Genomic DNA, 54,993 nt, shown 5'->3' on the forward strand with positions numbered 1-54,993 from the left:
ACCTCCGCCGCGTCCAACAATTAATACATCTATATCTCCCATTTCATTCGCTGTACGAATTGCTTGTACAATCGAGGGAGCTGCTGACTCCCCTTGTACAAGTACCGGAAATACAATAATATTCCCAATTGGATAACGACGTTTAATCGTTGTAATAATATCACGAATTGCTGCTCCTGTTGGCGACGTGATTACACCTATTGTTTTTGCATACGGAGGAATTGCTTTTTTATAAACTTGAGAAAACAAGCCTTCTTCCTCTAAACGAACTTTTAACTGTTCGTAAGCTAAATGCAAATTTCCGATTCCATCAGGTTGCATGTCTTGAATATAAATTTGATAAGAACCACTCGCCTCGTAAACAGAGATTTTCCCTTTTACAAGTACCTTCATCCCATTTTCTGGTCTGAATTTAATATTACGATTATGACCCGCAAACATAACCGCCGCGATTCTTGCATTTTCATCTTTCAATGTAAAATACATATGACCACGGCTATGATTTTTAAAGTTGGAAATTTCACCTTTTAACCAAACAGACTGCAAATGCGGATCGTATTCTATTTTTGTTTTTATATAGCGTGTTAATGCTGTAACGGTTAAATATTGTTTCTCCATTTCTCTCTCCTCATAGCCGACTCAAATTATTTACAAACGACACCTGCACGCTTGGCAGATTCAACAGTATTATGAAGAAGCATTGTAATCGTCATTGGACCAACACCTTTTGGCACAGGCGTAATGTAACCTGCAACATCTAACATGTTGTCAAAATCAACATCACCACAAAGCTTACCTGTTTCTAATCGATTCACACCAACATCAATTACAACCGCTCCTTCTTTAATATAATCAGCTGTTACCATTTTTGGTCGTCCAACTGCTACGATTAAAATATCAGCTAACTTCGATAACTCTTTAATATTTTGCGTCTTAGAATGACAGTATGTGACAGTTGCATTTTCATTTAAGAACAATTGTCCCACTGGTTTGCCGACGATATTACTTCTTCCAATTACTACGACATGTTTTCCAGAAATATCAAGATTCGTTTCTTTTACTAATTCTACAATGCCATGTGGTGTACATGGAAGGAATGTATCTTGTCCCGTCATCATACGTCCCACGCTGATTGGGTGAAATCCATCTACATCCTTTTCTGGTGAAATTCTTTCAATGATAGCTTTTTCTTCAATACGTTTTGGTAAAGGTAATTGCACTAATATGCCATTAATGCGGTCATCTCCATTTAAGCGATCAATTTCAGCAAGCAAACGCTCCTCAGTAATTGTTTCAGGAAGTTCAATTAGCTCTGAATAAATTCCTACTTGTTCACAGCCCTTTTCTTTTCCTTTTACATAAGAACGAGATGCTGGATCTTCTCCAACTAAAATAACTGCTAATCCTGGTACAATCCCTTGCTCTTTCAACTTCACAACTTCTTCTTGTAATTGTGCTCGTTTTTTCTCCGCAACTTCATTTCCTTTGATGATTACTGCTACCATTTTAAGATTCCCCCTTAAAGAAATTACAGTGTATCTTTTATATTAGATAAAACGCCGTTAATAAAACGACGAGATTCCTCATCCCCAAATGTTTTAGCAATTTCAATTGCCTCATTAATTGTTACATTGTGTGGAATTTCTTCCATGTATTTCATTTCATACACAGCTACACGTAAAATACTGCGATCAACAATACTAATACGCTCAAGCTTCCACTTTTTTAAGTTTTGACGAATTGCTTCATCAATTGCTTCTTTATTTTCTACAAAACCTACTACAAGTGATTCTAGAAACTCATTTGTTTCTTCACCTTCATCTAGCGTGTTTTCCACCGCTACTTTCGGTTCTAATTCACCTGTAATATCCATTTGATATAATGCTTGCATAGCTCTTTCTCTAGCCGTCCTACGTTTCATTGTAACTCTCCTTTATGCTTCAAGTCTTTCCTTATGCTTTGTTATATTATTATAATTTATAAGCCGTCAATTCACTTACTCTTACAGTTTTCATTGATTTTCCAACCTTATAATACAATGATAATAACACAATTTATCGTTTCACACACGGGTTACAAGGCTGAAAAATAATAAAAAGATTAACTTCAAGTTCCATATCTTATCACAATGTACGTTTTTTGGAAAAACGAAATGTTTTCTTCTTTATTTCTTATTTTTTGAAATAGTATAACAATTAGAGGGTTGTAATTTGTGAAGAAATTGAAACGATAAAAAAAGATGCCTATGTTACTAGGCACCTTTTTCATTCTTACACTGGTTCGATTTCTGTTTTTTGTGTTTCGAATGTTACGCCAACGATGTGAACATTCACTTCTTTTGGCTCAAGTCCTGTCATTGTAAAGAGTGCTTGGCGAATATTGTCTTGAATCTTTTGTGCAACAACTGGAATTGCTACGCCAAAATACATTACAACATAAAGGTCAACGATAATATCTTCGTTTGCTAATTCAACCTTTACACCTTTACCATGATTTTTCTTACCTAACTTCTCAACAACATCTGTAGCAAAATTACCACGCATTGCCGCTACACCTTCTACTTCAGCAGCTGCAATACCTGCAATTACTTCAATTACTTCTGGTGCAATTTCTACTTTACCAAGAGTTGTATCTTGACCCATATCTAACATATGTTCAGCCATGAAAAAAACCTCCTTTAATGTATCACTGCGTCACAAGTTCATGCTCTTCCAAAAATTTCGTATTAAACTCACCTTTTACAAAATCAGGATGATCTAGCAATTGCAAATGGAACGGGATTGTTGTATGTACGCCTTCAATGACAAATTCACTAAGCGCTCGCTTCATTTTTGCAATTGCTTCTTCACGTGTTTTTCCGTGAACAATTAATTTAGCGACCATCGAATCATAGAAAGGTGGGATTGAATATCCCGGATATACAGCTGAATCGACGCGAATACCAAATCCGCCTGGTGGCAAGTACATTTCTACTTTACCTGGAGATGGCATGAATTTTTTGGCAGGGTTTTCCGCATTAATTCGGCATTCAATTGCCCAACCATTAAATTGTACTTCTTCTTGCTGTAACGATAACTTTTCTCCAGAAGCAACAAGAATTTGTTCTTTAATTAAATCCATCCCTGTTACCATTTCAGTAACTGGATGCTCAACTTGAATTCTCGTATTCATCTCCATGAAATAAAAGCTTTTCGTTTTATATTCATAAATAAACTCAACCGTACCAGCACCTGTATAATCAACCGCTACCGCCGCTTTAACTGCCGCTTCACCCATCTGCTTACGAATATTTTCATCCAGTGCAGGTGATGGGCTTTCTTCTAATAGTTTTTGCAAACGGCGCTGAATTGTACAATCACGCTCTCCTAAATGAATGGCATTTCCGTGTGCATCTGCCATTATTTGAATCTCAACATGGCGGAAATCTTCAACGTACTTTTCTAAGTATACACCAGGGTTCCCAAAAGCGGTACTAGCTTCTTGCTGTGTAATTTGAATTCCTTTAACTAGCTCTTCCTCATGGCGCGCAACACGAATACCTTTTCCGCCGCCACCTGCAGTCGCTTTAATAATAACTGGATATCCAATTTGATTAGCAAGCTCGATCGCTTCTTCGGTATTTTTAATAATCCCTTGTGAACCTGGTACAATCGGAACCCCTGCTTCTTTCATTGTATCACGAGCAACGTCTTTTGTGCCCATCTTTGAAATAGCTTCTGGGCTTGGACCGATAAAAATCAAGTTACACTCACGGCATAACTCTGCAAAGTCTGCATTCTCTGCTAAAAATCCGTATCCCGGATGAATTGCATCGCAGCCCGTTAACTTCGCAACGCTAATAATGTTCGTCAAATTTAAATAGCTTTCTTTTGAAACCGTTGGTCCTACACAATACGCCTCATCTGCAATCTGTACGTGAAGTGACTCTTTATCTGCTTCTGAATAAATTGCAACTGTTTCAATATCCATTTCTTTACAAGCACGAATAATTCGTACAGCAATTTCCCCACGATTGGCTATTAATACTTTTTTTATCATCACAAAGACTCCCTTATTACGCTTTTACAAGAAATAGCGGTTGTCCATACTCAACAAGCTGTCCGTTATTAACAAGAATCTCAACGATTTCGCCTTCTACATCAGCGTCAATTTCGTTAAATAACTTCATAGCCTCAACAATACATACGATAGAATCTTTCGATACTTTGTCTCCAACACTTACATATGCAGGTGTATCAGGTGAAGATGAAGCATAAAATGTACCTACCATCGGTGAAGTAATTTTATGTAGGTTTTCATTTTGAACAGCTTTCTTCTCTTCTTGTTTTTGCGCTTCTACTTGTGCTGCCGCTACTGTTGTTTCAACTTCAACAGGTGCTACTGGTTGCATAGCTTGTTTTACTACAGGTGCTTGCATCGCAACAACTTCATTCCCACGCTTTTTCATTTTAATTGTTGTACCGTCTTTTTTGTATTCAAATTCATCAATATTAGAGCTATCAATTAATTTAATTAATTCACGAACTTCTTGAATTTTAAACATGTAAAATCCACTCCCATACTCTTGTTTGTCCCGTTTTTACAGGTACTAAAACTAGATTGCCTGTAAAAATACGATGTATTCTATTAGAAAATTCATTTCATTTACTAATAGAAATATTTACTATTCCTATCTTACGATAAATTTTTTAAACATTCCAATTTATTTTTCTTTGTAATAAATCGAAACTCCTGTAAAAATATTATTCCACTAAAAAATTAATACCTAGTAATAATACCAAGTTTCACACAAAATTGGCAAGACCACTTCCTAAAAAACATTCCTTACTTTTTCAAAACACTACATAGTAAACCTACAATTCCTTCTCCACTCTTCCCCTCATCTATAGTCAATAATATATTTTTACCAAATATTATTTTTTTGTTTACACACCGTTCATCATTCCTTCATATAAAAATAGTATGTTCAAAGTGTAGAAAATATATTGTATCGAGGTGTGGACATATGATATGGCTCATTCTTTTCTTACCTGCCGTAATGGTCTGGGCATTCGTTCTCTTCATCCACGTCAAATCTGGGAAAAGCAATCATCATTACCATGAACCGTTAATCTTTTACTCACAGCGTATTTCTCCGTTCCGAGTTGAACATAGTAAAAGCAACTACAAAGACGAAATAGAAAAAAGCTATCGAAAGCGATAGCTTTTTCTATTATTCTATTTATCTAACTGGTTTAAGAAAATCCCCACAGATTAAAGTTTCACTTTATTTTGTTGCCGGATCAAATTTTACTCCTACATTTTTTGAGCCGCCTTCACTTCTTACAAGCTGAATAATTTTATTCGCTTCTTTTTGTGAATGCTTTGCCGCTTTAACAGTTACTCTAATGTCTGTTCCATCAGCTCTTACAAGGGCATCTTTATATCCACCTTGAGCTTTAATAACTGTTTCAAGTAAACCTTCTTTTGTTTCCATTGTAGCAATTGCATCCATACCATCTTTTGCCTTACTTCTTTCTTCCGCTGTAGCGTTAGATGATTTTATTACATTTTGTAATTTTTCTTTTTCAGCACTACGCTGATCTTCCATTTGCATACGTAAAGCTGTGAAATTCTCATCGCTTGATTGAATTGATACATTCGCCTCTTTTTTACTTGTTTCTTTTTTCTCTGTTTCTTTTTTAGCATTTTCTTTATTTGTTGTTTCCTTACTTGCATTTTCTTTGTTTGGAGATTCTTTTGTTGTTTCTTTATTTGGTGTTTCGTTTGTTACTGCTTTGTCAGTACCTTGCTTTTCTTGCCCAATCTTTTCACCTGTTGTTGGTGCCGCTGTATTCATTTTGTCAGGAGTTGTTACGTAATAAACAGATAGTACAACAACTAAACTTAACATCGTTAATAACCAAACCGTTTGTTTTTTTAACACTTTATTTCCTCCCTATCAATTTTTCGGTGACACTGAAACGCGATGGGCTGGTACATCTAGTAGCCGTATCACAGCTTCTTTTACCATTGCTTTTATTTGTATATTATCCACTCCCTTTGCTACGACAAGAACACCTCGTACTTTCGGTTTCTCTGTACGTAAAACAATAGGAGTTTCTTTATCACCTTCACGTATAATGACGGTCTTTTCATCAAGAGACTCGTCCTCTACTTCCCTCTTACCGCCTGCTTTATCTGTTTCACCTGTTGTTTGTGAGCGTTTCACTGTATTTTTTTCTAATATTTTTTCTTCAGATGAATCTAAATTCACTTTAATCGTTACATCTTTTACTCCTGCTATTTCTTCTAAAGCTGCTTTTAATTCTTGTTCATACGCTTTTTCATATTTTTCTACATTTGACATACTATCATTACTTTTTTGCCCGAAGGTTGGTACGTCTTTTTCTTGATTTTGAGTTTTTTGTTCTTTAAATACAGGTACTTCTTCTTTTTTACTCGCAAAGAAATTACTAGAAAACATAAGCAAAATCCCAAGTATGAGTAGGACAAGTAAAAACTTAGGTGTTACCTTTTTCCCCTTCTCATTGCTTTCTTTTTCATCCCCATTCAATAAGTTTCGAAAAAATGAGAACTTCGAATTTTTATCTTTATTGTCCATTTACTCTACCTGTCCCCCTTCCATTTGAACTTGGATTTGTTTATTCTCTAGTTGCCACCTGCTTGAAAAGAAATCTTTCATTTCTACATTCGTTTCTTTTACTTTTTTTGGAGGCTCTTTCGTGTTAATTTCAATTGGCTTTACTGTTTCGATTGCGTCATTTTTATTACGTTCTTTTTCTTTCAGCGTCACAACAACAGATTGAATATCTTTTGCTGATTTTACTTCTTCTGCACTTTCCGCTGCGACTATTTGTATTTCAGAGACTGTCATACCATATTTTTTCTCGAATTCTTTTCCTACTTCTTTTTTCATTTTGGTAGCCATCTCTTCTAAACTATATGCACGTGTTAGAGCTTGTATTTCTTTTTTCTTCGAATCTATTGAATTTTTTACAGATCCATCTGCTACGTACTTTTCTTCATTAAAATTTGCGATTACTTCATTTACATCTGTTTGCAATAGTTTAAAAAGAGGCGTTAAAATTAATACAATTAATAATAGACTTACGACGAATTTAACGTACTTTTGTAAGTTCGAATTTGGAAGAATAAGATGAAGCATTGTCGCTAAGAGTAAAAAAACAATAATATTTCTAATCCATTCTGTAACAAATTGCATACTCTTCACCTCCTACCGCATCATAAGTGTAATGTTCCCCGCAGCAATAATAATTGTGATACTTAAAAAGAACATAAATGATACGATAGCTAAGCAAGCAAATACGTAAGTGATGCTTCGTCCAATGATATCTAAACATTGAATAATTGCTCCGCCGCCAACTGGCTGTAATACTGCTGCTGCGAATTTATAAATAAATGCGATACAAAAAATTTGAATCGCTGGAAAAGCGACAATTAAGCATAAAATGACGAGCCCCATAATTCCGACTGTGTTTTTTAATAATCCTGATGCGCTAATAACCGTATCTGCCGCCTCTGTAAACATCCTTCCGACTACTGGAATAAAATTCCCTGTTACAAACTTAGCAGTTTTCACAGCTATTCCATCAGCAACAGCTGTCGCTGTTCCTTGTACAGATAATACACCTAAAAAAATTGTTAAAAAGATGCCGATAATCCCAACGCTAACGTTTTGCAGAAGCTTGGACAATTTCGTAACTTTATATTGATCACTCATCGTACTTACAATACTTAATATCGTTGCAAGTAATAAAAGTGGTAGAACGATATAATTCATAAGAAGCCCACTCGTATTCATCAAGAAAATGATAATCGGATGAAAGAACGATACAGATACAACACCGCCCCCAGTTGCTATGAGGGCAAGTAGTATTGGCAATAGCGCTAATATGAAATCTACCATTGTTTGTATCGTTTCTCTTGCATATGTCATGACGACATAAAAACTATTTAAAGCGAAAATAATAAGTACCATATATACAACTGCATCAGCAATTTTACTTACGCTACTCTTTGAAAAGGAAGATTGCAGCGATTGCAACAATGCACTGAAAATTGTGAGCATAATGAGCGTTCCAAGCAGTTTTCCATTGGCAACAAGCTCGTGAAATAAATATTTCAATAAACCTAGCATCCACTCTTTTATAGAGAATTCTTTTTCTCCCTTTACAAATTCCATAAAGCTTCCTTTTTGGCTCTCTGGTAAGTAGCCTCCATATTTCGTAACTAGCCCGTCCCAAAATTGCTTCACATCTTCAATTCCGAGCTTATCCAATTGTTGATCGACGACGTTTGTTTCTACAGGAGAAGCTTGTACAACAACCGGTAAAGAAAAGAAAAGGAAGCAAGCAAATAGCAGCTTAGCTCCAAACCTCCTCAACATTCACTCCCCCTTATCCCGTCGGTAAAAATCCGAGAATAGTTTCAATTACAACCGTCAAAATAGGAATTGCCATAACGAGAATTAAGATTTTTCCAGCTAATTCAATTTTCGAAGCGATTGCACCTTGACCAGCATCTTTTGTAATTTGCGCTCCAAACTCAGCTATATAAGCAATCCCAATAATTTTTAATAACGTTTCTACATATACGTTGCTAACTTTCGCTTCACTCGCCACTCTCTCAATCATTTGTAAAATAGAGTGAATTTGATCGATTAAAAGAAGAAACATCACACTACCTACGAACACAATAAATAACGATGTAATGCTAGATTTATGTTGATTTAAAATAGCTGCTAAAAACGTAGCAACGAGGCCTAATCCGACAATTTGTATAATTTCGATTCGAACCGCCTCCTTTACTGGAAGAGAAAGACACTTTTAATCTTGTCGAACAGCGTATTAATTAAAAATGCAACATGAAATAAAATAACGACAAAACCGACAAGGATAACCCAATTTGCAATATCCTCTCGCTTTAATTCTTTTAATACAGTATGAATGAAAGCTAAAACAATGCCGATTCCGGCGATTTGAAATATTAATCCAACATCAATGGACATCGCCTTTCTCCCTCCTATAGCAGTAAAATTACGATAAGTAGCCCTGCTAGTACCCCTAAACTCTTAATCATTTTTTCGTATTGCAGTTGTAATGCTTTCGCTTCTCCTTCTTCTCTCTCCAAATGTGTAATACATAAACGAATATGCTTTTGTTGGGAGTCGCGGTCATGTTGCCCGAGCGTTTCACCAAATTGCTGCAGTATTTCATACTCGGTTTGTTGAAATGCGGTTAACCTCCAGTTCTCTTTCAAACTATCTATCCAAGCTTCTCTTACTGTTTGTTCCCCGCTTTCTAATTTTTTGGCGAAACTTTGAAATATCCAATTCAGTGGCTTCGGCATTTGTTTTACTAATCGCTCAGCAGCTTCAGATAAAGGTGTGTGTCCATACATAATTTCTGCTTCTAGTGATTGAAGTGCCGATTTTAATAATCTAAGTTGCCGTGGTCTCTCACTGTATCTTTTAGCGTATGAAAACCCGAAAAAGGTACTGACAGCAACTATTAATACCGCACCAAATATTTTCACCATACGCCTTGCGCCTTTCTATGAGGCAATACTGGTTTTCCGTATCTATCTTTCACTTGCATAACTGTTCCTGGGCCTCTCGCTTTTGATAACTCCACAAACCTATCAAATATGCCAAGCTCCAGCACTGCCTTTAGCGATGGCCGTTTAACAACATCATCATAGGAAAATCCGTGTGCACTTATGAAAAGCTGCACCCCCGCGTGCACTGCCTCCATAATCGCTTCACTATCTTCTTTACGCCCAATTTCATCTACGATTAAAATATCTGGACTCATAGAACGAATCATCATCATCATTCCTTCAGCCTTTGGACAAGCGTCTAACACATCTACTCGTGTGCCAAAATCATATTGCGGGATTCCTTTCACACAGCCAGCAATTTCTGACCGTTCATCAACAATCCCCACTTTACAAGAAGGAATTTGCGAAGCACTTACACCTTGACTCATGCAGCGTGCCACATCTCTTAAAAGTGTTGTTTTTCCTGTTTGTGGTGGTCCAATTACCATCGTGTTTAACCACCTTGATTCATACAAATATGGCAAAAGTGGCTCTGCAATTCCTATTTTTTGACGGGCAATACGAATATTAAATGAAGAGACATCACGAATCATTTTCACTGCGCTTTTTTCTGTAATGACTTTTCCAGCTAGCCCAATTCTATGTCCCCCTCGAAGTGTCACATATCCGCGTTTCAATTCCTCTTCCATCGTATAAATTGAGAATTGACTTAACTTATTCAATAAGTAAATAGCATCTTCTGCTGTAGCAATATAGTCATAAAAAAACACTTCTCCATGCGCAATACACTCTAGCGGTCTTCCAATTCGAACACGAATTTCCTCTAAAGTATCGTATTGCTTACAACCTTCCACTAACTGTTTCATCGTTTTCGGTAAAACTTCTAATACTTCTTTCATATGCTTCTCCCCACTATACTCGACTTACTATTTCAACAACGCGATAAAAATACAGCCGATTCCAAGTGCTAGAAAAAAGAGTTTCAAGAAGGAAATCTCACTTGCCACACTCGCTATGCCAACTGTCATTGTTAAAATCAATACGGTCGGTCCAACAAACGCCAACATACCATTTATAAACAATGCTTTCTTCGCATCATTCACGTACAGCATAAGCAAAGCAGCAAATATTTCCGCGCTTCCTGAAAACAACCGAAGTGCTCCCATTACAAGCACGGATGTTTCCATTGCCGCTAGCCACTGTTTCATTCTCCCACCTTCTCCCGTAACGGTTACTAATTCTGCATCCCAAAAAGAATATATTTGTACAACCATATGCACAGGTTGTCTATTTCAGAAGTAAAAACATAATTTTTCTCTACCATCTCTATTTATTCTGAATATTCTCATTAATATAATGGTGTTTTATGATATATTTAATAAAAAGGGGAATAGATGATGCAGCATGTTACTTTATTACCACTCGATTTACGATATGCAAATGGGATTTTCGAGCTATCAAGTGATCCACATGTGAAAAATGCATTAGGAATAAAGGTAGAGAAAATCGAAGACACGAAGGCGTTCCTTCTTTTTGCAATAGAAGAAGAACGCCAAAAAAAATCTTTATCGAGAGTGATTGTAAATGAAGAGAATGAAATAATCGGCCTCACCACGCTTAAACATATTAATTATGAAAAGAAGCAATCTCACATTGGTAGTTGGCTTGGTTATCCATACTGGGGAAAAGGCTATAACGAAGCTGCTAAAAAAGAAATCTTTAAAATCGCCTTTTTAGACTTGCAACTTACATACGTATTCGCTGGTGCTAAAACAACTAACATTCGTTCTTTAAAAGCACAAGAGAAACTACCTTATATTTCATTGCATGTGGAAGATAGCTTTCCTGATGAACATACTGCTTTAGAAAAGGACATAAAATCATCTTGCATACTGCATGTTGTATCCCGCGAGAATTTTTTAAATTGGTTGGAAGTTCAAAATGAGGGGGAAAAATATGAAAGCATTGAAAATTAGTTTAACAATTGTAGTAGAATTAGCCCTTATTTATCTTTTTTCAAAAATAGTCAGTTGGTCATTTATGGAGACCTTTTTCCTTGGCAGTTTAGCCATATTTGCCATCACATGGTTCATTATTATGAGTAATCATAGAAACAACATTATGGATCACGCAGTAAGTAAGACATTAACTGGCGTTGAGACTGGTGAAATAAAACCATTTCAAATTGTTTTGACTCCATATATTATGGGGACTCTTTCACTTGTCTTAGTTAGTTTTGTTATAACCGCGATTTACTACCTGCCCTATTTCTTATAAAAAAAGCACTCGTGATAATCACGAGTGCTTTTCTACTATGCACGAGATACGTATTTACCTTCACCAGTGTTGATGATAAGCATTTCGCCTTCGTTAATGAAGATTGGTACTTGTACAACAAGACCAGTTTCTAATGTAGCTGGTTTTGTTACGTTAGAAGCTGTGTCACCTTTAATACCAGGCTCTGTTTCTGACACTTTTAATTCAACTGTGTTCGGAAGTTCAACACCAAGTACTTCGTCCTGGTATGTCATAATTGCTACTTCCATGTTTTCTTTTAGGAATTTAAGCTCGCGCTCGATTTGGTTTTCACCAAGTTCGATTTGCTCATAAGTTCCGTTATCCATAAATACGTGAGCCTCACCGCTCGCGTATAAGTATTGCATACGACGGTTTTCGATATGTGCTTTTTCTACTTTCTCACCTGCACGGAATGTTTTCTCTTGAACAGATCCTGTGCGAATGTTACGTAGTTTTGAACGAACGAAAGCAGCACCTTTACCTGGCTTTACGTGTTGGAAATCAAGTACTTGCCAAAGGGCATTATCCACTGAAATTGTTAAACCTGTACGAAAATCGTTTACTGAAATCATGTAAAAAAATCCTCCTGTGTATTACAAAATAATAAGTTCTTTTGGTGATTTCGTAATTACTTCATTACCTTCACTTGTTACAATGATATCATCTTCAATACGTACGCCGCCAATACCCGGAATATAAATACCTGGTTCTACTGTTACAGCCATACCTGGTTCAAGTACTGTATCAGAACGGAACGCTAAACCTGGTGCTTCATGGATTTCAAGACCGATTCCATGACCAGTAGAGTGCCCGAAGTATTCACCGTATCCTTTTTCCGTTATGTAATCACGCGTTAATGCATCAGCTTCACGGCCTGTTAAACCAGCTTTAATACCGTTCACACCACGTAGTTGTGCTTCTAAAACGATATTATAAATTTCTTTTAATTTATCAGATGGTTCACCGACTGCAATCGTACGAGTAATATCAGAGCAATATCCTTTGTAATAAGCGCCGAAGTCTAATGTAACGAAATCTCCTGTTTCTATCACTTTTTCAGATGCCACGCCGTGCGGTAATGCCGAACGAAGACCTGAAGCAACGATAATATCAAACGAAGAAGATGTTGCTCCTTGTTTTCTCATGAAAAATTCAAGTTCATTTGACACTTCAATTTCAGATACTCCCGGGCGAATGAATGATAGAATATGCTCAAAGGCAGCATCTGCAATCTGTGCAGCTTCCTTTAATATCTTAATCTCTGAATCAGTCTTTATCAAGCGTAACTTTTCTACAAGCCCAGAAGTTGGGATAAATTCAGCTTCAATCGCTTCATTATGGGTTACGTAAGAGCTATATGTAAGAGTATCTTGCTCAAATCCTAACTTTTGAATTCCAAGTTCTTTTACTTGTTTCGCCACTTCATCAAGAATTAATCCTGCATGCTGTACAATTTCATATCCAACCGCTTGCTTACTAGCTTGCTCTACATAACGGAAATCAGTAATAAATAGCGCACGCTCTTTTGAAATTAGTACAACACCAGCTGTTCCTGTGAAGTTAGCCATATATCTACGACTATGTTCATTTGTTAACAAAATACCGTCAATACCAGCCTCATCAAACGCACTTCTTAATCTCTCGATCTTCTCCATTACTTTATGCCTCCCTCAATTTCTCCATTAATGCAAATAACGCTAGCTTATAGCCATAAAAACCAAATCCAACAATTTGTCCCGCACAAACAGCCGCTGTCACAGATTCATGACGAAACGCCTCACGCTTGTGAATGTTAGAAATATGTACTTCAATAACAGGGATCGAAACACTTGCGATAGCATCCCGAATCGCGTAGCTATAATGCGTAAATGCACCTGGATTTAGAATGATTCCTTCATATATGTCATCAGCCTCATGAATAATATCAATAATAGCTCCTTCATGATTCGATTGGAAACATTCTAACTCCACTCCCATTTTCTCTGCTTCTTGTTTCATATCTGTTTCAAGCGTCGCTAACGTTCCTTTTCCGTATACATTTACCTCTCTGACACCAAGGCGATTTAGGTTTGGACCGTTTACGAGGAGTAACTTTTTCATTTTCTTAAAACTCCTTAATATTAAAGAATGTCTATACGACATTTTACCACACGAATTACTTATTTGAATAGTTTGTCTTCTCGTCCCCTTCTTGCTCAGCTTTATTACTATTCACTGCGTACGAAACGGAATATGCAATAAACACACCATACAATATAAAAATACATATTGTCGTCACAATCGTTTCTTTCGGCAAATTGAGCGCACTTTTAATAGTAGGCGCTATTAACCCCATCCCGAAAAATAGTAATGCCCACCAAAACAGACCATAAATCACCCCTGAAACAACCCCTTCAAACTTTGCAAAAAATGCTTTATACAAAAAGGCAATTAAAATCGAAAGAAGTCCCATACAAACAATCCCTGACATATTGCCCCATACCCCTTCTTTCCAACTTCCAAATGCAAATGGTAAAAGGAAATAATTTGGTCCCGCTTCCGTGAATGAAAATATATGAAGGAAATACCATATCCCTCCCCAAAAGATTCCACCAAACAAACCAATCTGTACAAAATTCCTTGATCCTAATTGTTCTTGATTCACATTGACACCTCCGCTCAATAGTATGCCCGAAACTATTTTGAAGCATGTTTAAATACTGCGAAATTTGTCTATAAAAAGAATAAGAAATGTCCGACTCTCGTAACATTTTTCCTTGTCATCCACTTGTATTTGTCGATAAAATAAAGGAAACTCGGTGATTGTCTTATTTCAAGATGACAGAACCCAGTATGACAATTGCCTCTTTTTCTACATAAGAGAGAAACAAATACAGGTTGGTGTTAACATGGCAGAAGAGTCAAAGCAAATATATGGCGGGCAAGCAGTCATAGAAGGAGTTATGTTTGGCGGTAGAGAATATACTGTTACAGCGGTTCGTCGTAAAGATAAATCGATTGAATTTTATCGATTACCACGCGTTCGTAATAAAGCATTATCTATCCTAAAGAAGATTCCCATTTTACGAGGAATTGCCGCTATTGTGGATGCAAGCGCGAATGGAGCAAAACATTTAAACTTTGCTTCAGAACGATTTGATGTCCACCCAGAAGAAGATGAAGAACTTGCGAATAAAAAAGAAGATCAATCAAAATTAACGATGGTATTAGGGGTTGCGGCAGTTGGCGTTTTATCGTTCATATTCGGTAAAGTCATTTTCACAGCAGTTCCTGCACTATTAGCTGAATTAACGAGACCGATTTTCCCATCTCATACAGGGCAAATCATTGTCGAAAGTGTCATTAAGCTCATGCTATTATTGAGCTATATATACTTTATTTCTTTAACTCCACTTATTAAGCGGGTATTTCAGTACCATGGTGCAGAGCATAAAGTAATCAATGCTTATGAAAATAATCTTTCACTGACTGTAGAAAATGTTCAAAAACAAACTCGCCTCCATTATCGCTGTGGTAGTAGCTTTATTATATTTACAGTCATTATTGGAATGTTTGTTTATTTCCTCGTTCCTACAGATCCACTTTGGGCACGAGTTATCAACCGAATTTTATTAATTCCAGTCGTACTTGGTATTTCGTTTGAAGTATTGCAATTTACGAATCGATTACGAGATATTCCTGTATTACGCGTACTTGGATATCCTGGATTATGGCTGCAACTATTAACAACGAAAGAACCAACAGATGATCAAATGGAAGTAGCCATTGCATCTTTTGAAGAATTATTACGTTTAGAAAACAAGCAATAATTATTTTAAAATGGTGTTCAACTCCTCTCCTCATCGTTAATATACTAATTTTAATATATGTTTTTAGGAGGTGTTCCTTATGAATGGTCGTTCGTTTACTTTCGCTATATTTGTGCTTATTATCGGATTAGCAATATTCGGCCTTGTTTCATCTGTAATTACAAATCCAATGGGTGTATTAAGAAATATCGGGTACATGTTACTTGTTGTCGGTATCTTTTACTTGCTATACAAGATGTTTACAAATTCCAGTGGTTCTGCAAATTCGCAAAGCTCATATAAACGCGCTGCAAAACAATCGAACCGCAAACATGGGAAACAAAATGTAGCACCCCTAAGCAATTCTTTCTTTAAGTCAAATGCTTCTAATGACAAGAGTAAAAAAGGGAATTCTTCCACTTTAAAACGAAAGAGAAAACAATCTCATTTAACTGTCATTGAAGGTAAGAAAAACAAAAAGAAAGACCGTGCTTCCTTTTAGGAAATACGGTCTTTCTTTTTGTTTTTTAATATGGATGAGAAAAGCCCCGACTAATCAAATTTTCACTTTATATGTTGAAGTACCTCTTTCAAACTTTTTTCTTTCATGCTTTCGATACGAAGGTGATGGTTTTCAAATTGTAAATTTCTTGTCACATCATTAGGCACAACGACGCATTTTAACCCTGCTGCAATCGCTGCTTTCAATCCATTTAACGAATCTTCAAACACAGCAACTTCAGACGGTTCAATGCCTAAATCTTCTATCGCAATTCGATAAAGCGCTGGATCTGGTTTTACCTTCTCAACATCTTCTCTCGTTTTAATTACTTCAAAATAACCTCGAATCTGTAGCTCTTCTAAAAAACGCATAACCCATTCTCTAGATGAACTAGAAGCTAATGCGATTTTCAATCCCATTTCCTTCGCTTCTTCTAAATATTCTTTTACCCCATCGCGCGCTTTTGGTATTTTCATTTTCTCTTTATGTAAAGTAGTCACTTTTTCTTTTAATGCTCGCTTATTAAACTTCTCTTTTAACTGCTCTTTCAAATATGCATAAAGCACATCATCTGTCGTTCCAATACATTTTGCAAATTCCTCTAAAGGTAACTCTCCACCGTACTCACGAACAGCATCTCTGAAAGAGTGAAACCATATTGTTTCTGTGTCCACAATTAATCCATCAAAATCAAAAATAATTGCTTTCATAATTCTCCCGTCCTTTTCGATAGAAATAAAAAAGGAAACGCCATACGTCCCCCTTAATTACTTTTCTCTTCATTTGCTTTTTGAACACCACGAAGTGTGTCTACTCGAACTTCATCTTGTTCAAAGTATTGTACTAAATCACCAATGCGGTCAATTGCTTCCCAACTTAAATGATGTTCAATTCCTTCTACATCATTGTAAATCTTACTTTCATCCACACCGATAATACGCATAAATTGCTCTAGCAAGTCATGACGATATACGAGACGTTCTCCGATCTTTTTACCTTTTGATGTTAATACAAGCCCTCTATATTTTTCATAAATTAGATATTCATCTTTGTCTAATTTTTGCACCATTTTCGTTACAGAGGATGGATGTACACTAAGCGCTTCAGCAATATCAGATACGCGGGCATAACCCTTTTCATCAATCAACAAATAAATTTGTTCAATATAATCTTCCATACTAGGGGTAGGCATCGGTTTCCTCCATCCAATTTCATTTTGCTTATTCCGTACGAAGCAATCAATAAAATGATACACCAGAAAGAATAACGTGACAAGGTGAAAACGAGCCCAAATCTACAAAAGAGAAAAGAACCCGCATTCAAATACAAGTTCCTTTCATGTAAAATATTAAATTTCTGCATTAGAAAAAAAGTGATGAATATATACTCGAATTGTTTCTTCCAATACTGCCGCATCATCTTTTTTGTATACATATTTTCCAATGCCATATCGTCCCCATTTGTATTTTCGTTTTTCTTCATCCATTTCAAGATTCGTATTCGGATAACGCTCTTGAATGACCTTTTTTTGCTGGTTTTGTAAAGCGGTGCTGAATTAATTCAAATGTTAAATCCGGTATCGTCATATCTTTCAACACATTGTACAGTCGCTCAAATAATTCGCGGTATTCTTCTTCCCAGCCTTCATGCATATAAATTGGTGCAACAATAAACCCAAGCGGATATTCGAGTGCCTTCGGTTCAAAGTAAACGAGTTTTGGCATAAATGGTTTCATATGCTTCCCTCCTCTCGTTAGTATGGGAAACAAAGAGAAATTAACGCACATTAAAGTTTTCCACGTTTTAACAGCCTGTCAAAAGGCTGTTTTTCTTCTGTCTAATTTTACAAATTGAAAAATTTCATAAAGAAAATAAGAAAAATGCAAAATAATTAAAGTTAATTGTTGACGTGATGCTTTTATTATCGGTATCATAAATCTTCGTGAGCAATTATTTTTCGTTATACGATTTTTTTATATTACTGAATTTTTGAGAGGAGAAATTTGATGTCAGTTAAGAAGAAAACGCAAGTACGCACCGGCAAAATGGTACGTGAACTAATGTTAGCAGACGAAGATGTAAATGCTTCGCTAATTATGGTATATAGTGAAAACGGTGTAAACGCAGAAATTAAAATCGAGGGCTTAACGCCGAAATGTAACGAAGAATTATTTTTGAGCGGAAACGTGGATTGGAACAAGAGTGTTATTTATAAAATTGTTGATTTCACTGGGAACGCTGAGGTTGGTAAAGTTACATTAACAGCGATGAACAAAAACAATGTTTCTCTAGAAATTGAACGCGTTATGTGGAGCAAAGAAAATAAAGAAGCTGCTGAGCAAGAAGAAACAGTTGTAGAAGCCACGCCGAAAAAAGAAGTAGTTGTAGAAGCTCCAAAAGCAGTTACACCTGCTCCAAAGCCTGTTACGCGTGTAGAAACACCTGTAGCGCCTAAGCCTACTCCGGTACAAACACCGAAGCCAGTAAGTGTAGAAGCAGCTATAGAAATATCTACTCCAGCACCTGTGAAAAAAACAGTACCTACTCCAGTTACAAAGCAAGAGACAACACCGGTTACTCCTACAAAACCGAAACAACCTGCTTTGACTGAAACAAATACAAAACTACAAGAAAATTATGTTAAACTTGTGAAAAAGACAATTGAAGTTTGTCAAGATTACGAGCTTGGCATCGACATAGATGATTCTATTGAAGGATTAAAAGAAGAGCTACAAAGCCAAGGTATTAGCGTTACATTCGACAAAGAAATTATGGACGTTGTAAACCGCCTTCGTTCTTTACAAGATAAAGGAATCAAAGTAGAAAAAGTACTTAATTTACTATAACAAAATAAGGAGATGGCAATTGCCATCTCCTTATTTTTTATAATTCCATTCATCACTTTCATACTTTTCTTTCGCTACCGTTTGAACTTCATGTAACTGTTCTTCTGTTAATTCATACGGAACAAGCTCTATATCTAACCCTTTTTCAAATCCAACTTCAAACGCTTTAATTAACTGTTCAATCGTAAATGTACGGTCTGTTAATTCATTAATCGCTACCGCTTTAGAAGAAAACATGTTTTTCATGCGCTCTTTTACACGTTCGTTCGGGAATAAAAATAGGTCGTATAATTCGTCTAAATCTATTTCTAATGGAATCGATCCGTGCTGTAAAATAACACCTTTTTGACGTGTTTGAGCACTACCTGCGATTTTTCTTCCTTCCACTACAATTTCATACCAAGATGGTGCATCAAAGCATACGCCTGAACGTGGATTCTTCAAATTTTCACGATCCGCTTCTGTTTTTGGAACCGCATAATATGCTTCTAATCCTAATGCCTTAAAACCGTCTAATAAGCCTTGCGAAATAACGCGGTACGCCTCTATAACTGTCTTTGGCATATTCGGATGATCTTCAGACACAATAACACTGTACGTTAATTCTTTGTCATGTAGTACACCCCTGCCGCCTGTTTGACGACGAACGAATCCATATTTCTTTTCGTTAACTACATCCATATTGATATCTTTTTCAACACGCTGGAAATACCCGACTGTTAATGTTGGTACTTCCCATTCATAAAAACGAATTGTTGGTGGCATTTTCTTTTCACTTTGCCAATTTAATAAACATTCATCTAACGCCATATTAAATGCCGGTGAACATTGACCCGAGTTAATATAACACCATTTTTCTTTTCCCATCCTGCACCTCATATAACCAATTATTTTTCACATTCTCTAGTCTACCAAATTCGACAAAATTTGTGAAAGAATACGAAATTTCTTCGTATATACAAATGAATCTGTTGCATAAATACATATGGGCATTATAATATTGAAAGTAGGATAAGAAAAAAGGGAGCGATAGAATCGTGTCAACAAACTTGATTATTATACTAGCCGCAATTGCAGCATTCATCGGCTACACTGTATGGATGTATTTCTATCAGAAAAAATTAATTAAAACTCTTACAGAAGAAGAATTTCGCGCTGGCTACCGTAAAGCACAGCTTATCGATATTCGCGAAGCAGACGAATATAACGCAGGGCACATTTTAGGTGCACGTAACATCCCGTTATCACAAATTCGCCTTCGTCATAAAGAACTGCGTCAAGATCAACCTGTTTACTTATACTGCCAAAGCGGATTCCGTACAGGTCGTGCAGCTCAATACTTAAAAAAGCAAGGCTACAAAGATTTCTACCAATTAAAAGGTGGATTTAAATCTTGGACAGGCAAAATTAAAAAGAAATAACATACAAAAACTAGCTGTATAATTCGGCTAGTTTTTTCATTCCATTTTGTTCGCAATGTATAATAAATTTTGCTTAATTACATCTGTATCATTCTCTTCTACATTACGATACAGTAGCTGATATTCAATTCCCTTCTCTTTCCATATAAGCGTAGCAAACTCGTCTCCTCGTTCAAAGTCATCCTTATTTTTAAAATAAGCGGATGCGCCATTATTCAATTTCATTTGCTCTTGAAATTGCTTCTCTTCCACAAAATATGGAAAACTATAAGAGAAATTCGCAATATTTAACTCAATATACTCATGCCTAACTTGCTCCTGCTGCTTATATTTAATCGTTAAGACAACGTTCTTTTTTCCAATCGTCCTTACTTCCCCCTTCACATCACTCGTAATATCGTACGGTAAAAACGTCGGAACTTTAAACTTCACTGGAAAATATTTTGGGAGCTCCTTTAGCGGAATAGGATCCGTAACACGATCCATAGCCCCGCCTGTTGTTCCCACAAAGTTTTTTTCTTCTTGCATCGTTTGCTGAAACGAACACGAACTAAGCACTACACTAGAAAACACGAAACAAATGATTCTTTTTTTCAATTTGTTTCCGCCCTTTCATACCGCTCTCCTAACGAATGAAGCGTTTATCCCGCTATTTGCCGGGCAGTAAGACCCCCACCTCAAAATTCTGCGAATGGGAGAGAGTTAAGTGGGAGATTAACTGCCCGTAAATGCTCGATTGGTGAAGGCTAATAATCAGAGGCGGATGGACAAAATCCCCACTGATTAAAGTTTCACTTTATATGCTCTTCATATTCGCTTCGTTATCAAACTCCTCCTTTGAATACTTTCCACGTTATTCTCACACATTTTGACAAAACTTTTTATAGACGCAAAAAAGACCCCCATCATTCTTACGCCCAAGTGAAAAGGTTACGCGAATAAAAAGAAGCCTTATTAATAACATAGTTTGTGAAAAGCTTTTCAGGTCAAGATTTTTTCCTTCTTATTATTTTCCCTTTATAATAAGTAAAAGAGGTGATACATATGGCCAATATAAAACAAATTGCAAAAACTGCTGGTGTATCTATTTCAACTGTTTCTCGCGTCCTGAATAATCACCCTTACGTAAAAGAAGAAAAGCGTAAGCGTGTTCTAGATGCTGTTGAAGAATTAAACTATGCAAAAAATATAAATGCTGTTCATTTAATACGAGGTAAAACATATACAATTGGCGTTATGCTCCCCTTTATTAACCTTCCGTATTTTAGCACGATTATTGAAGGAATCGGAAACGAAGCATTATTAGCTGGATATCATATTAATTTATGTCAAACAAATTACGATAGCATTGAAGAAATTCGTGTCCTTGAAATGATGAAAATGAAACAATTCGACGGGATGATTATTTGCTCTCGAACGAGTTCTTGGGAACAAATTGAACCTTTCGCAAAATTTGCCCCTATTATTTCATGTGAAAAAATGAACCATCCCCTCATTTCATCTGTCTATGTAGATCATTATGAAGGCTTCCGTCTCGGCACTACATATTTACTAAGCAAAGGTCATAAAAAAATCGGGATCTGTTTAGCAAGAAAAACAAGTGTAAATTCTATGGAGCGTGAAAAGGCGTTTGCTGATACACTTCGTAACGAAGGTATCACGGTACACCCTGATTGGATTTTCCATCAATGCTATACAATGCAAGACGGCGCACAAGTACTCCATCGTATTTTAAATATGAAAGACCGTCCAACCGCTATTTTCACCGCAAATGATCAAGTTGCGGCTGGTTTATTAACAGAGGCTAGAAAACATGGTATTCGCGTCCCCGAAGATCTCGCTATTTTAGGATTCGATAACCATGAAATTTCAAAGGCTTTAGAAATTTCGACTATTGAACACCCTGGTCTTACTATGGGATCGCGTGCTTTTACCTTATTCCATAAACAGATGCAAGACGAACAAATTACCGGGAACTCAGAAGAACTTCCATTCCATTTAATCGAACGGAAAACAGTCTGAACAGGAGCGTTAACTATAGCGCTCTTTTTCAGCTCTTCACCTATTGACTTTGTATTTTTCATCTCATATAATTAACCTAACGAACGGTAGGTAGGGGATGAAGATGACAGCAAACCGCATTAAAGCTGTAGCACTTTCTCATTTCGCACGCTACGGCTACGAAGGAACTTCATTAGCAAATATTGCTCAAGAAGTCGGGATTAAAAAACCATCGATTTACGCACACTTTAAAGGAAAAGAAGAACTGTACTTTATATGTTTAGAGGCTGCTCTTCAGAAAGATTTACAGAGCTTCACAGACGATATCAAAAACTTTTCAAATTCGTCCACTGAAGAATTGCTCTTAAAATTATTAAAAGGCTACGCAAAACGATTTGGTGAAAGTGAAGAATCAATGTTTTGGTTACGAACTTCTTATTTTCCGCCTGATGCATTTCGCGAACAAATTATTAATAAAGCAAATGTACACATTGAAAACGTCGGAAAACTTTTATTCCCTGTATTTAAAAGAGCAAGCGAACAAGATGAGCTGCATAACATTGAAGTAAAAGATGCCTTAGAAGCTTTTCTATGCTTACTTGACGGTCTTATGGTTGAACTACTATACGCAGGTTTAAATCGTTTTGAGACACGTTTAGACGCTTCTTGGAAAGTATTTTGGCGCGGACTTTCAAACTGACGGATTGCTCCTTTGCAATGCGTCGTTTTTAAGCCCTTTACCTAACGACTGGTAGGAAGGAGAAATGACATATGGCATGGATTTATGTAATCTTAGCTGGTATTATTGAAATCTTTTGGGTAATTGGATTAAAACACGCAGAAACACCACTTGAATGGATAGGTGTCGCTCTATTAATTACAATAAGTTTCGTCTTATTATTTAGAGCTTATAAAGATTTACCTGTTGGTACTGTGTACGCCGTCTTTACTGGAATTGGAGCTGGCGGAATCGTTCTTACAGAGATTTTCGTTTTCGGAGAGCCATTCTCTATTGTAAAAATATTATTAATCGGTTTAATCTTCTTCGGCGTAATTGGTTTAAAACGAGTAACAGAAGAAAAAGAAGCGAAGGAGGCTGCATAAAATGGCTTGGGTATTTTTAATTCTAGCTGGTATTTGTGAAATTATTGGTGTACTCTTTATGAAAGTAGCCACTGAAAAGAAAGGCTGGGCACCAAAAATTATTTTAATCGCTAACTTCGGCGTAAGCTTCTTCTTCTTATCCCTTGCGATGGACACATTACCAATGGGAACTGCTTACGCGATTTGGACTGGAATCGGCACTGCAGGAAGTGCACTTCTAGGTATTCTTATTTTCCGCGAATCAGCGGATTGGCGCCGCCTTGCCTTCTTAAGCTGCATTCTATGTGGCGCTGTTGGCTTAAAACTATTAAGCTAACGTGAGGTGAATGTCATGCGGAAAGAAAAAGGAAAACAAATCTTAACATGGATCACACTCGGGATCATCATTCTATTGCAAGTAAGTTTTCATATAATAGAATGGTTGTTTCATAAGGTACTATCCATTCTTACGTTCCTTCCTAACATGGCACTTGAAATTGCATCTATCGCTTGGTCAATTATCGCTTCCATTATAATCGTAATTATATGGAGTATCGCCAAGCTATGGAACAAAGTATATAAAAAGGACAGTTACTCTGAAAAAGAGTAACTGTCCTTTTTTATATTCATTCAGATTTTCTATAGAAATTTGATACAATCAGACAAAGCAGACCAACTATGACAACACTCATACCAATCCCTTTATACAAATTAGGAAATGGCATAGTATACCTGAGTAAAAATTTGATAACACAAGACCAAATGAAAAAATAATATCCCTATTCCATATAACCATTTTCGTTTTCTCAACGCGCACCCTTCTAATCCTTTTCATATCCTTCTTTCTTTTGGACATACTACCTAAAAAAAGGAGTGAATAATATGCAAAATTCTATACATAAGCAAATCTTATTTTTATTTTTCCTCTTTCTTATTCTCGTTATCGTTTTCAGCTTTATATTACATACTCCGAAAGATGTACCGAATAGCGTTTCTTTTTATAAACTTTTGCTCTCGTATTGTCGTTATTGAAGAAGGTGCCTTCTTAAATTTTTGGCAAGAAAAAAAGACCAACATTTTCCTGTTGGTCTTTCGTATATGTATCACTTTTCAAAGCGATCTAACATCTCGTCTCTCATTCCGAAACTAACTACCGCAATTCCTACATACATAAACAGAAGGAATGCCGGATGAACTGTGTTGTACCAGCTGCTATCAACGATTAAATAAATCGTTAATGCCACAACAAGAACAAACGCTAAGATAAACATATAAAAGTGTCTTGTACTACCCATGATAAACTCCTCTCTTCTCACTTCACCATTCAACAGTATATTGTATCGAATAATTCGATATGACTCAAGGTTAACTTTCTGTTATGTAATCAAGTTCTACCTTTACAATGTCCTCACACGCTATTGAAATGATCGTTCCCTGTTTATCAATTGCTGTCACTTCTCTATTGTCCATTACACGATGCGCGACTCTTTCTAGCACTTTCCCTTGGTCTCGGTAACAAAATTCTTTTATATCTTTAATTGTTTCTCCATTTTCTAAATGGTATACCATTCTATAACACCGATATCCCACACTTTCACCCCCAAACTTGCTCGTTTTTTCACATATACATAAAAATGAGTAATTTTTGCCTCATCACATCTTCTTAATTTCAATAAAATTCTAACAAAAATAAATACTTTTATCAAACCGACTTTTTCAACAAAATCACCTATGAAACTGCTTCTTTACAGCAATATGAAACAAAAAATATAAATTTTTAACATTTTTTCACTATTTCTGCACAAATTCTCCAAACAAAAAAAGAACCCGCATATAGCGAGTTCTTTTCATTCCCATCAAACTTGTACAGGAGCTAGCTTTTCATAACGTAAAACAGGTTTACGTGCAGCCATTGTTTCGTCTAAACGTTTAATGACTGTAGTATGCGGTGCTTCTTGTACAACTTCTGGATTTTCTTCTACTTCTTTAGCAATTTGAATCATCTTATCAATGAAACCGTCTAATGTTTCTTTTGATTCTGTTTCTGTTGGCTCAATCATAATACATTCTTCCACATTTAATGGGAAGTAAATTGTTGGTGGGTGGTACCCGAAATCAAGCAGACGTTTTGCAATATCTAATGTACGTACACCAAGTTTCTTTTGACGACGACCTGATAATACAAATTCATGCTTACAATGTCTATCGAACGGAAGATCATAGAACGGAGCTAATCTTCTCATCATATAGTTTGCATTTAATACAGCATACTCAGTTACTGCACGTAATCCATCTGGACCCATAGAACGAATGTATGTGTATGCACGAACGTTAATTCCGAAGTTACCATAGAATGGTTTCACACGCCCAATTGCTTCTGGACGATCGTAGTTGAAGTGATAACCATTTTCTGTTTTCTCTAAAATTGGTTTTGGTAAGTACGGAATTAAATCAGCTTTCACACCTACTGGACCAGAACCTGGGCCGCCGCCGCCGTGAGGACCTGTAAATGTTTTATGAAGGTTTAAATGCACAACGTCAAATCCCATATCTCCTGGGCGCGCTTGGCTTAATACTGCATTTAAGTTTGCACCATCATAGTATAATTTACCGCCTGCGTTATGGACGATTTCTGCCATTTCTAAAATATTTTCTTCGAATAGACCTAATGTATTTGGATTTGTTAACATAAGTGCTGCTGTTTCTTCGTTTACAACACGTTTTAAGTCTTCTAAATCCACAAGGCCATGTTCATTTGATTTTACTGTAATTGTTTCAAAACCAGCTACTGTTGCAGACGCTGGATTCGTTCCGTGAGCAGAGTCAGGAACAATTACTTTCGTACGGTTAAAGTCACCATTTGCTTCATGATATGCACGAATTAACATTAAACCTGTCCATTCTCCGTGCGCACCCGCTGCTGGTTGTAATGTAACAGTATCCATACCTGTAATTTCAATTAAATGTTCTTGTAAGTCGTACATTAATTCCATTGCACCTTGCACTGTTTTTTCATCTTGAAGTGGATGAATATTTGCAAAGCCTGCAAAACGAGCTACATTTTCATTAATTTTCGGATTATATTTCATCGTACAAGATCCAAGTGGATAGAATCCAGAATCTACGCCGTGGTTACGGTTTGAAAGCGCTGTGTAATGACGCATAATATCAAGTTCAGATACTTCTGGAAGCTCTGCATCTTCAACGCGAATATAATCGCTCTCAAACACATCTTCTAGTTTCACTTCTTCTACATCCATTTTGGGTAAGCTATATCCTACGCGTCCTTCTTTACTCACTTCAAAGATAAGTGCTTGGTCTTGGTTCTTCATTGGATAGCCCCCATTTCGTTTACAAGTGTGTCAATTTCCTCTTTTGTACGAAGCTCAGTTACTGCTAAAAGCATATGATTTTCATACTCTTTATAATCACGGCCTAGGTCGTAACCACCGATAATATTCTTTTGTAGTAATACATCGTTTACTTCTTTTACTGGGCGTTTGCAATCTACAACGAACTCATTGAAGAATGGTCCAGCAAATGTAACTGTGAAGCCTTTCGCCTCAAATTGACGTTTTGCATATTGTGCTTTAGAAATGTTTTGACGTGCCATTTCTTTCACACCTTGTTTACCAAGAGCCGTCATTGCAACTGATGCTGCTAATGCATTTAACGCTTGGTTTGAACAAATGTTAGACGTCGCTTTATCACGGCGAATATGCTGTTCACGAGCTTGTAACGTTAATACAAACCCACGTTTACCATCTGAATCTACAGTTTGTCCAACAAGACGTCCTGGAATTTTACGCATAAATGCTTTCGTTGTTGCAAAGTAACCACAGTGCGGTCCACCAAACTGCGTTGGGATACCAAATGGTTGTGCATCACCGATTACAATATCAGCACCAAATTTTCCTGGTGGTGTTAATGCGCCTAATGATAATGGATTTGAAGAAACAATAAATAATGATTTTTGTTGATGAACGATTTTTTCGATATCAGCTAACTTTTCAACTTGTCCGAAGAAGTTTGGATATTGAACGATTACACAAGCAACTGTATCGTCTACTTCGCTTTGTAATACATCTAAATCTGTTACACCATCTTTATGATTAATTTCAACAACTTCAAGATGTTGACCTTTTGCATATGTTTCAAGTACTGCTCTTGATTCTGGATGAACTGCCGCTGATACAAGAATTTTCTTTTTACGAGTATGGCCAGCTGCTAACATTGCCGCTTCAGCTAAAGCTGTACCCCCGTCATACATAGAAGAGTTTGCTACATCCATTCCTGTTAATTCACAAATCATTGTTTGGAATTCAAAAATCGCTTGTAATTCCCCTTGTGAAATTTCTGGTTGATATGGTGTGTAAGCTGTATAAAACTCTGAACGAGAAATAACATGATCAACAATTACTGGAGCGTAATGATCGTATACGCCTGCTCCTAAGAAAGAAGCGTATTCTTTTAAATTAGCATTTTTACTAGCCATTTGAGATAACTCTTTTAAAAGCTCTGGCTCTGATTTTGCTTCTTTAATTTTTAAATCCCCTTTAAAACGAACACTCTCTGGAATATCAGAGAATAACTCATCAATCGTTTGAACGCCGATTGTTTGTAACATTTCTTTTTTGTCTTCTTCTGTCATTGGAAGATAACGATGCAACATGAAATCTACCCCTCTCCCCGTTACTTTGAACGTTTATAAAATGGTGTTGGAACAACTACTGCTTTGACGCGTTTATTACGAATTTCAATTTCTACTTCTGTATCAACTGCTGCGTATTTTACATCAATTAGTGCTAAACCAATGCTTTTCTTTAACGTTGGAGATTGTGTACCACTCGTTACTTCCCCGATTTTTTCTTCTCCTACAAATACAGGGTAATGCGTACGAGGAATACCACGTTCGATTACTTCGATGCCGACTAATTTACGAGATGCACCGTTTTCTTTTTGCTCTTTTAACGTTTCTTTTCCAAAGAAGTCTGCTTCTTTATTTGGTTTTACCGCAAAGCCAATTCCAGCTTCAATCGGTGTAATATCTTTTGATAATTCTTGACCATAAAGTGGTAATGTTGCTTCGAAGCGAAGTGTATCACGAGCACCTAAACCACATGCTTTTAAGCCTTCTTCTGCTCCCACTTCAAGAAGTTTCTCCCAAAGTTTTGCAGCATCTTCACTCTTACAGTAAATTTCAAATCCATCTTCACCTGTGTAACCAGTACGAGATACAAGTGCAGGAATTCCATCTACAAGAATATCGTTTTTAAATTTAAAGAACTTAATTTCTTTCAAATCTTCTGACACAACTTTTTGTAAAATGCCTTCTGCTTTTGGTCCTTGAATTGCAAGCTGTGCAACTTCACTAGAAACATTGACTACTGTCGCATCGCCAATTACATGACTTGCTAACCATTCGTAATCTTTCTCGATATTTGATGCATTGATTACTAATAAATAGTCTTCTTCACCACGTTTGTAGATTAATAAATCATCTACTGTACCACCATTTTCGTAGCACATAGCTGTATATTGTGCGCCCCCTACCTTTAAGGTAGATACGTCATTTGTAACAACACGTTGTAAAAATGCTAAACTATCTACACCTTTTACCTCAACTTCTCCCATATGAGACACATCGAACAAACCTGCCGCTGTACGTACAGCTTCATGTTCTTCTTTAATGCTTGAAAATTGAACTGGTAATTCCCAACCACCAAAGTCGATTGTTTTTCCACCATACTTCGCGTATACATCAAATAACGGTGTACGTTGTAATGTAATCATGCTCTTTCCCCCTTATGCTCTGACAAATCAATAAAAGTTGTTTCCCATATCTAAACATTTTCATTCTGAAAAGATAGGATATACGGGATCTCATCATATTTTTTTATGAAAGCGTAAATAAAAAGTTACTTTCTTGGATAAAATACGAAAGATTCCATACATTTCACACCATTATCCTAACATTATTCGCTATATTTCATCAATATTCTAGCATAAAAAATAATTTAGAATTTTTTATTCTTAATCTTATTAAATACAACTTTTGGGATTTACCCCTTTATTCTTGCTTATTCTTTAACTTTTAGTAATTGTGATAGTGCCTTATTAAGAGGCTTATAATAAAGATTTTTTAATAATCACTTTAGTTTATAAAAGGTGGGAGCGTCTGAATGAATGTCGATATTTCCGTAGATCGAACGTGGCAAAATAATTTTTTAAAAAGAATTGATGAAGATGGCCCTTGGACAAATTGGGATTTATATCAATTAGCTTATAAAACTGAAAAATCATTACTCGTCCCTACTTTTGATGGATTACAAGCACCAAAACACTTATCACATTTCACGCCACTTCCGCATCAATTAGAAGTCGCTCAAAATGTTATTGAACAAATGAATGGTAAAGCGATTTTAGCAGATGAAGTTGGACTTGGAAAAACAATCGAAGCTGGTCTTATTTTAAAAGAATATATGGTGCGGGGACTTGTCAAAAAGGTACTCATTCTCGTTCCAGCTTCTCTCGTTTCTCAGTGGGCGTATGAACTAAACACAAAGTTTTTTATTCCTGCGGTCGCTCAAAAGAAAAGTTATTCTTGGGAACAAGCTGATGTCATCGTTTCATCAATCGATACTGCAAAACGTTCGCCGCATCGCGATATCGTTTTAAACTTAGAATATGACCTTATTATTATCGATGAAGCACATAAACTAAAAAATAATAAAACAAAAAACTATGAATTTGCACAACGATTAAAAAAGAAGTTTTGTTTATTACTAACCGCTACTCCTGTTCAAAATAAAATTGATGAAATCTTCAACCTCGTTTCTTTATTAAAACCAGGGCATTTAGGTAATCAATCTAATTTTGAAGAATATTACGCTTCAAAAAATCGTTCAGCTGAATCAGATGAAGATTTAAAAGCTCTCATCAACAAAGTAATGGTCCGAAATAGACGCCATAATACTGGAATTGATTGGCCAAAGAGGCATGTACGAACAATATTCGTTGAATTTAATGAAGAAGAGCAAGCTTTGTATAATGGAATTGAAAATTGGCGAGGACAAGATGCCTTCACATCCGCTTTTTCATCGTTAACTTTAAAGCGGGAAGCGTGTAGTAGTCGTGAAGCTGTGTACTATTCATTAAAAAAACATGTAGAAAAAAGACAGAAAGAAAATGAACATTACATAAAAGATCCGCATATCGATGTACTTATGGATAAAATTAATCATATTCCTTTCAACTCAAAAGCAAATAAAGCTTTGGAAATTATAAAAGAAATCAACGATAAAGTCATCATTTTCACTGAATATCGAGCGTCACAAATGTATTTGCAATGGTTCTTACAACAACATGGTATTTCTTCTGTTCCATTTCGCGGTGGATTTAAACGTGGAAAAAAAGATTGGATGAAGGAACTTTTCCAAAATCGTGCTCAAGTGTTAATCGCAACCGAAGCCGGCGGTGAAGGAATTAACTTACAGTTTTGTAGCCATATGATTAATTATGACTTGCCATGGAATCCAATGAGACTCGAACAAAGAATTGGGCGGATTCATCGTCTTGGACAAAAAAATGATGTTCATATTTATAACTTGGCAACAAAACATACTGTTGAAGAGCATATTTTAAAACTACTGTATGAAAAAATTAATTTATTTGAACGAGTAATCGGCGAACTCGATGAAATTTTAACGAGAATCAACATGAAAAATATCGATGCGCATATTCAAGAAATTTTCGCACAGTCAAAAAGCGAAGGAGAAATTCGAATCAAAATGGAAAATTTAACATCTATTATCGACTTTGCGAAGCGCAATGAAGCTGAGGTGCAGGACTATGCAGCAAAATGAAATTCATAATTACTTATATAAATTTTTTGAGGCGAATAACTGTGAAATTTTAAAACGTTCTCCTCACTTATTAGATGTACAGTTAACAATTGAAATGGATAAATTATTAATGAACCGCCCTTTTTATTGGCACTATCTTGAGAAAACAGGAGGCGTACCGAATCCGATGCGCCTTACTCTTATTACAAATCCAGAAAATGAAGAAAATGACGGTGAGCTTATTCACTACGGTTCACCACGTCTACATCAAATATTCCAGACAACGAAAGAATTAGGCTCTTACATACGCTTATACGAGGAAGTGAAACATAACGGGGCAACACATACCCCACTCCATCCTTGGCTCGGTGTAAATATAAAAGTGTCCTACCAATGTGATCGAAAAAAAGACATCCTTCACTCTATCGGTATTCATCTCATCTCTGGAACAATGATTGCAAACTTTCATGAAACATTAACAAGCATTAAACTTATACCAAAAATACCTGACTTTTGTTTTACGCTCTCTCCTATCATTAAACCTCAAAGCGGTTTACAACGTATAGAGGACGCTTTAAAAAATATAATTGCAGAAGATGACCATACGTGGGCAAAAGAAGCTAGAGTGCGTTGGAATCATGATCTCGACCTTTTAAATCGATTTTACGAAGATAACGATGAACTTCCTGAAAGCTATGAAATTGAAAAGCAAGCATTGCAAGAACAGTACGAACCACGCATTACAGTGCAAATAATTAACGGTGGTCTTTTTTATGTTACCGCTAATCATTTTCTCTCTTAAAAAGCTCCTTCTGCTTTAGAAGGAGCTTTCTTTTGAGTTATCCTCTATCACCATTGCGCTCTTGCTGTTTTTTCTCTGCCATACGTTTCTGATATGCACGATCCTTTGCGCTCACATGATTTGCATCAGTTGGAAGATTTTCTTTTGAGCGTCCAATTCCATTACTCATCTTTTCCCCTCCTTTTTTCATGCTTTAAAATACACCTTTATTTTCAGCTAGAGGCACAATACTTATACAAAAAAAATAAGAGCAGCTATTAGCTACTCTTACTTCTTATTCATTCACATATTTTTGAAACATATCATGGATGCCTTGATTTACTAGATTCGAGATCTGCGCGTCAGATTTATTCGGATAACGATCACGCAATCTGATAGATGCCTTCACCATTAAATTTTCTAATACAGAACGGCCACCTTCTCCATAAATAATTTCAGCATACTTAACAAGCCTTCCATCCTCTAATGTTGCTGGATTATGATTGAAGAAAAATTTACTCATTGTCTCCACCTCTCTCTTTGATAACGTTTACATTTATATAATTTATTTATGTTATTTATTTCACAATATTGTATGCGTGTATATATAATTAGTTTCATTATAAAATAACATATCGATAGTAAGTATGTGATTTTTCGTCCATTTTGTGAACAAAATCAAAAATGAAAGCGTTTCCTTTATTATATACTAAAAAAACTTACTACGCTAGGGGCAATTTTTTCAATCTACTAATCATATACTTTTTCTTTTTCCAACAAACCTTATATAATTTTCAGAAATTATATTATAAAATATATGTATGACTTAAGGAGGAACTATATGAATCAAAATAAAAAAGCTATATTAGATATCGTATTTTATCTCGTTTTTCCATTCCTCATTTGGAAATTTGCAAAGCCCTATATCGATCCTTATTACGCAATGTTAATCTCATCTGTTCCTGGGATTATTTATACACTGTATATGTTTAAGAAAGAAAAACAATTTAACGTGACAGGGTTCTTTATTTTAATCACACTCATCGCTAATACAACAGTAGATTTATTATCCGGATCAGCTGAACGAATGTTATGGAATGATGCATATTATCATATCGCACTTGGCTGCATCGTTATATGTACAATCTTTATAAAAAAACCACTAATGTTATATTTCGCAGCGGATATCGCCGCACTACAAGGTCACGATCGTGATAAAAGTCGTGAGCTTTACCGTGATAGTCGCATCTATCCGGCACTGCAATATTTAACACTATTTTTTGGGCTTCAATTTATATTAAAAAGTTTCTTAAAAATCTATTTCATCTCTGTTTTCGGTGTTGATGGCTACGGTGAAATGAGAGCAATTATGACCGCCATTGGCTGGGGTATTTCTATTTGTATCGGAATAGGATTCGTATGGGTCAACAATAAAATACATGCAGTTACTGAGGAAAAAGAATCCGTGCAATAAATAAAAATCCCCAAGTAGTATGATACTACTTGGGGATTTCCATTTTGCTAGACATATGACTAAAAGTTAACTTGATTTTTTCCTTTTATTTTTTACGTTTCGATACAACAAAGTAGCACTCAGCGGCATAACACCAAACCATTTATTCAAAAATGGCTCTTTTTCAGCACGACGTTGTTCCTTCTTTTGTTTACGATCTTCTTTTGGCGCATCCATATACGACACAAACTGCTGCGTCACAAAGCGAACATAATCATTAGTAGACATATTATCATCACCTCTACTTGATTAGTATGTCCACTTTTTTATTCATTAATCTTTTCCTTTAACTCATTCATAATTTGCTTTACCGACTTATTTGTCGTATCGATATGAATATGAGCTTCTTCATAATAAGCTCGGCGCGTTTCAAATTTCGTTACAAATGCATCAATATCTTTCTTCTGAAATAGTGGACGTGTCGTATCTTCACGAAGTCTTTCTGCAATTACATACGGATCGCAATATAAATACACGACAGTTCCGTTCTCTTTCATCCACTTTCGATTTTCCGCTCGTTCAATAATTCCCCCACCAGTTGTAATAATGACATTATGAACCGGTAGTGAACGTAACATTTCACTTTCATAATCCCGAAAAGCCATTTCACCTTCTTCGGCAAAAATATGCCGAATCTCCTTCTCTTGCTTCTCTTCAATTTTTTGATCTGTATCTACAACATCCATATGAAGCTCTTTACTTAACGCTTTTCCAATTGTTGTTTTCCCAGCTCCCATATAGCCGGTTATGTATATAGATTTCATTCTCGTCCCTCTCAATCATCCTTTATTATTTGTTATTATAACGAAAGATGTTACTTTATTTAATCAAAAAAACGTTTTGTTCTTCTTATAAAATGAAGAACAAAACGTAATATACTCACTTTTACTTATAAGTACCTCTTCTTACCCACTGCGTTGCAATCCATTTCTCGCCTTTCGTTACAGGTGCTCCTCCATGTAACGTAAGCTCATTTAGTGATTGATCTTGATAAAAATACTCAAAGTATACTGCCATTCCTTTTCTAGGATGTACAGAAAGATTTAATTTCGGAAAGAATGTTTCTCCGCCTTCTTCTACATCATTTAAGTACATCACAAGAGTACTTATACGATTATTAGCAGCTGACCTACTGTGTTCCGCAAAATAATCATAGTGAGCTTTATATTGTTGATCCACTTCATAATTTAAAATGTGCAATCCTTCTCCATGTGCTACAGGAACATTCATGATAGATGAAATTCGTTTTTCAATCTTCGAAGTAAGCTCGTTGTCTTCCAAAAATGCACCGCTACTCGTTCGAATATCATTTACATCACGTGATGAACCAACTTTAGAACGTTTCATTTTATTTTTAGACAATTCAATTAATTCTTCACACTCTTCATCACTTAGTACATTCCCTAATACGACAATAAGAGGTTCTTCGAATTTTGAAATAATTTGTATTTCTCTATCCTCTGTCATAATCGTATTTCCTTTATGATCAAAAATAGTTTGTTCCTTATGTTCACCTATTTGATTGTTATTTGTCATTTCCTTATCTCCCTAGAAAAAATGATTGGATAGCATGAATATATCATACTCTTTCTACCTTTCTCTTATTTGAGAAAATTTAAACTTTTAATCGTTGTATTTACCCATTTCTTCTACGGAATTTCCTCACTCACTAATAGAAAATCATGGTTTTTATCCATATATTTTACATATTATCCTTCTATCCAATCGAATATTTTCTCATCCTTTTTTCTATACCGAAAGCTCACTGTATAGAAAACTTCCTGCTTGATTTTGCACTGCAACGAAATGAGGACCATATCATTTTCAAAGCCGTACTTTCCACTTGCTTCTCCCTTTTCATATTGAAAGAAAAATGTACCATCTTGTTCTGTTTTCTGTAGGTCTACTTTTATATCTGTAATTGCTCGATTCATTAGTTCATCCATTAATAACTTTTGCTCTATTTCAATATAAAAATTTTTATCTGTTAGCAGCATATTCGTTTCGTACACAAAAAAAGAAGTTAATAAAGCCAGTAGAATAATTGTTCCTGGCATTATAAACCCCTCTTGGTTTCTCATACATCCATTCCCATTACGCTATATCTTACAGCCACACCTTCATGTGTTTTTCCGCTAATATCTTTCACATATATAGATAACAAATGAGGGGTTAGTTTATACGAAACCATGCCAACCTTTTGTAATATAACTTCCCTCCCGCGCATATTTATTTTCCTTATAAGTTGACTATTTGCTTTTTCATACGTCACTTCATCCCCATTACGCAGTTGGAAGCGCAAAACACTATCTCTATTTTCAAAAATCATAATTTCCCCAAATGATACTTCACGAAACTCCAATTGTACTTGACCTAAAAACACATCCCACTCCCAATCACTCAATCCCTTTTGTGCATTTTCCATCCCTATAAACTGAAGACGTGGCAAGAGTAAAAAAAACATCGATAAAAGAAACAAACACACTATTATTTCTAGTAATGTAAAGCCCGCTTCTAATTTATTTTTTTGCCTGCATAAAAGCATTGTTCCATCGCTCTTTCTTTCACATCTTTCCACATAGCACAAACTTCATTTCCTCCCCAATATGTGTAATATACAATACCGTTTACAACTTTTTCCTTTACTCGTTTTTCTTCATTCTCGTACATATATAAAGCTGCTTCTTTTTTTAATAATACAAATGCCTTATAGCGGATTTGTATATTTTTTCTTTCTTGCATAACCAATACTGTTTGCGGCAGTAGTAACGATACCGCCATCATTAATAAACTTAATGCCACAAGCATTTCAGCCATTACCGACCCCTTTTGGCATTTCACGATACGTAAATCTCCCTCTTCCAAGCTGAAATACAATTTCATATTTATAACTTCGATACGAAAGTAAAATCGTACCACCTCTATTAATATTCCCGCTCGGATTATATGTCATCGGATTTGGAAACGTATGCAAATCAATCTGCATATCATTATCATAGTCTCTCTTGACGATAAAATGCTTCGTACCTGATTCCCCTATATAATACATATTTCTCTCTTTATGCCATCGTAATGTATAGTGTTTTTGACGGTTTATCGCTAATTGCTGCATATATAATATATCATTCGAAAACTGTCTCAAAAATTGTTCGATTTTTTGTCTTTCATATAATGACTGAACGTTAAAATACGTAACTACACTTAATACAGAAATAGCGAATAAAACGAGTAACATTTCTAACAGAGTAAACCCTTTTTGTTTCACAATGTCCTAATTGATACTGTGCCATCATCTGAAATATGAATAGATTCACCATTTGGACACTTATCAGCTGTAATATACTTTCCATCTGTTAATTCTTTTAACGAAGGAATTTTATTATGTTGTAATTGGTATACTTGTATTTGTGCTTCTATAGACTTCACGTAGGCCGTACATCCTTTTCCTTGAACCGATGAGCGCTGTGTAACTACATTCGGAATAATTAATAGTAATAATACAGTTATGACAACCATAACTAACAGCATTTCTAACAGAGTAAATCCTTCCTCATTCTGCATGTAAATGCCTCCTAAATGGAATTCATCATTTGGAACATTGGCATAATCATCGCTAAATACATAAGAACGACGATTCCTCCAATACATGTAAATAAAATCGGTTGAATGATAACTAATATACGTTTAATTTTTTGTTCCATCTTTTCTATAATAAGATCGCTATAGTCACCTAATTCAATTGCTAAATTGCCGTTTGCTTGTCCATGTGTAATAACATAAGAAAGTTCTTTCTCGTAATAACCACTTTTAGCAATAATAGACTGTAACGGTTCTCCTGCAATTAATTGTCTTTCAATCCGACTCGCTTCATACTGAAAGAACGGATGATATTTTTGCTCCATCATTATTGTTAAAGCTTCGAACACTGATAGTCCGCCGTTTAATAAACCACTTAATTGAGTGGAAAAATAATGTGAATGCTTTAAAATGAGAAATGTTTTTATGAGGGGCATACGAAGCATGATTTTCACCTGTTGAATAGGTGAGAGTTTCCGAAAATACAACATATATAAACTACATCCAATAATAACGATTAAAATAGCGCTAAAAATAAGGTAAGGTAACAGTTTTATTGCACTTAAAATTTGTTCTGTAAGTAGTGGCGCGGTGGAACCGAACGAACTATAAATCATTTCCACTTGAGGTAATAAGATAAGGTTAAAAATAAAAAGCATAATCATTAAAAAAAACACCAAAAACATAGGATACTGCATGATTTTTATCATATCTTTCCTATACTTATCCTTCTTATACAGTAGTGCACTCCCTTGTTGCAATGCAAAAGAAATATCACCATGTTGCTCGGCATAAAATAAATAACTTAACATCTCCTGGTGAAACATTAATTGATGAAAAGAATCATGTAGACTTTTTCCATCTTTTAATCCCTCAATCATATGCTGCAATTGCACTTTCTTTTCTAAAGATAATTGAAACCGCAAAAATTCTAATGCCTGTAAAAGGGAATATCCTTTTTCTAATAGTTCTCCTAACCTTTTCAACAATACTACTTGCTCACTTAAACGCCATGTTTTCTTAAACATAAACATCTTCTTCTAAAAATCCTAAAGCGTATCCTTTTCGTATCGAAGATTCTAATGTTTCATGCTTATACGTAACGCATTCTCCATTCGCTCCTTTAATTACTTGTTTTAGCTCTGATCCATATAACAACTCATAGATGCTCGCTTGCCTTACTCGCCTCATTGATTTACATAAAGTTGAGCACTTCCCTCTGCAAAACGGACATTTCAATTCAACAAGCCTCTGTGCAGCTACAGCTAATAAAGATTGTTCAATTTCTTGCCTTTTGATGCCATAATCCATAAATCTTAGTATCGCTCCTTTCGCATCATTAGTATGCAGAGTCGTCATTACTAAATGCCCAGTCAAACTTGCTCTTATAGCTATTTTTGCTGTTTCTTCATCACGTATTTCACCGACTAAAATAACATCTGGATCATGACGTAAAACCGCCTTTAATCCCGCCTCATATGTGATAACGGCTTTTTCATTTATTTGAATTTGTAATAAATCGTCATTTCTCTTTTCAACTGGATCTTCTAGCTGAACGATGCGGCGTGTTTTCCTTTTTCTAATTACCTCTAATAAAGCATACATTGTTGTTGTCTTCCCCGAGCCTGTTGGTCCAGTAAATACGAGTAATCCATGCGAATAATGTAAAAAAGAGAGTAGTTTTTTCGCCGCACTTGGAAATAACGAAAGATGTGATAACGGCTGAACAGATGCTTGTAAATGAAGGCGAATAACAAGACTTTCTTGATATACTGTTGGAAGTGTGGAAAGACGTAAATATGCTTCTTGTCCATCAATTTGCAAATACAATGAACCATTTTGCGGCTTCCGCCTCTCGCCTATATCCATAGATGCTAAAAACTTAAAATGTGAAACAAGTTTTTCTCCAAATTCCTTTTCAATGCACTGTCTTGTAATTAAATCTTTTCCTATACGTAGTTGAATCACTACGTCCTTCTGCCGGGGCACAATATGTAAATCCGATGCTTGTACCCTACACGCTTCTTTCAAAATCGTATTCGCAAAATTTTCGATCCCATTCATCATTTTTCCCTCCTCACTATGTATATAACATGAAAAATCACGCAAGAAAAATTGGAACTTTTGTATTTTCAGTAGAGAAAAAAGGGAAAATATGTTTGTGAAATTATGAACAATTTCCGAATTATTGTCTGAAATTACCTATACTCATGTTTATCTGTATTATAATGTTATTATCTTGGATAAAGTGATAAAGGTGGAGATCCTAATGGAACAAGCTTTAAAAATTACAGGTGTATTATCTGACCCGACTCGTTATTACATTTATAAATATATTTCTCAAAAACATAGTTACGTAACTGTACAAGAAATTGCAGATGAGTTTGACATTCATCCGAACGTAGCACGTTTACATCTTTCTAAGTTAGAGGATGTTCATATGCTAAAATCAGAAACAAAGAAAACTGGTAAAGGCGGAAGACCAAGCAGATTATATGTACTATCTGAAGATGTTATCCAACTACAATTTCCGTTTCGCGATTATCAACTATTAGCAAAAATAGCATTCAATTCTCTGCTTAGCCTTGGCGCTGCTGGTGAAAAAGCGTTATATGAAACAGGAAAACAATTTGGGGCAGAATTAATGCAGCAACATATGTATCGCTTAAACGTAAGTGAAGACGCATTGACAGTTGAGCAAAAAGTTCAAATCGCAAAAGAAGCTTTCTCAACAGCTGGCTTATCACCAGCCTTTGAATTAAGTGCAGATGGAACAAAAATTTTCTATGATGTACACAATTGTCCATTTAAAGAAGTTGCTGTTCATCACCCAACTGAAATTTGTAATATGCATGGAGATATGATGAAAGGGATTTTTGAAATCCTATTCCCTAACATGGAATTAACTCGACACGATAGTCTATTAGATGGATGTAAATCTTGTAATTATAAAATGTCCATTTAAATTTCATATAAAAAAGAAGCCATTGAAATTGGCTTCTTTTTTATACGAACGAATATTTACAATAGTAAGAAAAATAAACTATAATGAAGAGAGATTTTACTTTTTCTAGAAAAGGAGGGAGATTGCATGGAGCGCATGTTTCGCGTTCTCGGCTTTTGGACTGGAATTTTCTCGGTTATGTTTTATGTAGGGGATATGCAACAGACTGCACTACTATTTTTAGGACAAACAGGTTTCTTCGTACTTTTAAGCTATTTAAAATTAACAGAGCGTATGTATATATACGTATTCGGGGCATACTTAACTGTTTTCTTCATAGGATTTACATACTACACGACGTTTTTACTTGTCCCTGGAGCTGGACATTAAAAGATGGCAATTTGCCATCTTTTTTTTAATTCCGCAATCTCCTAGTTGACTTATAGGTTTTATTACCTTATATTCTATATAACAGATTGGAATTAGGGGGAATTAACATGAATACACTGCTTGTCGGAATTAACGTTGCAGTCATGCTCATTTTAGTTGGCGTATTATATTATATGCAACGTAAGCATGTATCTTTTAATAAACGTGTATTTACTGCTTTAGGAGTCGGAATTATATTTGGTCTTATCTTACAATTTATTTATGAGCCTACTTCTCAAGTAATTATTGAATCAAATAACTGGTTTGGCTTAATTGGTAACGGTTATGTAAAATTACTTCAAATGATCGTTATGCCACTTATTTTAGTATCTATTATCTCTGCCTTTACAAAATTACAATTAACGAAAAATCTTGGTAAAATCAGTGGTCTTATTATCGGAATTTTAATTCTTACTACAGGAATTGCTGCAGCTGTCGGTATCGCTGCAAGTGCAGGGTTTGATGTATCAGCAACAGGCTTACAACAAGGAGATGCAGAATCTGCTCGTCTGAAATTAGTAGAAGAAAGATTTACTTCTATCGAAAAGACAACAATTCCAGATAAATTATTAGAACTTTTGCCTACAAATCCATTTCTTGATTTAACTGGCGCTCGTCCTACATCAACAATTTCTGTTGTAATCTTTGCAGCGTTTATCGGTATTGCCTTTATAGGAGTAAAACGAAAATATCCAGAACAAGCAGAGCTATTTAAGAAGATGCTTGATGCTGTATATGCAATCGTAATGCGTATGGTAACATTAATTTTGCGCCTTACTCCATACGGCGTATTAGCTCTTATGGCAAAAACAGTTGCTGGTAGCGATATAAATGCTATATTAAAACTTGGTAACTTCGTGTTAGCCTCTTACGTAGCACTTATCGTAATGTTTATTATTCACTTATTATTAATCGCTCTATCTGGTTTAAATCCAATTCAATATTTGAAAAAGGTGTTCCCTGTATTAACATTTGCATTCACATCTCGCTCTAGTGCTGGTACAATGCCATTAAATATTGAAGCTCAAAAAGAAAAACTTGGTATTTCTGAAGGGATTGCAAACTTCGCAGCTTCATTTGGGGTATCTATCGGTCAAAACGGTTGCGCAGGTATTTATCCAGCAATGCTTGCAATGATGGTCGCTCCGACTGTAGGAATTGATCCATTACAACCACAATTTATTTTAACTTTAATCGCTGTCGTTGCTATTAGCTCATTCGGTGTTGCCGGCGTTGGTGGCGGTGCAACATTCGCAGCGTTAATCGTACTATCTACAATGAACTTACCAATCGGTATTGTCGCTCTTGTTATCTCAGTTGAGCCATTGATCGATATGGGTCGTACAGCTCTTAACGTAAGTGGTTCTATGACAGCAGGTCTTATTTCTAGTAAATGGCTTGGTGAATTAGATCAAGATACGTACAATCAAGATGATACAAAAACTGGTGAAATTGCTTCATAATAGAAAAGGACGCTAACAATTTATACTGTTAACGTCCTTTTTTTATTTCTTTCCATCTCCTTACACATAGAAAAAGAGAATACAATAACATATTCTCTTCTCTCAAATATATTTCATTACCTCACAGCCCGTCCCTTTCACAAATAACCATTTTGCTCGCACCATTTATGAAATTGTCCTACGTCTACTCCAACTAATACGATATCCTTCAGCTCGATATCAATACTTTGTTCTCCAATTACAATAGCGAAGTGTGATTTTAATTGTTCTTCGTTTTTCCTTACAATTCCAATTCGGTTCCGATACGGTCCATCTTTTATATATGCTTTTTGTCCTATAATATCAAAGTTCAAGATTCTCACCTCTTTTATTGCGCTCAAATTGGAAATACGAACTCAACTTCGGAAAATTTCCTTTCCTTGCACTATTTCTCTATATATATGACGAAACAATAAAAGAGTCCTTCCTTCTTTACAATTATTTTTTCTTTGTTTCATTTTTATGATTGAAACGTAAAGTTTATAATAAAATACACTTGGAAGCGCTTTCTATGTAGTTTTTTATGTTATAATATATAAGTAGAACTTCGTAAAGAGGGTTAAAAAATGAATACAAAAATTATAAAAAAAGTAATTGAAGCATTAAAAGTATATGGATTTCAAAATGTATCATTCTGTGAAGAAACAAAGCAATTTTTATTTCATAACGAAACGGATATTATGAGCGGCTATGCAGAAATAACATATAGTAGTCAATTCGAGAAATTTAACGTACAAATTCATCCAATTGAAACGCATCACCAAGCAGAGTTACAAGAGGTTGAAAGACATATACAAGCTTGTATAAGAAAAGTGGAATATTTAAACGCACTTCTTACTGGGCAAACAAAACTAGATGATAAAATTATTATTATGTAAAAAAAAGAACGTGATATCCTCACGTTCTTTTTTCATTATACGTTCATCTTTTCCTTCAGTTGTAATCCTGTAACAGATTCTAATGCATCTATTGCTTCTCCAAACGTCATATCAAAAATCATCTTCTCTTCTATGTATGGAAATTGTCTAAAACGCTTTTCTAACATTTTTACAGCATCTGACGTAAAGTTTGCACTATCAATGCCAAATTCTGTTTCAAGAAGCACGATCCAATCTAGTACATGAAAACCTAGTCCATTTACGAATGAAATGAGTTTCTCTTCTGGTTGTGAAGATAAAAATACGTATCGCTCCATCTCACTGAACAGTTCTTCACCTAACACTTCTGCTAATTCATCATCATGTTCGCGTTCAATAATCTCTTCATATCCGTAATCATCAACAAGCTCTTCTACTTCTTCACTATCTGCAAAAAGCAATTGGCTAAGAAGCGCATCTTTCTTAAATTCACTCTTTTGTACGACTTCTAAAAAGCTCGTTTCCCATCCATTTTCTAATTTCATATTATGTAACTCCTTTATATACTTTTCTTATCATCACTGTACCCAAAAGATCACTTTTATAACCTTTTAGGTAATTACTATTGTTCTATATGATTCATAACATAAGATGCAAACTCCGCTGCATCTCCTTCAAAAATATTTACTTCTGGCAAATGATAAAACGTTGTTTGGAGTGGATTGCCCTCATGATAAAGGTATATCTTTTTCTCTAACGCAATCGCCATTCCAAACTCTGTATGGCTCCCATTTCCACCATCCAATATAAGCAAAAAGACATCGGCTTCTTTTATAGCGTTTTTTTCTGCCTGACCAATTTCTCTTAATTGTTCTTGATTAACTGCTCTTTCGTTTCTTGTCCAATCATATGTATGGTTCCATCCTGCATTTTTCAGTTCATTTGCTATAGAGCGTACAAAATGTTTATTTTTGAATCCTGAGGCGATATAAAAATTCATTTATATACACTCCTTAATTATGTATGGGAAACTCCTTTTTAGCGTTTAAAGAACGACTTCAAAAAAAATCCCCATCTTTAGAACTTATTTGCGTTTAAATGATGGGATGCTTCATGGTCTTCTTTTATTTTTTTCTTTTTATAACTTTCATCAGCTAACATTTCTAATTCAGCTGTTATTTCTGACTTTTCAAGCTCTCGTTCTTGCGAAAATTTCCTTGAAATATAAACAATAACACTACCAACGTACAACACAAAGCATATAATAAGTGCAGTATTTTCATAGAGACTTAGCTCCAACACAGTCACTCCTAATCCATTCGTATTTTCACGCTTCATTAATTGGAATTTCCCTATTAACCATTTGTTATTGTAACATAAAAATATCAATTCTTGGAATCTTTCACCCTATTAAAAAAGACATGATTGTTTCATCATGCCTCTGAAATATGTTGAATGATCGTTTTAATTGCTTCTTTTCCATTATATTTTTTTAATGCCGTTTCATACGTCTCATTATTATGAGATAGCTCCTCTATATGCTTTATAAGCGAGTTCACCGTTACATCCTCTTCATATAATACCGATGCATATCCTTTCTTTTCAAAGGATTCAGCATTTAAAATTTGATCTCCACGGCTTGCAAATTTCGATAACGGAATTAAAACCATCGGCTTTTGCAATGTTAAAAATTCAAAAATTGCATTGGAGCCCGCACGCGAAATAACAAAATCTGTTGCCGCTAATATATCCGGTAACTCTCCATGTACATATTCAAATTGTTGATATCCTTCTTTATCTTGTAAACTTTCATCAAGATTACCTTTTCCGCAAAGATGAACAATTTGATATTTTTTAAGAAGTTCTTGTAACGCCTCTCGAACCGTTTCATTAATTTTCTTCGCGCCCAAACTTCCTCCCATGATTGTAATAACTGGCTTTTCACGTGAAAAACCTAAAAACTCTAAACCTTTTTCTCGATTTCCTGTTAGTACTTCTTCACGTACAGGCGATCCCGTATATGTTACTTTTTCTTTTGGTAAATGTTTCGCTGCTTCTTCAAATGTGACAAATATTTTCGAAGCGAAACGGAGCGCAATTTTATTTGCTAGTCCTGGCGTCATATCAGATTCATGTAATAAAACTGGTACTCTATTTAGCCATCCTCCAATTACGACCGGTACAGATACGAAACCACCTTTTGAAAAAATCACATCTGGTTTTAATTTTCGAATCCTTACATACGCATCCATAACGCCTTTCATTACAAGAAAGGGATCTTTTATATTTTTCAAATCAAAATAACGACGTAGCTTCCCGCTCGAAATACTATAATACGGAATGCCTTCCTTTTCTATAATCGTTTTCTCAATTCCTTGATGAGAACCAATGTAAGATATGTCCCAATTTTGTTCTTGTAAATGTGGAATAATGGCTAAATTAGGTGTTACATGTCCTGCTGAACCGCCACCTGTAAAGACTATTTTTTTCATACGCCTCCCCCTTCTAGACTATAATACACTAAAATATCTTGCTTCAGGGTGAGAAAATACCATAGCTGTTACAGATGCTTCCGGCTCCATCATGAATCCCTCTGTTAATGAAATTCCTATTTCCTTTGGATGAATTAGACGGAATAATTTTTCTTGATCCGCAAGTTCCGGACATGCTGGATAACCAAATGACACGCGTATTCCTCTATATTTCGTGCGAAAACGTTCCTCCATCGTCAGTTCAGGTGCGTCTGGAATTCCCCAACGATCACGAATGAGCATATGTGTTTTTTCCGCAAGCCCTTCTGCTAATTCAAGCGCTAACGATTGAATAGCATGACTACGTAAATAATCACCTTTCGCCTTCCACTCTTCAGCAATGTCCCGAACTCCTTCCCCAACTGTAACCGATAAGAAAGCAACATAGTCCATCTCATCTCCAATTGGGCGTAAATAATCTCCTAAAGTACGGTATGGTGCTTTTCCTTGCCTTGGGAATGTGAAGCGCTCTATAACACACGTATGATCTTCTGGATCATATATTACAATGTTTTGTCCGTCGCTTTGCGCTGGGAAAAATTGATACACAGCTTTCGGTTTTAACCAAGATTGTCCTTCCTGCAATAACTCGTCTATTAAATCATTTAATTCGTGCGCTCTTTTATCTCCCTCACGCAAAAGCTTCTTCACATTTCCTTTTAATCCAAGGTGATGTCCAAGTAGCATTTGTCTATTTAAAAACGGGGCAAGATGTGAGACAGGAACATCACGTAATACAATTCGTTTTGTTGAATCTGGCACCATAACTGCTGATTTTGGTAATGGCTCAATTACTGCCGGAATTTCTACTTTCTTCTCTTCTTTTTTTACGATATGAAGATGGCGTTCTTTTTTATCCTGTTTCATCTTCTCACGCTCTTCTTCTTTTTGAAGCTTGTTAATAATATCAAGCCCCGTCATCGCATCACTTGCATAACATACGAGCCCTTTATATGATGGCGAAATACGATTATCTGTAAACTTTCTCGTTAACGCTGCGCCACCTACAACAATTGGAATATCGATATTTGCTGCTTTTAAATCTTCAGCAGTTGTTACCATTTGTTGCGCTGATTTTACTAGCAAACCAGAAAGACCAATAATATCAGGCTTCTTCTCTTGTACTTCTTGAACGATTCGATCCGAACGTACATTGATTCCTAAATTAATAATCTCATATCCGTTATTCGATAAAATAATTTCAACGAGGTTTTTCCCAATATCATGTACATCACCTTTTACAGTTGCTAATAATACTTTCCCTTTTTTCGCACTTTCGCTAGATTCCATATGTGGCTCTAAATAACTTACAGCAGCTTTCATACTTTCAGCACTTTGTAATACTTCAGCAACAATCAATTCATTATTATTAAATAATCGTCCCACCTCATCCATTCCTGTCATAAGTGGACCATTAATAATATCAAGAGGTTTCCTTCCTTCTTCCAGCGCAAGACTTAAATCCTCATGTAACCCTTGTTTTGTCCCTTCTACAATATAATTTGCTAGTCGTTCATCTAGAGTTAACGTTTCTTGCACAACGACATCTTTCTGTTTAGCAACTCGGTAAAAGTTTGTAAATTCTTCTAACGTCTCTTTCGTCGTTTCAAACAGTAACGCATCTGCAAGACGTTTTTCTTCTTCTGGAATTGACGCATAGCGTTCTAATTTTTCCGTATTCACAATTGCGTAATCTAATCCTGCTTTCGTTGCATGGTATAAAAAGACAGAATTTAATACTTCACGGCCAGCTGGTGGTAAACCAAATGATATATTACTTACACCTAAAATCGTTAAACATTCTGGTAACGCTTCTTTAATAAGGCGTATACCTTCAATAGTCGCTGCTGCTGAACCGATATATTCCTCATCACCTGTCCCTACAGGAAATACGAGCGCATCAAAAATAATATCAGATGGGCGTATACCATACTTCTTTGTTAGTAACTCATAGCTTCTTTTCGCAATTTCTATCTTTCGTTCTGCACTAACGGCCATACCATCTTCATCAATTGTTCCTACAACTATAGCGGCACCGTATTTCTGAAGAAGCGGCGTCACTTTTTTAAATCGTTCTTCTCCATCTTCTAAATTAATTGAATTGATAACAGCTTTTCCTTGAATATAAGTAAGGGCTCTCTCCATCACATTTTCATCTGTTGAATCAATCATAATCGGTACTTTTAACACTTTCGTAACTTCTGCCAAGAAATTTTCCATATCTTCAATTTCATCACGATCAGGGTCCGCCATACAAATATCAATAATGTGAGCATTTTTCTTCACTTGTGCTCTTGCCACTTCAGCAGCCTCTTCAAATTTCCCTTCTGCTACTAATCGTTTAAATTTACGTGAACCAATAACATTCGTTCTTTCGCCTACAAATAACGGTCTCATAGAATCATCATATTGCAATGCCTCTAATCCACTAATTCCATGTCCATCTCGTTCTTTGTGCTCACGAGGATTAAGCGATGCTAATGCTTCTTTCATCGCTCTTATATGTTCTGGCGTTGTACCACAACAACCACCGATAATATTAACCCATCCTTCCTCAGCAAAGCGCTTCACTTTTTCAGCGAGAGAAGATGGAGATTCATGATAATGTCCATCTTCATCGGGAAGACCTGCATTTGGATAACAAGAAATGTAACACTCCGATAAATCAGATAGTGAACGAATATGGTCTCTCATAAACTCCGGACCAGTCGCACAGTTTAATCCAACAGATAACGGCTTCATATGCTCTACCGATAAATAAAAAGCTTCAATTGTTTGCCCTGCTAGAGTCGTTCCCATCGGTTCAATCGTTCCAGAAATCATAATAGGAACCGTTTTTTTGAGTTCTTCAAAAGCCGCTTGAATTCCAATATAAGCAGCTTTCACGTTGCGCATATCTTGACTCGTCTCAACGAGTAATACATCAACTTCTCCTCTTAATAATCCTCTCGCCTGCCTTGTATAAGCTTCAATTAGTTCTTCAAATGTAACGCCTCCTGTAACACTGATTGCTTTCGTTGTCGGCCCCATTGCACCTGCAACATATACTTCCTTCCCGCTTTCTGTAACAGCTTGCTTCGCCAAAAGTGCTGCCTTTTCATTTAGTTCTTCATCTAAATGAGACAACTCATAATCACTTAATACAATATTCGTCGCACCAAATGTATTTGTTTCAATAATGTCAGCTCCGGCCTCAATATAAGCTTTATGAATCTTTAAAATTACATCTGGCCTTGTTTCTACTAAATATTCATTACAGCCCTCGTACTCTTCTCCCCCAAAATCTTCCGCAGTTAAGTCTTCTTGTTGGATCATTGTCCCCATTGCACCGTCTAATATTAAAATGTTATTTTGCAATCTCTCTTCTATACACTTCATCAATTAATACCTTCTTTCACTTCTTGCTTTTCTCTTACATATTTAACGAGATGCTCTGTAATTTCATATTTTAAAAATGGTGTGATTAGGTATATACCATTAAAGTATTTTAGTGCCGTATCAATTAATTCTTCTGAAATACGAATCCCTTCCTCAATAGCTACTTCTTTGGTTTCATGTCCATCCATTCTCTCTCTTATTTCTTCAGGAAGAGTAATTCCTGGTACCTCAAAATGAAGGAAATCTGCATTTCGCTTACTTACTAATGGCATAATCCCAATAAAAATAGGTTGTTCCAAATGCTTTGTCGCTTCATATACTTCTTTAATTAAAGCAACATCATAAATCGGCTGTGTTAAAAAGTATTCTGCTCCGGCATCTATTTTTCGTTCCATTCGTTTTACTGCTGCTTTTAAATGTCTTACATGCGGATTAAACGCACCTCCAACTGAGAATCTTGTTGCCGGACCAATTGATTTCCCTAAAATAGAACGACTGTCGTTCATCGCTTTAATCATTTTAATGAGCTCGATAGATGACAAATCATATACAGAAGTTGCACCTGGAAAATCACCAACACGCGCTGGATCACCAGTTAAAGCTAACACTTCTTCCATACCTAATGCTGATAATCCCAGCAAATGAGACTGCAGTCCAATGACGTTATGATCTCTACACGTTAAATGCGTCAATACTGGAATATCGTGCTTCGTTAATAACGCACCCATAGCCATATTCGACACGCGAGGAGATGCTAATGAATTATCTGCTAGAGTAATAGCGTCTGCCCCAGCTCTTTTCAACGCTCTTGCTCCCTCAAAAAACCGCTGTGTGTCTAGCGTTTTCGGTGGATCTAATTCCACTACAACCGTCGTTTGTTTCTTTGCCTTCTCTGCAAGAGTGACATGTGCTTTTGAACGTTTCTCGTGTGTATGAACTACTTTTGGTCTTTGAATCGTCTCCTTTTCTATTACAGGTGTAATATTCGCAATAGCACGCTTCATACTTGCAATATGTTCCGGTGTAGTGCCACAACAACCACCCAATAACCGAATACCTTGCTCAATAAATTTTGGTGTCATCGCTTCGAAATATGCTGGACTTCCCTCATATACGTAACGTCCCTCCACATAATTTGGGAGACCTGCATTCGGATATGCTGACAAGTAGCCATTTTGAGGAATCGATATCATTTTAAATGCTTCCGTCATATGAAGAGGCCCTAGTTGACAGTTCAATCCAACAACATTTGCACCGCAATCTAAAAGCTGTTTTAATATTTCATTTACATCATTTCCATTTTGAGTCGTACCTGCCTCATGTAGCGCTAATTGGGCTACAATCGGAATGTTTGTTTGTTTTCGTAACACCTTAACAGCATGAAGTAATTCAAATTCATCATAAAAAGTCTCTAATAGTAATCCATCAACTTGTTCGTCTAGTAAAGCACCTGCCTGCTCAAGTAGCATAAATTCTCGTTCTATATCAGTCGTTGTAACAGCTCCGATATGTTTCATGCCACCAATTGTTCCTAAGATTGCATTTTTTTCTGTCACAGATGCTTTCGCCAGTTTTACCGCCGCTCTATTAATTTCGATAACTTGATTTTCTAAACCATACATACGTAATTTCGCTTCATTTGCTCCATACGTATTCGTTTGAATCACATCTGCTCCAGCAGCTACATATTGTTTATGAATCGATATAATTAAATCCGGATCAGATATATTCAATTCTTCGAAACTACTTTGCAAACCATGCGAATGTAATAATGTTCCAACCGCACCGTCACCTATTACAATTCCTTTTGATAATAAATCTAGTAATTTCACGAATCTCCCTCATTTCTATCAATATAAAAACCCCCTCTTCACCTTGAAGAGGGGGACATAATTGTTCCGCCTCTTATTATGCAAAACATTCGTTTTGCAGGTATTAGCACCGTTTCAAACATTTCGTTTAAAGGTTGCCGGGTTTCACAGGGCCTTTCCCTCCACCGCTCTCAATAAGAGTTTGTCTATATATTTTATTTATGTAGTTAAAAGGAAATGCGTTCCCCTTTTAACAATGTTTGTTAATTTTTTAATAAATTTAGCATGCACAAAAATAAAAGTCAATGATAGTTGTTGAAAAATAAAAATTATTTAAAATAAAGTTGCAATTCAATTATCTTTTGTTGTAAAGTTAAAAACATAATAAAATTTCATACGAACATTCTTATCTAGAGAGGTAGAGGGACTGGCCCTATGACGCCTCAGCAACCATTAACATTCATTCGTTAATAAGGTGCTAATTCCAGCAAATTGTGAAAGATTTGACAGATGAGAAGAAGACTCTATTCAAACCGAAAGCCTTCTTCTTAGAAGGCTTTTTTTATTTTATCTCGATTGGTGAGGGCTAATAGTCAGTAGGTGCTGCCCCCCACTGATTAAAGTTTCACTTTATATTCACTTCATTGTTCAATTTAAAAAGGAGGAATTTTCACATGTCAACTATCGAAACAAAACTAGCACAAATAGGGAACCGTAGCGAAACTACAACAGGAACTGTTAATCCACCTGTTTATTTCTCAACAGCTTATCGTCACGAAGGACTTGGTAAATCTACTGGCTTTGACTATTCACGAACTGGTAATCCAACTCGCGGTATTTTAGAGCAGGCAATCGCAGAATTAGAGCATGGTGAACAAGGTTATGCCTGTAGCTCAGGAATGGCAGCTGTTCTCCTCGTCCTTTCTTTATTCCGATCTGGAGACGAACTTATTGTATCTGAAGATTTATACGGAGGAACGTATCGCTTATTTTCCGAACATGAAAAAAAGTGGAATATTCGATGTAGATACGTAAATACACAATCTATTAAACAAATTGAGCACGCTATCACACCTCAAACGAAAGCCATTTTCATAGAAACTCCGACTAATCCATTAATGCAAATTACTGATATTGCCAATGTCGCAACTGTAGCCAAAAGACACGGACTACTTCTTATTGTAGATAATACGTTCTATACACCTTATATACAGCAACCATTAACAGAAGGTGCCGATATCGTTCTTCATAGTGCAACAAAATATTTAGGTGGACATAACGATGTACTAAGCGGACTTGTCGTTGCAAAAGGGAAAGCACTTTGTGAAGAAATCGCTCATTATCATAATGCTTCAGGGGCTGTCTTAAGTCCATTTGACTCATGGCTATTAATTCGTGGTATGAAAACTTTAGCTCTTCGCATGAGACAACATGAAGAAAATGCGAAAGCAGTTGTTGCTTATTTAAATGATGAAGACGGTGTGACAGATGTATTTTATCCAGGAAGAGGCGGTATGATTTCATTTCGTCTTAAAGATGAAACATGGATTAATCCATTCTTACAATCTTTATCCCTAATTACATTTGCTGAAAGTCTTGGTGGTGTAGAGAGTTTAATGACTTATCCGGCAACACAAACACATGCTGATATTCCTGAAGAAATCAGAACGGCAAACGGTGTATGCAATCGCCTTCTTCGATTTTCCGTTGGCATTGAAAATAGTAACGATTTAATTCAAGACTTAAAACAAGCCATTAAACTTGTAAAAGAAGGTGTACAAATATGAGTTATTCTATAGATACACTTTTACTACACAACCAATATAAACATGACTCGCAAACAGGGGCTGTTAACGTTCCCATTTATAACACATCTACATTTCACCAATTTGATGTAGATACGTTCGGAAAATACGACTACAGCCGATCTGGTAATCCAACTCGTGAAGCTCTTGAGGATATTATCGCTTTATTAGAGGGCGGAACAAAGGGATTCGCATTTGCATCAGGTATTGCAGCGATTTCTACTGCATTTCTCCTACTTTCACAAGGTGATCACGTACTCATTTCAGAAGACGTATATGGAGGAACTTATCGAATGATAACTGAAGTTCTCTCTCGCTACGGTGTTTCACATACATTTGTTGATATGACTAATTTAGAAGCAATAAAGCAAAACATTAAACCGAATACGAAGCTCTTTTATGTAGAAACACCATCTAATCCACTTTTAAAAGTAACAGATATTCGAGAGGTTTCTAAACTCGCAAAATCTATTGGTGCTCTTACTTTTGTTGATAACACATTTTTGACACCGCTATTCCAGAAGCCACTTGATCTCGGCGCCGATGTCGTTCTTCATAGTGCCACAAAATTCATTGCTGGTCATAGTGATGTTACTGCCGGATTAGCGGTCGTAACAGATGCCGAACTCGCTCAAAAACTTGGATTTTTACAAAATGCATTTGGCGCTATTTTAGGACCTCAAGATTGCTCTCTCGTGCTTCGCGGTCTAAAAACATTGCATGTACGTCTTGAACATTCAGCTACAAATGCCAATAAAATTGCACATTATTTACAAGAGCACGCTAAAGTTAAAAATGTCTATTATCCGGGATTACAAACACATCTCGGCTTTCATATTCAACAGTCCCAAGCCACATCAGCCGGTGCTGTCCTATCTTTCACTTTGCAGTCAGAAGATGCTCTCCGCCAATTTTTATCCAAAGTTAAATTACCTGTTTTTGCAGTTAGTTTAGGCGCTGTCGAATCTATTCTTTCCTATCCAGCTAAAATGTCACATGCGGCACTGTCTCAAGAAGCTCGTGATGAAAGAGGGATTTCTAATTCATTACTCCGGTTATCAGTCGGTCTTGAAAATGTTAACGATTTAATATCTGATTTTGAAAATGCCCTTTCTTACGTAGAAGAACCTGTAAATGCATAGGACGAACAGAAGATATGAAATTAAGTTTTCATATCTTCTTTTTATGCTGTCTAGCATATTCATTTTAATGTTTTTTCTTTTTGTATAGTTCATTAAAAAATAAAAGCACATCATCTATTTCCAAGTAATGGATTAATTGATATATTAAGAAATAAAAAGGGGTAAAAATAATGGATACTTGTGCAGATATTTTAATCGTTATCGATTTACAAAATGGGGTATGTTATAGCGGCGAGCATTTATTTGAATTACAAAACTTGCTTACAAAAGTAAATAAAAGAATTTCTTCATACAGAAAATCAAATAAACCAATCATTTTTGTTCAACATTGTGATGATGATTTAGTACCCGAAAAAGAACTTTGGGCTATTCATACCGATCTAGATGTTCAAGAACAAGATTTTTTTGTAAGAAAAACACATGCAAATTCATTTTATAAAACAAACTTGAAAGAGATTTTAGATCAATTGTCTGTACATCGTATTGAATTTTGTGGTGCCCAAACAGAATACTGCATGGATGCTACTATTAAATTTGCCCACGGACTAGGATACGAAAACTTCATGGGGCAGAAAACAACCTCTACGTTAAACAATCCATTTATGTCCGCAAAAGAGACAATTGATTTTTATGAGAATATATGGAACCACAGATTTTTAAAGTTGATAAAAGATGGGCTCTAGAATAAATAACTCATGACTGGACCATTCTAAGATTTAGCAGCTACACTCAAGTGTCTCATTATCATCATAAAGAAGCTGATTACATTGGGCTTCTTTTAACCTGTTTTATATTCTATATATATCATTACAATTCCTTTGTCATATTATTTTAAAAATTTTGTATATTCATTTGAAAGAATAAGAAAATCATGATAAAATTGTGTTACAAATATATCTATATCTTTCAATTTTTAAAACGCATCAAAATTTTCACCCAAAAGTGTCATTTTACAAAACCGTACAAATTTATCTATTTTATTTACATCAGGGTCTCTTTTCTTACAATCTCTTTACTTTAGGACTTTTTTTCTGCAACAACTGTTTTCTTTTCTTTAATTTTTTGGTATGTATAGTATGGTATAACAGCTCACACGGAGGTGGAAAAGAACATGTTAGAAACCTTTCAAAAAGAAATAGAACTATATGAAAGCAATGCAGAATTATTGAAAGTGCTTGCTCATCCTGTTCGTTTATGTATTGTAAAAGGATTAATTGAACGTGGCCCAAGCAACGTTTCTACAATGTACACAGGCTTAAACATGCCACAATCTACAATTTCACAGCATTTAGCAAAGTTAAAAAGTGCTAAAATCGTTTCTAGTGAAAGAAAAGGATTAGAAATTTACTACAAAGTAGA

69 protein-coding genes, 4 pseudogenes and 2 riboswitches (2 of these 75 running past the window's edge) are annotated in these 54,993 nt (G+C 35.8%); of the genes and pseudogenes, 24 read left to right on the forward strand and 49 right to left on the reverse strand.

Translation table 11 applies throughout. The features are described from left to right. The 6 genes from xseA to accB form a co-directional block, all read right to left on the reverse strand. Positions 1 to 618 carry the beginning of an exodeoxyribonuclease VII large subunit gene (gene xseA / locus MR065_RS01295; protein ID WP_097902624.1) on the reverse strand. Its footprint begins 741 nt before the window's first position, so the window shows 618 of its 1,359 coding nt (coding positions 1-618); the start codon lies at positions 616 to 618; its stop codon lies off the left edge, out of view. A 26-nt stretch (positions 619 to 644) separates the two neighbouring features. Then, positions 645 to 1,505, reverse strand: a complete 861-nt coding sequence (gene folD / locus MR065_RS01300; RefSeq protein ID WP_242212233.1) for a bifunctional methylenetetrahydrofolate dehydrogenase/methenyltetrahydrofolate cyclohydrolase FolD — start codon at positions 1,503 to 1,505, stop codon at positions 645 to 647. A gap of 23 nt (positions 1,506 to 1,528) precedes the next feature. Then, the gene (gene nusB / locus MR065_RS01305; protein WP_000830247.1) at positions 1,529 to 1,921 is read right to left on the reverse strand and encodes a N utilization substance protein NusB; all 393 of its coding nucleotides are present in this window, start codon (positions 1,919 to 1,921) and stop codon (positions 1,529 to 1,531) included. A gap of 349 nt (positions 1,922 to 2,270) precedes the next feature. Further along, entirely contained in the window at positions 2,271 to 2,663 is a 393-nt protein-coding gene (locus tag MR065_RS01310; protein WP_000807630.1) for an Asp23/Gls24 family envelope stress response protein, read from the reverse strand. 22 nt (positions 2,664 to 2,685) lie between these two features. Continuing rightward, complete coding sequence (gene accC / locus MR065_RS01315) at positions 2,686 to 4,038, reverse strand: acetyl-CoA carboxylase biotin carboxylase subunit (RefSeq protein ID WP_071713037.1); 1,353 nt, start codon at positions 4,036 to 4,038, stop codon at positions 2,686 to 2,688. 16 nt (positions 4,039 to 4,054) lie between these two features. Next, entirely contained in the window at positions 4,055 to 4,543 is a 489-nt protein-coding gene (gene accB / locus MR065_RS01320) for an acetyl-CoA carboxylase biotin carboxyl carrier protein (RefSeq protein WP_242212234.1), read from the reverse strand. A 462-nt stretch (positions 4,544 to 5,005) separates the two neighbouring features. On the opposite strand from accB, the gene MR065_RS01325 reads away from it, so the two are divergent. Next, complete coding sequence (locus tag MR065_RS01325) at positions 5,006 to 5,203, forward strand: DNA recombination protein RecO (RefSeq protein ID WP_242212235.1); 198 nt, start codon at positions 5,006 to 5,008, stop codon at positions 5,201 to 5,203. A 63-nt stretch (positions 5,204 to 5,266) separates the two neighbouring features. Here MR065_RS01325 and MR065_RS01330 read toward each other — a convergent pair whose 3' ends face one another. From MR065_RS01330 to MR065_RS01370, 9 genes and pseudogenes are all read right to left on the reverse strand, one after another. After that, positions 5,267 to 5,926 (reverse strand): SpoIIIAH-like family protein, encoded by a 660-nt coding sequence (locus MR065_RS01330; RefSeq protein ID WP_242212236.1) that lies wholly within the window; start codon positions 5,924 to 5,926, stop codon positions 5,267 to 5,269. Positions 5,927 to 5,941: 15 nt separating this feature from the next. Beyond that, positions 5,942 to 6,604, reverse strand: coding sequence for a stage III sporulation protein AG (gene spoIIIAG / locus MR065_RS01335; protein ID WP_242212237.1), 663 nt, complete (start codon positions 6,602 to 6,604; stop codon positions 5,942 to 5,944). Continuing rightward, a pseudogene (gene spoIIIAF, locus MR065_RS01340) lies at positions 6,594 to 7,225 on the reverse strand (stage III sporulation protein AF). The gene spoIIIAG and the pseudogene spoIIIAF overlap by 11 nt, the downstream one beginning before the upstream one ends. A gap of 12 nt (positions 7,226 to 7,237) precedes the next feature. Next, positions 7,238 to 8,410 (reverse strand): stage III sporulation protein AE, encoded by a 1,173-nt coding sequence (gene spoIIIAE, locus MR065_RS01345; protein WP_098989916.1) that lies wholly within the window; start codon positions 8,408 to 8,410, stop codon positions 7,238 to 7,240. 10 nt (positions 8,411 to 8,420) lie between these two features. Then, a complete protein-coding gene (gene spoIIIAD / locus MR065_RS01350) occupies positions 8,421 to 8,804 on the reverse strand; it encodes a stage III sporulation protein AD (RefSeq protein WP_097902632.1) in 384 nt (127 codons plus the stop codon). A gap of 23 nt (positions 8,805 to 8,827) precedes the next feature. Further along, on the reverse strand, positions 8,828 to 9,031 hold the full coding sequence (spoIIIAC, locus tag MR065_RS01355; protein WP_000020914.1) for a stage III sporulation protein AC: 204 nt from the start codon (positions 9,029 to 9,031) through the stop codon (positions 8,828 to 8,830). A gap of 14 nt (positions 9,032 to 9,045) precedes the next feature. After that, positions 9,046 to 9,561, reverse strand: a complete 516-nt coding sequence (spoIIIAB, locus tag MR065_RS01360; protein WP_097902633.1) for a stage III sporulation protein SpoIIIAB — start codon at positions 9,559 to 9,561, stop codon at positions 9,046 to 9,048. Continuing rightward, positions 9,555 to 10,481 (reverse strand): stage III sporulation protein AA, encoded by a 927-nt coding sequence (spoIIIAA, locus tag MR065_RS01365; RefSeq protein ID WP_098769078.1) that lies wholly within the window; start codon positions 10,479 to 10,481, stop codon positions 9,555 to 9,557. Before spoIIIAA ends, spoIIIAB begins: the two co-directional genes overlap by 7 nt. 27 nt (positions 10,482 to 10,508) lie before the next feature. Next, entirely contained in the window at positions 10,509 to 10,790 is a 282-nt protein-coding gene (locus tag MR065_RS01370; protein ID WP_097902678.1) for a YqhV family protein, read from the reverse strand. Positions 10,791 to 10,979: 189 nt separating this feature from the next. On the opposite strand from MR065_RS01370, the gene MR065_RS01375 reads away from it, so the two are divergent. Further along, entirely contained in the window at positions 10,980 to 11,558 is a 579-nt protein-coding gene (locus MR065_RS01375; protein ID WP_242212238.1) for a GNAT family N-acetyltransferase, read from the forward strand. Then, positions 11,539 to 11,859 carry a hypothetical protein gene (locus MR065_RS01380; protein ID WP_098268071.1) on the forward strand — a complete coding sequence of 107 codons (321 nt, stop codon included), beginning with the start codon at positions 11,539 to 11,541 and terminating at the stop codon, positions 11,857 to 11,859. The genes MR065_RS01375 and MR065_RS01380 overlap by 20 nt, the downstream gene beginning before the upstream one ends. 35 nt (positions 11,860 to 11,894) lie before the next feature. Here the strand turns inward: MR065_RS01380 and efp are convergent, their stop codons facing one another. The 4 genes from efp to MR065_RS01400 are packed head-to-tail and all read right to left on the reverse strand — an operon-like array spanning position 11,895 to position 14,524. After that, a complete protein-coding gene (gene efp / locus MR065_RS01385) occupies positions 11,895 to 12,452 on the reverse strand; it encodes an elongation factor P (RefSeq protein ID WP_000626514.1) in 558 nt (185 codons plus the stop codon). Positions 12,453 to 12,473: 21 nt separating this feature from the next. After that, positions 12,474 to 13,535, reverse strand: a complete 1,062-nt coding sequence (pepQ, locus tag MR065_RS01390; RefSeq protein ID WP_097902637.1) for a Xaa-Pro dipeptidase — start codon at positions 13,533 to 13,535, stop codon at positions 12,474 to 12,476. A 4-nt stretch (positions 13,536 to 13,539) separates the two neighbouring features. Next, positions 13,540 to 13,980, reverse strand: a complete 441-nt coding sequence (aroQ, locus tag MR065_RS01395) for a type II 3-dehydroquinate dehydratase (protein ID WP_097902638.1) — start codon at positions 13,978 to 13,980, stop codon at positions 13,540 to 13,542. Between the two features lie 55 nt (positions 13,981 to 14,035). Then, on the reverse strand, positions 14,036 to 14,524 hold the full coding sequence (locus MR065_RS01400; RefSeq protein WP_242212239.1) for a YqhR family membrane protein: 489 nt from the start codon (positions 14,522 to 14,524) through the stop codon (positions 14,036 to 14,038). A 244-nt stretch (positions 14,525 to 14,768) separates the two neighbouring features. On the opposite strand from MR065_RS01400, the gene MR065_RS01405 reads away from it, so the two are divergent. After that, positions 14,769 to 15,689, forward strand: a complete 921-nt coding sequence (locus MR065_RS01405) for a DUF1385 domain-containing protein (protein WP_242212240.1) — start codon at positions 14,769 to 14,771, stop codon at positions 15,687 to 15,689. A 79-nt stretch (positions 15,690 to 15,768) separates the two neighbouring features. Further along, entirely contained in the window at positions 15,769 to 16,170 is a 402-nt protein-coding gene (locus MR065_RS01410; protein WP_098268076.1) for an SA1362 family protein, read from the forward strand. A 62-nt stretch (positions 16,171 to 16,232) separates the two neighbouring features. On the opposite strand, the gene MR065_RS01415 is transcribed toward MR065_RS01410, so the two are convergent. The 3 genes and pseudogenes from MR065_RS01415 to MR065_RS01425 all read right to left on the reverse strand — a co-directional run. Further along, positions 16,233 to 16,880, reverse strand: a complete 648-nt coding sequence (locus tag MR065_RS01415; RefSeq protein ID WP_242212241.1) for an HAD family hydrolase — start codon at positions 16,878 to 16,880, stop codon at positions 16,233 to 16,235. Positions 16,881 to 16,933: 53 nt separating this feature from the next. Then, positions 16,934 to 17,362, reverse strand: coding sequence for a transcriptional regulator MntR (gene mntR / locus MR065_RS01420; protein WP_088230954.1), 429 nt, complete (start codon positions 17,360 to 17,362; stop codon positions 16,934 to 16,936). A 156-nt stretch (positions 17,363 to 17,518) separates the two neighbouring features. Continuing rightward, positions 17,519 to 17,855, reverse strand: a pseudogene (locus MR065_RS01425) (spore photoproduct lyase family protein); the annotation flags it as partial. A 321-nt stretch (positions 17,856 to 18,176) separates the two neighbouring features. Between MR065_RS01425 and MR065_RS01430 the strand changes: the two are divergent. Further along, entirely contained in the window at positions 18,177 to 19,016 is an 840-nt protein-coding gene (locus MR065_RS01430; protein WP_242212242.1) for a hypothetical protein, read from the forward strand. A 30-nt stretch (positions 19,017 to 19,046) separates the two neighbouring features. On the opposite strand, the gene MR065_RS01435 is transcribed toward MR065_RS01430, so the two are convergent. Next, a complete protein-coding gene (locus tag MR065_RS01435; RefSeq protein ID WP_242212243.1) occupies positions 19,047 to 19,883 on the reverse strand; it encodes a lipoate--protein ligase family protein in 837 nt (278 codons plus the stop codon). Positions 19,884 to 20,053: 170 nt separating this feature from the next. On the opposite strand from MR065_RS01435, the gene MR065_RS01440 reads away from it, so the two are divergent. Further along, complete coding sequence (locus tag MR065_RS01440) at positions 20,054 to 20,437, forward strand: rhodanese-like domain-containing protein (RefSeq protein ID WP_097902645.1); 384 nt, start codon at positions 20,054 to 20,056, stop codon at positions 20,435 to 20,437. A gap of 36 nt (positions 20,438 to 20,473) precedes the next feature. Here the strand turns inward: MR065_RS01440 and MR065_RS01445 are convergent, their stop codons facing one another. Then, positions 20,474 to 21,010 carry a DNA polymerase III subunit delta gene (locus MR065_RS01445; RefSeq protein WP_242212310.1) on the reverse strand — a complete coding sequence of 179 codons (537 nt, stop codon included), beginning with the start codon at positions 21,008 to 21,010 and terminating at the stop codon, positions 20,474 to 20,476. 471 nt (positions 21,011 to 21,481) lie between these two features. Here MR065_RS01445 and MR065_RS01450 point away from each other — a divergent pair, with 471 nt between their 5' ends. From MR065_RS01450 to MR065_RS01470, 5 genes are all read left to right on the forward strand, one after another. Further along, the gene (locus MR065_RS01450; protein WP_242212244.1) at positions 21,482 to 22,459 is read left to right on the forward strand and encodes a LacI family DNA-binding transcriptional regulator; all 978 of its coding nucleotides are present in this window, start codon (positions 21,482 to 21,484) and stop codon (positions 22,457 to 22,459) included. Between the two features lie 97 nt (positions 22,460 to 22,556). Then, positions 22,557 to 23,138 carry a TetR/AcrR family transcriptional regulator gene (locus MR065_RS01455; RefSeq protein ID WP_242212245.1) on the forward strand — a complete coding sequence of 194 codons (582 nt, stop codon included), beginning with the start codon at positions 22,557 to 22,559 and terminating at the stop codon, positions 23,136 to 23,138. Positions 23,139 to 23,209: 71 nt separating this feature from the next. Beyond that, positions 23,210 to 23,542 (forward strand): DMT family transporter, encoded by a 333-nt coding sequence (locus tag MR065_RS01460; RefSeq protein ID WP_097902649.1) that lies wholly within the window; start codon positions 23,210 to 23,212, stop codon positions 23,540 to 23,542. A 1-nt stretch (position 23,543) separates the two neighbouring features. Continuing rightward, the gene (locus tag MR065_RS01465) at positions 23,544 to 23,858 is read left to right on the forward strand and encodes a DMT family transporter (protein ID WP_048374169.1); all 315 of its coding nucleotides are present in this window, start codon (positions 23,544 to 23,546) and stop codon (positions 23,856 to 23,858) included. Positions 23,859 to 23,873: 15 nt separating this feature from the next. Next, positions 23,874 to 24,131, forward strand: coding sequence for a DUF3975 family protein (locus tag MR065_RS01470; RefSeq protein ID WP_097902650.1), 258 nt, complete (start codon positions 23,874 to 23,876; stop codon positions 24,129 to 24,131). Positions 24,132 to 24,147: 16 nt separating this feature from the next. On the opposite strand, the pseudogene MR065_RS01475 reads toward MR065_RS01470, so the two are convergent. The 6 genes and pseudogenes from MR065_RS01475 to gcvT form a co-directional block, all read right to left on the reverse strand. Further along, positions 24,148 to 24,331, reverse strand: a pseudogene (locus tag MR065_RS01475) (hypothetical protein). A 293-nt stretch (positions 24,332 to 24,624) separates the two neighbouring features. Next, on the reverse strand, positions 24,625 to 24,816 hold the full coding sequence (locus tag MR065_RS01480) for a hypothetical protein (protein ID WP_000535934.1): 192 nt from the start codon (positions 24,814 to 24,816) through the stop codon (positions 24,625 to 24,627). Between the two features lie 70 nt (positions 24,817 to 24,886). Then, positions 24,887 to 25,090 (reverse strand): DUF3929 family protein, encoded by a 204-nt coding sequence (locus MR065_RS01485; RefSeq protein ID WP_000262494.1) that lies wholly within the window; start codon positions 25,088 to 25,090, stop codon positions 24,887 to 24,889. A gap of 287 nt (positions 25,091 to 25,377) precedes the next feature. Beyond that, the gene (gene gcvPB / locus MR065_RS01490) at positions 25,378 to 26,853 is read right to left on the reverse strand and encodes an aminomethyl-transferring glycine dehydrogenase subunit 2 (protein ID WP_097902653.1); all 1,476 of its coding nucleotides are present in this window, start codon (positions 26,851 to 26,853) and stop codon (positions 25,378 to 25,380) included. Further along, positions 26,850 to 28,193 carry an aminomethyl-transferring glycine dehydrogenase subunit 1 gene (gene gcvPA / locus MR065_RS01495; RefSeq protein ID WP_242212246.1) on the reverse strand — a complete coding sequence of 448 codons (1,344 nt, stop codon included), beginning with the start codon at positions 28,191 to 28,193 and terminating at the stop codon, positions 26,850 to 26,852. The genes gcvPB and gcvPA overlap by 4 nt, the downstream gene beginning before the upstream one ends. A 20-nt stretch (positions 28,194 to 28,213) precedes the next feature. Continuing rightward, entirely contained in the window at positions 28,214 to 29,314 is a 1,101-nt protein-coding gene (gcvT, locus tag MR065_RS01500) for a glycine cleavage system aminomethyltransferase GcvT (protein WP_242212247.1), read from the reverse strand. Between the two features lie 389 nt (positions 29,315 to 29,703). Between gcvT and MR065_RS01505 the strand changes: the two genes are divergently transcribed. Together MR065_RS01505 and MR065_RS01510 are read left to right on the forward strand one after the other, a co-directional pair. After that, on the forward strand, positions 29,704 to 31,386 hold the full coding sequence (locus MR065_RS01505; protein WP_097902656.1) for a DEAD/DEAH box helicase: 1,683 nt from the start codon (positions 29,704 to 29,706) through the stop codon (positions 31,384 to 31,386). Continuing rightward, positions 31,373 to 32,167, forward strand: coding sequence for a YqhG family protein (locus MR065_RS01510; RefSeq protein WP_242212248.1), 795 nt, complete (start codon positions 31,373 to 31,375; stop codon positions 32,165 to 32,167). Before MR065_RS01505 ends, MR065_RS01510 begins: the two co-directional genes overlap by 14 nt. A 37-nt stretch (positions 32,168 to 32,204) precedes the next feature. Here MR065_RS01510 and MR065_RS27405 read toward each other — a convergent pair whose 3' ends face one another. Both MR065_RS27405 and MR065_RS01515 read right to left on the reverse strand, forming a co-directional pair. Then, on the reverse strand, positions 32,205 to 32,336 hold the full coding sequence (locus tag MR065_RS27405; protein WP_097902658.1) for a hypothetical protein: 132 nt from the start codon (positions 32,334 to 32,336) through the stop codon (positions 32,205 to 32,207). Between the two features lie 105 nt (positions 32,337 to 32,441). Then, complete coding sequence (locus MR065_RS01515) at positions 32,442 to 32,669, reverse strand: hypothetical protein (RefSeq protein ID WP_097902659.1); 228 nt, start codon at positions 32,667 to 32,669, stop codon at positions 32,442 to 32,444. Between the two features lie 72 nt (positions 32,670 to 32,741). Here MR065_RS01515 and MR065_RS01520 point away from each other — a divergent pair. Together MR065_RS01520 and MR065_RS01525 are read left to right on the forward strand one after the other, a co-directional pair. Then, positions 32,742 to 32,859: pseudogene (locus MR065_RS01520) on the forward strand (GTP pyrophosphokinase). A gap of 128 nt (positions 32,860 to 32,987) precedes the next feature. Further along, positions 32,988 to 33,620 carry a VC0807 family protein gene (locus tag MR065_RS01525; protein ID WP_242212249.1) on the forward strand — a complete coding sequence of 211 codons (633 nt, stop codon included), beginning with the start codon at positions 32,988 to 32,990 and terminating at the stop codon, positions 33,618 to 33,620. 66 nt (positions 33,621 to 33,686) lie between these two features. Here the strand turns inward: MR065_RS01525 and MR065_RS01530 are convergent, their stop codons facing one another. From MR065_RS01530 to comGA, 10 genes are all read right to left on the reverse strand, one after another. After that, positions 33,687 to 33,887, reverse strand: a complete 201-nt coding sequence (locus tag MR065_RS01530) for a YqzE family protein (RefSeq protein WP_097902661.1) — start codon at positions 33,885 to 33,887, stop codon at positions 33,687 to 33,689. A 38-nt stretch (positions 33,888 to 33,925) separates the two neighbouring features. Then, positions 33,926 to 34,423 carry a shikimate kinase gene (locus MR065_RS01535; protein WP_242212250.1) on the reverse strand — a complete coding sequence of 166 codons (498 nt, stop codon included), beginning with the start codon at positions 34,421 to 34,423 and terminating at the stop codon, positions 33,926 to 33,928. A gap of 121 nt (positions 34,424 to 34,544) precedes the next feature. Continuing rightward, entirely contained in the window at positions 34,545 to 35,195 is a 651-nt protein-coding gene (locus MR065_RS01540; RefSeq protein WP_098268091.1) for a 2OG-Fe(II) oxygenase, read from the reverse strand. Between the two features lie 173 nt (positions 35,196 to 35,368). Then, positions 35,369 to 35,740, reverse strand: coding sequence for a competence type IV pilus minor pilin ComGG (gene comGG, locus MR065_RS01545; protein WP_098268092.1), 372 nt, complete (start codon positions 35,738 to 35,740; stop codon positions 35,369 to 35,371). After that, positions 35,737 to 36,204, reverse strand: coding sequence for a competence type IV pilus minor pilin ComGF (gene comGF / locus MR065_RS01550; protein ID WP_242212311.1), 468 nt, complete (start codon positions 36,202 to 36,204; stop codon positions 35,737 to 35,739). Before comGF ends, comGG begins: the two co-directional genes overlap by 4 nt. Next, the gene (gene comGE / locus MR065_RS01555; protein WP_242212251.1) at positions 36,174 to 36,476 is read right to left on the reverse strand and encodes a competence type IV pilus minor pilin ComGE; all 303 of its coding nucleotides are present in this window, start codon (positions 36,474 to 36,476) and stop codon (positions 36,174 to 36,176) included. Before comGE ends, comGF begins: the two co-directional genes overlap by 31 nt. Then, positions 36,469 to 36,924 (reverse strand): competence type IV pilus minor pilin ComGD, encoded by a 456-nt coding sequence (gene comGD, locus MR065_RS01560; RefSeq protein ID WP_242212252.1) that lies wholly within the window; start codon positions 36,922 to 36,924, stop codon positions 36,469 to 36,471. The genes comGE and comGD overlap by 8 nt, the downstream gene beginning before the upstream one ends. Continuing rightward, positions 36,921 to 37,220, reverse strand: a complete 300-nt coding sequence (comGC, locus tag MR065_RS01565) for a competence type IV pilus major pilin ComGC (protein WP_242212253.1) — start codon at positions 37,218 to 37,220, stop codon at positions 36,921 to 36,923. Before comGC ends, comGD begins: the two co-directional genes overlap by 4 nt. 11 nt (positions 37,221 to 37,231) lie before the next feature. Continuing rightward, positions 37,232 to 38,263 carry a competence type IV pilus assembly protein ComGB gene (gene comGB, locus MR065_RS01570; protein WP_242212254.1) on the reverse strand — a complete coding sequence of 344 codons (1,032 nt, stop codon included), beginning with the start codon at positions 38,261 to 38,263 and terminating at the stop codon, positions 37,232 to 37,234. Continuing rightward, a complete protein-coding gene (comGA, locus tag MR065_RS01575; protein WP_242212255.1) occupies positions 38,256 to 39,299 on the reverse strand; it encodes a competence type IV pilus ATPase ComGA in 1,044 nt (347 codons plus the stop codon). Before comGA ends, comGB begins: the two co-directional genes overlap by 8 nt. 205 nt (positions 39,300 to 39,504) lie before the next feature. Between comGA and MR065_RS01580 the strand changes: the two genes are divergently transcribed. The 3 genes from MR065_RS01580 to MR065_RS01590 all read left to right on the forward strand — a co-directional run bounded on the left by MR065_RS01580 (position 39,505) and on the right by MR065_RS01590 (position 42,071). Further along, entirely contained in the window at positions 39,505 to 40,200 is a 696-nt protein-coding gene (locus MR065_RS01580; protein WP_098990585.1) for a helix-turn-helix transcriptional regulator, read from the forward strand. 126 nt (positions 40,201 to 40,326) lie between these two features. Then, positions 40,327 to 40,569, forward strand: a complete 243-nt coding sequence (locus MR065_RS01585) for a DUF2626 domain-containing protein (protein WP_000440721.1) — start codon at positions 40,327 to 40,329, stop codon at positions 40,567 to 40,569. 107 nt (positions 40,570 to 40,676) lie between these two features. Continuing rightward, complete coding sequence (locus MR065_RS01590) at positions 40,677 to 42,071, forward strand: L-cystine transporter (RefSeq protein ID WP_097902673.1); 1,395 nt, start codon at positions 40,677 to 40,679, stop codon at positions 42,069 to 42,071. Between the two features lie 137 nt (positions 42,072 to 42,208). Here MR065_RS01590 and MR065_RS01595 read toward each other — a convergent pair whose 3' ends face one another. Then, the gene (locus MR065_RS01595) at positions 42,209 to 42,424 is read right to left on the reverse strand and encodes a DUF3912 family protein (protein ID WP_242212256.1); all 216 of its coding nucleotides are present in this window, start codon (positions 42,422 to 42,424) and stop codon (positions 42,209 to 42,211) included. Positions 42,425 to 42,676: 252 nt separating this feature from the next. Here MR065_RS01595 and MR065_RS01600 point away from each other — a divergent pair, with 252 nt between their 5' ends. After that, entirely contained in the window at positions 42,677 to 42,988 is a 312-nt protein-coding gene (locus MR065_RS01600) for a hypothetical protein (RefSeq protein WP_098268101.1), read from the forward strand. 35 nt (positions 42,989 to 43,023) lie between these two features. Here the strand turns inward: MR065_RS01600 and MR065_RS01605 are convergent, their stop codons facing one another. From MR065_RS01605 to MR065_RS01630, 6 genes are all read right to left on the reverse strand, one after another. Beyond that, the gene (locus MR065_RS01605) at positions 43,024 to 43,512 is read right to left on the reverse strand and encodes a hypothetical protein (protein ID WP_242212257.1); all 489 of its coding nucleotides are present in this window, start codon (positions 43,510 to 43,512) and stop codon (positions 43,024 to 43,026) included. A 77-nt stretch (positions 43,513 to 43,589) separates the two neighbouring features. Next, complete coding sequence (locus MR065_RS01610) at positions 43,590 to 43,967, reverse strand: nucleoside 2-deoxyribosyltransferase (protein WP_242212258.1); 378 nt, start codon at positions 43,965 to 43,967, stop codon at positions 43,590 to 43,592. A gap of 77 nt (positions 43,968 to 44,044) precedes the next feature. Beyond that, positions 44,045 to 44,305: a DUF3966 domain-containing protein gene (locus MR065_RS01615; RefSeq protein WP_097906141.1), complete on the reverse strand. Its 261-nt coding sequence runs from the start codon at positions 44,303 to 44,305 to the stop codon at positions 44,045 to 44,047. 95 nt (positions 44,306 to 44,400) lie between these two features. Beyond that, positions 44,401 to 45,459, reverse strand: a complete 1,059-nt coding sequence (locus MR065_RS01620) for an undecaprenyldiphospho-muramoylpentapeptide beta-N-acetylglucosaminyltransferase (protein WP_242212259.1) — start codon at positions 45,457 to 45,459, stop codon at positions 44,401 to 44,403. Between the two features lie 18 nt (positions 45,460 to 45,477). After that, a complete protein-coding gene (gene metH / locus MR065_RS01625) occupies positions 45,478 to 48,876 on the reverse strand; it encodes a methionine synthase (protein WP_242212260.1) in 3,399 nt (1,132 codons plus the stop codon). After that, a complete protein-coding gene (locus MR065_RS01630) occupies positions 48,876 to 50,708 on the reverse strand; it encodes a bifunctional homocysteine S-methyltransferase/methylenetetrahydrofolate reductase (RefSeq protein ID WP_242212261.1) in 1,833 nt (610 codons plus the stop codon). The genes metH and MR065_RS01630 overlap by 1 nt, the downstream gene beginning before the upstream one ends. A gap of 70 nt (positions 50,709 to 50,778) precedes the next feature. Next, positions 50,779 to 50,888: riboswitch (SAM riboswitch) on the reverse strand. Positions 50,889 to 51,090: 202 nt separating this feature from the next. Further along, positions 51,091 to 51,204: riboswitch (SAM riboswitch) on the forward strand. Positions 51,205 to 51,361: 157 nt separating this feature from the next. Between MR065_RS01630 and metI the strand changes: the two genes are divergently transcribed. From metI to MR065_RS01650, 4 genes are all read left to right on the forward strand, one after another. Beyond that, positions 51,362 to 52,474 (forward strand): cystathionine gamma-synthase/O-acetylhomoserine thiolyase, encoded by a 1,113-nt coding sequence (gene metI / locus MR065_RS01635; protein WP_242212262.1) that lies wholly within the window; start codon positions 51,362 to 51,364, stop codon positions 52,472 to 52,474. Beyond that, on the forward strand, positions 52,471 to 53,634 hold the full coding sequence (metC, locus tag MR065_RS01640; RefSeq protein WP_242212263.1) for a cystathionine beta-lyase: 1,164 nt from the start codon (positions 52,471 to 52,473) through the stop codon (positions 53,632 to 53,634). The genes metI and metC overlap by 4 nt, the downstream gene beginning before the upstream one ends. A gap of 170 nt (positions 53,635 to 53,804) precedes the next feature. Then, positions 53,805 to 54,317, forward strand: a complete 513-nt coding sequence (locus MR065_RS01645; RefSeq protein ID WP_242212264.1) for a cysteine hydrolase family protein — start codon at positions 53,805 to 53,807, stop codon at positions 54,315 to 54,317. Between the two features lie 428 nt (positions 54,318 to 54,745). Continuing rightward, a protein-coding gene (locus MR065_RS01650; RefSeq protein ID WP_000894375.1) for an ArsR/SmtB family transcription factor crosses the window boundary here: on the forward strand, positions 54,746 to 54,993 show its 5' portion. 43 nt of this gene lie beyond the right edge of the window; 248 of the gene's 291 nt are visible here — the first part of the coding sequence; the start codon lies at positions 54,746 to 54,748; the stop codon falls past the right edge of the window.

This window comes from Bacillus cereus group sp. BfR-BA-01383 (genome assembly GCF_022663495.1).
Taxonomy (GTDB): Bacteria; Bacillota; Bacilli; order Bacillales; family Bacillaceae_G; genus Bacillus_A; species Bacillus_A cereus_AU.

Bases quoted from the DNA above. Each gene is read 5' to 3' on its own strand.
- folD (WP_242212233.1), bottom strand. From the start codon at position 1,505: ATGGTAGCAGTAATCATCAAAGGAAATGAAGTTGCGGAGAAAAAACGA.
- nusB (WP_000830247.1), bottom strand. From the start codon at position 1,921: ATGAAACGTAGGACGGCTAGAGAAAGAGCTATGCAAGCATTATATCAA.
- MR065_RS01310 (WP_000807630.1), bottom strand. From the start codon at position 2,663: ATGGCTGAACATATGTTAGATATGGGTCAAGATACAACTCTTGGTAAA.
- accC (WP_071713037.1), bottom strand. From the start codon at position 4,038: ATGATAAAAAAAGTATTAATAGCCAATCGTGGGGAAATTGCTGTACGA.
- accB (WP_242212234.1), bottom strand. From the start codon at position 4,543: ATGTTTAAAATTCAAGAAGTTCGTGAATTAATTAAATTAATTGATAGC.
- MR065_RS01325 (WP_242212235.1), top strand. From the start codon at position 5,006: ATGATATGGCTCATTCTTTTCTTACCTGCCGTAATGGTCTGGGCATTC.
- spoIIIAG (WP_242212237.1), bottom strand. From the start codon at position 6,604: ATGGACAATAAAGATAAAAATTCGAAGTTCTCATTTTTTCGAAACTTA.
- spoIIIAE (WP_098989916.1), bottom strand. From the start codon at position 8,410: ATGTTGAGGAGGTTTGGAGCTAAGCTGCTATTTGCTTGCTTCCTTTTC.
- spoIIIAC (WP_000020914.1), bottom strand. From the start codon at position 9,031: ATGTCCATTGATGTTGGATTAATATTTCAAATCGCCGGAATCGGCATT.
- spoIIIAB (WP_097902633.1), bottom strand. From the start codon at position 9,561: ATGGTGAAAATATTTGGTGCGGTATTAATAGTTGCTGTCAGTACCTTT.
- spoIIIAA (WP_098769078.1), bottom strand. From the start codon at position 10,481: ATGAAAGAAGTATTAGAAGTTTTACCGAAAACGATGAAACAGTTAGTG.
- MR065_RS01370 (WP_097902678.1), bottom strand. From the start codon at position 10,790: ATGAAACAGTGGCTAGCGGCAATGGAAACATCCGTGCTTGTAATGGGA.
- MR065_RS01375 (WP_242212238.1), top strand. From the start codon at position 10,980: ATGCAGCATGTTACTTTATTACCACTCGATTTACGATATGCAAATGGG.
- MR065_RS01380 (WP_098268071.1), top strand. From the start codon at position 11,539: ATGAAAGCATTGAAAATTAGTTTAACAATTGTAGTAGAATTAGCCCTT.
- efp (WP_000626514.1), bottom strand. From the start codon at position 12,452: ATGATTTCAGTAAACGATTTTCGTACAGGTTTAACAATTTCAGTGGAT.
- pepQ (WP_097902637.1), bottom strand. From the start codon at position 13,535: ATGGAGAAGATCGAGAGATTAAGAAGTGCGTTTGATGAGGCTGGTATT.
- aroQ (WP_097902638.1), bottom strand. From the start codon at position 13,980: ATGAAAAAGTTACTCCTCGTAAACGGTCCAAACCTAAATCGCCTTGGT.
- MR065_RS01405 (WP_242212240.1), top strand. From the start codon at position 14,769: ATGGCAGAAGAGTCAAAGCAAATATATGGCGGGCAAGCAGTCATAGAA.
- MR065_RS01410 (WP_098268076.1), top strand. From the start codon at position 15,769: ATGAATGGTCGTTCGTTTACTTTCGCTATATTTGTGCTTATTATCGGA.
- MR065_RS01415 (WP_242212241.1), bottom strand. From the start codon at position 16,880: ATGAAAGCAATTATTTTTGATTTTGATGGATTAATTGTGGACACAGAA.
- mntR (WP_088230954.1), bottom strand. From the start codon at position 17,362: ATGCCTACCCCTAGTATGGAAGATTATATTGAACAAATTTATTTGTTG.
- MR065_RS01430 (WP_242212242.1), top strand. From the start codon at position 18,177: ATGTCAGTTAAGAAGAAAACGCAAGTACGCACCGGCAAAATGGTACGT.
- MR065_RS01435 (WP_242212243.1), bottom strand. From the start codon at position 19,883: ATGGGAAAAGAAAAATGGTGTTATATTAACTCGGGTCAATGTTCACCG.
- MR065_RS01450 (WP_242212244.1), top strand. From the start codon at position 21,482: ATGGCCAATATAAAACAAATTGCAAAAACTGCTGGTGTATCTATTTCA.
- MR065_RS01455 (WP_242212245.1), top strand. From the start codon at position 22,557: ATGAAGATGACAGCAAACCGCATTAAAGCTGTAGCACTTTCTCATTTC.
- MR065_RS01460 (WP_097902649.1), top strand. From the start codon at position 23,210: ATGGCATGGATTTATGTAATCTTAGCTGGTATTATTGAAATCTTTTGG.
- MR065_RS01465 (WP_048374169.1), top strand. From the start codon at position 23,544: ATGGCTTGGGTATTTTTAATTCTAGCTGGTATTTGTGAAATTATTGGT.
- MR065_RS01470 (WP_097902650.1), top strand. From the start codon at position 23,874: ATGCGGAAAGAAAAAGGAAAACAAATCTTAACATGGATCACACTCGGG.
- MR065_RS01480 (WP_000535934.1), bottom strand. From the start codon at position 24,816: ATGGGTAGTACAAGACACTTTTATATGTTTATCTTAGCGTTTGTTCTT.
- MR065_RS01485 (WP_000262494.1), bottom strand. From the start codon at position 25,090: ATGGTATACCATTTAGAAAATGGAGAAACAATTAAAGATATAAAAGAA.
- gcvPB (WP_097902653.1), bottom strand. From the start codon at position 26,853: ATGAAGAACCAAGACCAAGCACTTATCTTTGAAGTGAGTAAAGAAGGA.
- gcvPA (WP_242212246.1), bottom strand. From the start codon at position 28,193: ATGTTGCATCGTTATCTTCCAATGACAGAAGAAGACAAAAAAGAAATG.
- gcvT (WP_242212247.1), bottom strand. From the start codon at position 29,314: ATGATTACATTACAACGTACACCGTTATTTGATGTATACGCGAAGTAT.
- MR065_RS01505 (WP_097902656.1), top strand. From the start codon at position 29,704: ATGAATGTCGATATTTCCGTAGATCGAACGTGGCAAAATAATTTTTTA.
- MR065_RS01510 (WP_242212248.1), top strand. From the start codon at position 31,373: ATGCAGCAAAATGAAATTCATAATTACTTATATAAATTTTTTGAGGCG.
- MR065_RS27405 (WP_097902658.1), bottom strand. From the start codon at position 32,336: ATGAGTAATGGAATTGGACGCTCAAAAGAAAATCTTCCAACTGATGCA.
- MR065_RS01515 (WP_097902659.1), bottom strand. From the start codon at position 32,669: ATGAGTAAATTTTTCTTCAATCATAATCCAGCAACATTAGAGGATGGA.
- MR065_RS01525 (WP_242212249.1), top strand. From the start codon at position 32,988: ATGAATCAAAATAAAAAAGCTATATTAGATATCGTATTTTATCTCGTT.
- MR065_RS01530 (WP_097902661.1), bottom strand. From the start codon at position 33,887: ATGTCTACTAATGATTATGTTCGCTTTGTGACGCAGCAGTTTGTGTCG.
- MR065_RS01535 (WP_242212250.1), bottom strand. From the start codon at position 34,423: ATGAAATCTATATACATAACCGGCTATATGGGAGCTGGGAAAACAACA.
- MR065_RS01540 (WP_098268091.1), bottom strand. From the start codon at position 35,195: ATGACAAATAACAATCAAATAGGTGAACATAAGGAACAAACTATTTTT.
- comGG (WP_098268092.1), bottom strand. From the start codon at position 35,740: ATGAGAAACCAAGAGGGGTTTATAATGCCAGGAACAATTATTCTACTG.
- comGF (WP_242212311.1), bottom strand. From the start codon at position 36,204: ATGCTTTTATGCAGGCAAAAAAATAAATTAGAAGCGGGCTTTACATTA.
- comGE (WP_242212251.1), bottom strand. From the start codon at position 36,476: ATGGCTGAAATGCTTGTGGCATTAAGTTTATTAATGATGGCGGTATCG.
- comGC (WP_242212253.1), bottom strand. From the start codon at position 37,220: ATGCAGAATGAGGAAGGATTTACTCTGTTAGAAATGCTGTTAGTTATG.
- comGB (WP_242212254.1), bottom strand. From the start codon at position 38,263: ATGTTTAAGAAAACATGGCGTTTAAGTGAGCAAGTAGTATTGTTGAAA.
- comGA (WP_242212255.1), bottom strand. From the start codon at position 39,299: ATGAATGGGATCGAAAATTTTGCGAATACGATTTTGAAAGAAGCGTGT.
- MR065_RS01580 (WP_098990585.1), top strand. From the start codon at position 39,505: ATGGAACAAGCTTTAAAAATTACAGGTGTATTATCTGACCCGACTCGT.
- MR065_RS01585 (WP_000440721.1), top strand. From the start codon at position 40,327: ATGGAGCGCATGTTTCGCGTTCTCGGCTTTTGGACTGGAATTTTCTCG.
- MR065_RS01590 (WP_097902673.1), top strand. From the start codon at position 40,677: ATGAATACACTGCTTGTCGGAATTAACGTTGCAGTCATGCTCATTTTA.
- MR065_RS01600 (WP_098268101.1), top strand. From the start codon at position 42,677: ATGAATACAAAAATTATAAAAAAAGTAATTGAAGCATTAAAAGTATAT.
- MR065_RS01605 (WP_242212257.1), bottom strand. From the start codon at position 43,512: ATGAAATTAGAAAATGGATGGGAAACGAGCTTTTTAGAAGTCGTACAA.
- MR065_RS01610 (WP_242212258.1), bottom strand. From the start codon at position 43,967: ATGAATTTTTATATCGCCTCAGGATTCAAAAATAAACATTTTGTACGC.
- MR065_RS01615 (WP_097906141.1), bottom strand. From the start codon at position 44,305: ATGAAGCGTGAAAATACGAATGGATTAGGAGTGACTGTGTTGGAGCTA.
- MR065_RS01620 (WP_242212259.1), bottom strand. From the start codon at position 45,459: ATGAAAAAAATAGTCTTTACAGGTGGCGGTTCAGCAGGACATGTAACA.
- metH (WP_242212260.1), bottom strand. From the start codon at position 48,876: ATGAAGTGTATAGAAGAGAGATTGCAAAATAACATTTTAATATTAGAC.
- metI (WP_242212262.1), top strand. From the start codon at position 51,362: ATGTCAACTATCGAAACAAAACTAGCACAAATAGGGAACCGTAGCGAA.
- metC (WP_242212263.1), top strand. From the start codon at position 52,471: ATGAGTTATTCTATAGATACACTTTTACTACACAACCAATATAAACAT.
- MR065_RS01645 (WP_242212264.1), top strand. From the start codon at position 53,805: ATGGATACTTGTGCAGATATTTTAATCGTTATCGATTTACAAAATGGG.